Origin of the sequence: Streptomyces sp. CB03238, from assembly GCF_002099185.1 — a bacterium.
In the GTDB taxonomy this organism is placed as follows: Bacteria; Actinomycetota; Actinomycetes; order Streptomycetales; family Streptomycetaceae; genus Streptomyces.
On the sequence record NZ_NBCN01000028.1, the window covers coordinates 1 to 53,410 of the forward strand.

The following is a 53,410-nucleotide window of genomic DNA, read 5'->3' on the forward strand; positions in this document are numbered from 1 at the left end:
CAGCCCTGGCCGCACGCCGACCCGCACCGAGCGACGGATCATCAAGGTCCGCCTGCTCCGCCGGTGGGGACCGGCCCGCATCGCGCACTTCCTGCACCTGGTGCCCTCGACGGTGCACCGCGTCCTCACCCGCTACCGCCTGGCCCGCCTGTCCCATCTCGACCGGGCCACGGGCCGCATCGTGCGCCGCTACGAACGTGACCGACCCGGCGAACTCATCCACGTCGACATCAAGAAACTGGGCAACATCCCCGACGGCGGCGGGCACAAGGTCCACGGCAGAGCCCAGGGCGGCCGCAACAGCTCCGCGCACCGCGACCCCACCCGACCCCGCCCCTGCCACGGCCGCCCCAACCTCGGCTACAGCTACCTGCACACCGCCGTCGACGACCACTCCCGCCTCGCCTACAGCGAGATCCTCCCCGACGAGAAGAAGGAGACCGCCACCGGCTTCTGGCAGCGGGCCCACGCCTTCTTCAGCCGGGCCGGGATCACCGTCGAGCGGGTGCTGACCGACAACGGCTCCTGCTACCGCTCACGCGACTGGCGCGACGAGCTGACCCGGGCAGGCATCCAGCACAAGCGCACCCGGCCCTACCGGCCCCAGACCAACGGCAAGGTCGAACGCTTCAACCGCACGCTGCTGGAGGAATGGGCCTACGCCCGCCCCTACCGGTCCGAAGCCGAGCGCCGGGCAGCATTCCCGCAATGGCTACACACCTACAATCACCACCGCGGACACACCGCGCTGAAAGGCCAACCACCCGCCAGCCGCGTCCCCAACCTCACGGGTCAGTACAGCTAGCGCTTCCGGTCGACGTACTCGAAGACCGAGCCGTCCGGGTGGACGGCGATCAGGTTGCGGCCGACCGGCGTCGGCACCGGGCCGGCCACGACCTTCGCCCCGACCTCGGTGAGCGTGGCGTGCGCGGTGTCCACGTCCTCGACCGCGATCGTCGCCGCCACCTTGCGCAGCACCTCCAGCTCCGACTCCGGCCCGCTCATCAGCAGGAAGCAGCCGACGGCCGCCACCGACACGCCGCCGCGCTCGAAGCGGAGCGCGCGGCTGCCGGTGAGCCGTTCGTAGAAGACCACCGAGGTCTCCAGGTCGTCGACGCAGATGCGCAGCGTGGTGCCGAGGATCTCCATACGGCGAGGGTAGTTGGCGGCGCCGCCCGGATCCATCGGGCCCTATCGGACCCGGCAGAGCACCTCGCCGTGCGGCACCAGGAACCAGCCGTCGTCCTGCCGTCCCCACTCCCGCCAGCCCTCGGCGATGGCGGCCAGTTCCTCCTCGGTCGCGTGCCCGCCGTCCACCGCGAGCTTCGCGTACACCGAGGCGGTCGTACGGTCCGCCCACAGCCCGCTCCACCAGGCACGCTCGTCGGGCGAGGCGTAACACCAGGTGGCGGCGGTGGCGGTGACGTCGGTGAACCCGGCCCGCCGGGCCCAGGACAGCAGCCGGCGGCCCGCGTTCGGCTCGCCGCCGTTGGCGCGCGCCACCCGCTGGTACAGCTCCTGCCACGCGTCCAGTACCGGGACCTCGGGGAACCAGGTGAACGCCGCGTAGTCGCTGTCGCGCGCCGCGACGACCCCGCCGGGCCGGCACACCCGCCGCATCTCGCGCAGCGCCCGCACCGGATCGCCCACGTGCTGGAGCACCTGGTGGGCGTGGACGACGTCGAAGGAGTCGTCGGGGAGGTCCAGCGCGTGGACGTCGGCGACCGCGAACCGGACGTTGTCCAGGCCGCGTTCGCGGACGGTGGCGCGGGCCTGCTCCAGTACGTCACCGGCCGCGTCGACCGCCGTCACGTGCCCGCCGGGTGCGACGAGCGCGGCCAGGTCCGCCGTGATGGTGCCGGGGCCGCAGCCCACGTCCAGCACGTCCAGCCCCGGCCGCAACTCGCCGAGCAGATACGCCGCGGAGTTGGCGGCCGTCCGCCAACGGTGCGAGCGCAGCACCGACTCGTGGTGCCCATGCGTGTAGACAGCGTCGGCCATGGCCGTACTCCCTCTGGTTGCCGGGGTGCAGTACGGACACAGTACGTCCACGCCACCGAATGGTGAGATGGCTTTCTCATATTCTGGTACAGGGGCGGCCTCCCCGGTGCCCGCGTTATCCGCCGGGCCGCCCGGGTACCCGACGCCCCATGGACGCGAACCTGCCGCAGCCGCGCACCGTCGTCATCACCGGAGCCGGCGGAGGCGTCGGCAGGGCGTCCGCCCGCGCCTTCGCCGCGTGCGGCGACCGCGTAGCCCTGCTCGGGCGTGGCGAGAAGGGCCTCGCGGGCGCGGCCGCCGAGGTGCGCGACGCGGGCGGCGAAGCCCTCGCCATGCCGGTCGACGTCTCCGACGCGCAGGCCGTGGAAGACGCCGCCGAGCGCGTCGAGACCGGGCTCGGCCCCATCGACGTCTGGGTCAACAACGCCTTCACCGGCGTGTTCGCGCCGTTCACCGAGATCGGCGCCGACGAATTCCGCCGCGTCACCGAGGTCACCTACCTGGGGTACGTCAACGGCACCCGGGCCGCCCTGCGCCGCATGGTCCCCCGCGACCGGGGAACCGTCGTCCAGGTCGGCTCCGCCCTGGCCTACCGGGGCATTCCGCTCCAGTCCGCGTACTGCGGCGCCAAACACGCCATCCAGGGCTGGAACGAGTCCGTCCGCTGCGAGTTGCTGCACGCCGGGAGCAGGGTGCGCACCACCATGGTCCAGCTGCCGGCCGTCAACACCCCGCAGTTCGACTGGGTACTCTCCCGCATGCCCGGCCGGGCCCGGCCCGTCGCCCCCGTCTACCAGCCCGAGGTCGCCGCCCGGGCCGTCGTCCACGCCGCCCGCCACCCGGGCCGCCGCGAGTACCGGGTGGGCGCCTCCACGGTCGCCACCCTGATCGCCAACGCGCTCGCGCCCGGGCTGCTCGACCGCTACCTCGCCCGCACCATGTACGCCGCCCAGCAGGACACCGGCACCCAGGCCTCCGACGAACCGGCGCCCAGCAACCTCTGGGCGCCCGTCGACGGCGCCCTCGGCCGCGACTTCGGCGCCCACGGCCGCTTCGACGACTCGTCCCACGACCTGTACGCCGACACCGTCCTGCTGCGCCATCCGGCCGCCCTGGCCGCCGGGGCGCTGGCGGGCGCCGCGGCCGCCGTGACGGTGCTGCGCCGGCGCCGCTGAGGGGTGCCCCCGCTGAGGGGTGTCCCGCGACCGTAATGCCGCGTTTGGGAGGCAGGCTCCGGGGCACCGGGAAGGTCCGTCCGCATCACGCGGCCGTGCACGCAGACGGCCGTGGGCGGACGGCCGTGCACGCAGACACGACGCTGGAGGCCCTGTGACCCCGTCCGTCAGCCCGTCCGGCCCGCTTCCCGGCCCCTCCGGCCGGCCCGGCCACCCCGACGGCTCGCGCGCCCGCGCCCTGCCGCGCGTCGTGATCGTCGGGGCCGGTTTCGCCGGATACCAGACCGCCCGCCACCTCTCCCGCAGCCTGCGCGGCCGCGCCGAGATCGTGCTGCTCAACCCGACCGACTACTTCCTCTACCTGCCGCTGCTGCCGCAGGTCGCCGCCGGTGTCCTGGAACCGCGCAGGGTCACCGTGTCCCTGCCCGGCACCCTCCGCCACGTACGGCTGGTCCTCGGCCAGGCCGACCACGTCGACCTCGACGGGCGCGCGGTCCACTTCACCGACCCCGAAGGCACCGAGGGCACCCTCACCTACGACCGGCTCGTCCTGGCCGTCGGCAGCGTCAGCAAACTGCTGCCCATCCCGGGCGTCGCCGAGCACGCCACCGGCTTCCGCGGCCTGCCCGAGGCGCTGTACCTGCGCGACCACGTCACCCGCCAGATAGAGCTCGCCTCGGCCGCCGGAAACCCCGCCGAGTGCACCTCGCGCTGCACCTTCGTGGTCGTCGGCGCCGGCTACACCGGTACGGAGCTGGCGGCGCACGGCAAGATGTTCACCGACGCCCTCGTCCGCAAACAGCCCGCCTGGCCCGCCGGCGTACGGCCCCGCTGGCTGCTCCTCGACGTCGCCGACCGCGTCCTGCCCGGCCTCGACGAGAAGCTCTCACGCACCGCCGACGAGGTGCTGCGCAGCCGGGGCGTCGACGTGCGCACCAGGACGTCGGTCAAGGAGTCCACGGCCGACGGGGTGCTGCTGGACGACGGCGAGTTCGTGGAGACCCGGTCGTTGATCTGGTGCGTCGGCGTACGCCCCGACCCGCTCGTCTCCGAGCTGGGCCTGCCCGTCGAGCGCGGCCGTCTCGTCGTCACCCCGCAGCTCGGCGTCCCCGGCCACCCGGACGTCTTCGCGTGCGGCGACGCCGCCGCCGTACCGGACCTGACCCGGCCCGGCGAGTTCACGCCCATGACGGCGCAGCACGCGGCCCGGCAGGGCAAGACCGCCGCCCGCAACGTCGCCGCGTCCCTCGGGTACGGCGAGGCCGCCGCGTACAAGCACAACGACCTGGGCTTCGCCGTGGACCTCGGCGGCGTCAAGGCGGCCGCCAACCCCATGGGCGTCAAGCTGTCCGGACCGGTCGCCGGTGCCGTGACCCGCGGCTACCACCTGGCCGCCATGCCCGGCAACCGGGTACGGGTCGCCGCCGACTGGATCCTGGACGCGGCCCTGCCCCGGCAGGCCGTCCAGCTGGGCCTGCTGCGCTCCTGGCAGGTACCCCTCGACACCGCCTCCCCCGAACTGGCCCGCATCCCGGGCCGACCCGGCAAGGAGTGACATGCACTACGAAGAACTGGCCACCCTCGGGCAGCAGTTGCGCGTCGACGCGGTACGCGCCGCCGACGCCGCCGGCTCCGGGCACCCCACCTCGTCCATGTCGGCGGCCGACATCGCGGCCGTCCTCCTCGCCCACCACCTGCGGTTCGACTTCGACCACCCCGAGCACCCCGGCAACGACCGGTTCGTCCTCTCCAAGGGGCACGCCTCACCGCTGCTGTACGCCATGTACAAGGCCGCCGGAGCGGTCGACGACGACGAGCTGCTCACCTTCCGCACGCTCGGCAGCCGCCTCGAAGGGCACCCCACGCCCCGGCTGCCGTGGGTGGACGTCGCCACCGGCTCCCTCGGGCAGGGCCTGCCCGTCGGCGTCGGGATCGCGCTCGCGGGCAAGCGCCTCGACGAGATCCCGTACCGCGTCTACGTCCTGTCCGGCGACAGCGAGATGGCGGAGGGCTCCGTGTGGGAGGCCGTCGAGCACGCCGCGTACAACCACCTCGACAACCTCACGCTGATCGTCGACGTCAACCGGCTCGGGCAGCGCGGCCCGACCCGGCACGAGCACCACCTGGCCGCGTACGAGCGGCGGCTGCACGCCTTCGGCTGGCACACCATCGAGGTCGACGGCCACGACGTGCAGGCCGTCGACCGGGCGTTCGCCGAGGCCCGCTCCACGATCCGGCAACCGACCGCGATCCTCGCCGCCACCCGCAAGGGCCGGGGAGTCGCCGCCGTCGAGGACCTGGAGGGCTTCCACGGCAAGCCCATCAAGGACGCTGAGGCCGCGATCCAGGAGCTGGGCGGCCCCCGCTCCCTCCAGGTCGACGTCCAGCGGCCACCGGAGACGTCCGGGCGGAAGACCACCGCCAACGGTGAGGGCGAGCCGCCCGAGCCCGAGCTGCCGCGCTTCGACATCGGCGACTCGGTCGCCACCCGCACCGCCTACGGGCACGCCCTGGAGGCGCTCGGCTCGGCACGCGCCGACGTCGTCGCGCTGGACGCGGAGGTCAGCGACTCCACCCGTACCGAATTCTTCGCCAAGGCCCACCCCGACCGGTACTTCGAGTGCTACATCGCCGAACAGCAGCTCGTCGCCGCCGCCGTGGGGCTCCAGACGCGCGGTTACGTGCCGTACGCCTCGACCTTCGCGGCCTTCCTCACCCGGGCGTACGACTTCGTCCGCATGGCGTCCGTCAGCCGCGCCGGGATCAACCTCGTCGGCTCCCACGCGGGGGTCGCCATCGGCCAGGACGGACCCTCACAGATGGGCCTTGAGGACCTGGCCATGTTCCGCTCGGTGCACGACAGCACCGTGCTGTACCCGTGCGACGCCAACCAGACCGCGAAGCTGGTGGCGACCATGGCCGACCTCAAGGGCGTGCGCTACCTGCGCACCTCACGCGGCGACATGCCCGTGCTGTACGGGCCGGACGAGACGTTCCCGGTGGGCGGCTGCAAGGTGCTGCGCACCCACGGTGACGACGACCGGGTGACGATCGTCGCCGCCGGGGTCACGGTCCACGAGGCACTCAAGGCCGCCGACCTGCTCGACGACTACGGCATCCCGGTGCGCGTGATCGACCTGTACTCGGTCAAGCCGGTGGACACCGACACGCTCAATGACGCGGCGGGCACCACCGGGTGCCTCCTCACCGTGGAGGACCACCACCCGGAGGGCGGCCTCGGTGACGCGGTCGCGGAGGCCTTCTCCGACGGCCGTCCCGCGCCGCGCATGGCACGCCTCGCGGTACGGAACATGCCGGCGTCGGCGACCCCGGAGGAGCAACTGCACAAGGCGGGCATCGACGCGGAGTCGATCGTGGCGGCCGTACAGCTGGCGGTGGAACGGATCGTCGCGCCGTGACCGGTCAGGACAGCCGGTGCCAGAAGCGGAGGTTGTGCCCCCGGGCGTAGTCGACGGGCCCGATCCGGTCCGGGGCGAGCGACTGGGTGTGCGGGGAGTGGCTCGCGGGCAGGTACGCCTTCCAGGCGGGCAGGCCCGGGCCGTCCGGCGCACCCGTGCGGGCGAAGGCCGCCCAGTAGCCGGTCATCGTGTCCGACAGCCGCAGCTGGGCCGGGGTGAACCGCTTCCGCACCTCCGCGTCCTCGAACAGGTAGGGCGTGTCGCCCGCGTGGTAGGCGCCGAAGTCGAACCGGCCCGGCAGGGGCAGGTACATGGGCGCGTCCCGGTCGGCGAACTCGTAGGCGTACACCGGCACATGCCTGCCCAGCACGGTGTGCTGGGCGTGCGTGCCCCGGGCCCACATGCGGTCGGTGACGACGGTGGCCCAGGCGAGGGCGGGGGAGGGGAAGGCAGCCGGCGGATACTCCGCCCGCACCTTCTGCGCGAGGCGGGCGCCGAAGGCCGTGGTGAGGGCCCGGTCGTAGTCGCCCTCGGTGAAGGGCCGGTTCACCGCGTCGTACCGCATGCCGACGAACGTGCGGTGGGCTCCCACACCGCGTGCAGGCCCGCCCACAACCCGATGTGCAGGGCGTCGTCGTCACCGGCGCCGCGCGCGACCGCCACGACGTGCCGCGCCACCTCCTTCACCACGCCGGGCAGGGCACCGGCCCCGGCGGCCGCGGGCGCGGCACCGGCCGCCGCCGCTCCGGGCGCCGCTCCGGCCGCAACGGCACCGGCCCCGGCCGCGTCGCCCCGCACGAGCAGCCCGTGCGCCTCGCGCACCACGCGCGGCTTCAGGCCCGTCCCGTCGCCCCGGCCGTCCGCCCCGTACAGCGTGAGCGCCACCCGCCCCAGCAGCGCGGGGTCGCCCAGGGCACTCGCCTGGGCGGTGGCGTCCTCGAACGCGAGCCAGGACCGCTCGTGCTCGCCGATCAGCTGGAGCTCCAGCCCGAGGTCCAGCGTGAGCAGCAGGCGCCGGCGCGAGGCCTCGGTCCCGAGCCGTTCCAGCGCGCGCCGGTAGTGCCCCACCGCCTCCTCGTCGGCCAGCCTGCTCGCCGCGTGCCGGGCCGCGCCCACCAGGAGGTCCACCGCCTCGTCGGCGGGCAGCTCCTCCCCGGCGAAGTAGGCGTGCCGGGCCAGCTCCGTCGGACGTACCGGGTCGGCGACGTCCCCGGAGGCGAGCAGGGCCCGTACGGCGGCGGCGTGCACCCGGCGCAGCCGTGGCGCGTCGAGCGCCTCGTACAGCGACTCGCGGACCAGGTCGTGCGTGAAGATGAACCGGCCCGTCTCCAGCGGCTCCACCAGCCCCGCCCGGGCCGCCTCCCTCAGCAGCCCGCCCGTGCGGTCCTCGTCGGCCCCCGCCGTCCTGGCCAGCGTCCCGCGAGCGAACTCCCGCCCCAGCACGGCGGCGTGGCCGAGCAGGTCGACGGCCGGCTCCCCGAGCAGCGCGAGCCGCCGGTGCAGCGCCGCCCCGACACCGGGTGCGATCGTGGCGACGGACTGGCCGGCGGACCACAGCCGTGCCGTCTCCTCCACGAAGAACGGATTGCCACCCGTACGCCTGCACACCTCGTCCGCCAGGGCCGCGCCGGGCCGGCTGCCGGCCGTGCGCGCCATCAACTCCGCGACCTCGCCCGGCGTCAGGCCCTGCAGCCGGATCGTCGTGGCCTTCGCCGTCAGCGGCTCCAGGAGCGGCTGCAGGGGATGGTCGGGCCGCCGCACCTCCACGTCCCGGTAGGTCCCGATGATGAGCAACCGCTCGAACCACGTGTGCTGGGCGGCGAATTCGAGCAGGCCGAGCGACGCGGCATCCGCCCAGTGCAGGTCCTCCAGCACCACCGCCACCGGGCGGCTCTGCGACGCCCCGGTCAGCATGGAGGTCACCGCGTCGAACAGCTGGAAGCGGTCCACCTCCTGGGACCGTGCCCCCTCGCCGAGGAGGACCGGCAGCGCACCACCGGCGGCGGTGGCCGCCCGCGCCCACTCCTCCCCGGTGGCACCGTGGCGCAGACTGCGGATCGCCTGGGTCCAGGGCCAGTAGCCGGGGGTGCCCTCCGAGTTCCAGCACGTCCCGTGCAGGGCGAGCATCCCGAGCTCGCGCGCCTCGCGTGCCGCGCGGCGCACCAGGGACGTCTTGCCGATGCCCGCCTCACCGGTGACCAGGACCAGACCGCCATGACTCGCGTTCGCCCGTTCGAGCCGGGCCCGCACCACACCCAGGCACGTGTCCCGTCCGATGAGCACCGGTTCGCCCGGTTCATCCGGTTCGATGACGCACCCCCTCCCGACACCGCCTTGATAGCCCGGCGCCCGGTGCGACACGCGGCGATGCGCACCGAAGTCACTCACCCGAGTGGACGGCACACCCGCTCAGCCATGGCCGAGGAGCCATTCCTCCCGGGTCGCGGCGTACTCCACATCACCCTGGTCGGACCCCTCGATCACGTCCGGCCACTCCTCGAAGAACGTCCGGACATACGTCAGTCCGCACTTCTCCATCACTCGCCGCGACCCCGCGTTGACCGTCATCGTGTTCGCGGTCACCCGCCGCACGCCCAGTTCCCGGAAGCCCTTGTCGATCAGCGCCCGGGAGCCCTCGGTCGCGTACCCCCGGCCCCATGCCGCCCGCCGCAGCCGGTAGCCGAGCTCCACCACCCCTTCCCCTTCGCCTTCCAGCGGCTCCAGCGAGAACCAGCCCAGCCACTCGCCCGTGACGCGCGCCTCGGCGGCCCAGAAGCCCCGCCCCATCAGCCGCCGCAGCGACCCCGCCCGTACCTCTTCACGGGACGCGGGCCGGCCGCCGTTGACGTACCGCATGACCTCGGGGTCGTTGTCGAGCGCCACCACGTCGTCCAGATCGTGCTCCGTGACCGTACGCAGCACCAGCCGGGGTGTTTCCAGGAAGACCGTCATGGGCAGGATGCTGCGTTCGCGCGCCACCGTCCCGCAACGTGATTCCGGCGTGTGACGCACGCCCGCCCGGGTAGGCGCACACGATGAGTACGAGCAGCGCCCGGGCCGTACGAGCCGGCCGCCGGACCGTCGACATCCACCGCCCCGACAAGGTGCTCTTCCCGGACGAGGGGATCACCAAGGCCGACCTGGCCGGCTACTACCGCTCCGTCGCGCCCTTCATGCTGCCGCACCTGCGCGGCAGGCCCCTGATGCTCGAACGGCATCCCGACGGCATCGACGGCCCCCGCTTCATGCAGAAGGACGCCCCCGACAGCTACCCCGACTGGATCCACCGCGTCGAGGTACCCAAGGAGGGCGGCACCGTCACCCACACCGTGTGCGACGACACCGCCACCCTCGTCCACCTCGCCGACCAGGCCTGCGTCACCCTGCACCGCTGGCAGTCCAGGGCCGACCGGCTCCACCGGCCCGACCGCATGGTGTTCGACCTCGACCCTCCCAAGGACGACTTCGACGCCGTACGCCGCGCCGCCCACCTCCTCGGCGAGCTGCTCGACGCGCTCAAGCTGCCCTCCGCGCTCATGACCACCGGCTCCAAGGGCCTGCACGTCATCGTCCCGCTCGACGGGCACAGCGAGTTCGACGACGTACGCGCCTTCGCCCGGGACGTCGCCGACACCCTCGCCGCGGCGCACCCCGGTGAACTCACCACCGCCCCGCGTAAACAGGCCCGCGGCGACCGTCTCTACCTGGACGTCCAGCGCAACGGCTACGCGCAGACCGCCGTCGCGCCCTACTCGGTACGCGCCAGGCCGGGCGCCCCCGTCGCCACGCCCCTGCGCTGGGACCAGCTCGACGACCCGGCCACCCACGCCCGCCGCTGGACCGTCGCCACCGTACTCGAACAGGCCCGCAGCGCCCCCTGGGACGGCTCCGCGCTCCGCGCCCGCGCCCTCGGTCCGGCCCGCCGACGCCTCGACGCACTGCGCTGACAGCACACCGAGCCCGGGCCAAGGGTTTGCGGATCCGAGTCACGGCAACCCGAAGAGCGAGGCATTCATGGCGAACACACCAGAAGACACACAGAACACCCAGAAGGACACCAGCGCCCGGGCGACCAGCGCCCGGGCACAACAACAGTCCCAGGAACAACCGCCGAGCCCCATGAAGGTGTTGCGGGGCGCATGCGCCCAGCTCGCCGAGCTGACCGGTATGGAAGCCGAGTCGGTGTCGTCGTTCGAACGCACGGAGGACGGCTGGACCCTGAACGTCGAGGTCCTCGAACTGGCACGTGTCCCCGACACGATGAGCCTGCTCGCCTCGTACGAGGTCGAGCTCGACGCACACGGTGAGCTCAGCGGCTACCGGCGCGTCCGCCGCTACGAGCGCGGGCGGTCGGACCGTTCCTAGAGAGGGAGGCACCCCACCATGACCGTTGTCCCGGCACAGCAAGGCGGCGGCGGCGCCCGCGGCACCAGCGGCCTGTACGACGTCCTCGAACTCGTCCTGGACCGCGGACTCGTCATCGACGCGTTCGTCCGCGTGTCCCTGGTCGGCATCGAGATCCTGAAGATCGACGTACGGGTCGTCGTCGCCAGCGTCGACACCTACCTCCGCTTCGCCGAGGCCTGCAACCGCCTCGACCTGGAGGCGGGCCCCCGCAAGGACCCCGGACTGCCCGACCTGGTCGGTGAGATGACCGAGTCCGGCGCCCGAGGAAAGTCCAAGGGGGCGCTTTCCGGAGCCGCCGAAACCATCTCCGACGCCCTGAAGGGCTCGTCCAGTGGTTCGTCCAGTGGTTCGTCGAGCCGCTCGACGTCCCGCAAGAAGGAGGAGCAGGAGTGAGCACGTACGTCTACGGCATCGCCCGCAGCTCCCACCCCGCCCTCCCCGAGAAGATGGGCGGCATCGGCGACCCGCCGCAGCCCGTCCGCGTCCTCGTCCACGGGGCGCTCGTCGCGCTCGTCAGCGACGCGCCCGAGGACCTCAGGCCCAAGCGGCGCGACCTGATGGCACACCAGAACGTGCTCGCCGAGGCGGGCGCGGGCGGCGCGGTGCTGCCCATGCGGTTCGGCGGCATCTCGCCCGACGACGACGCGGTCCTCGCCGTCCTCGGCGAGCGCGAGGAGCACTACCTGGAGCGGCTGCGCGCCCTCGACGACAAGGTCGAGTACAACGTGAAGGCCAGCCACGACGAGGAAGCCGTCCTGCACCGGGTGCTCGCCGACAACCCCGAGCTGCGGGGGCTCAGCGAGGCCAACCGCGCGGCCGGCGGCGGCACCTACGAACAGAAGCTGGCCCTCGGCGAACGCGTCGCGGCCGCCGTCCAGCAGCGTGAGGCGAGCGACGCGGTACTCATCCAGGAGTCGCTGCAGCCCGAAGCCGCCGACGTCAGGCCCGGCCCGGAGAGCGGCGCCTGGCTGGCGAACATCTCGTTCCTGGTGGAGCGCGACCGCGCCGACGGCTTCGTCGCCGCGATCGACAAGCTCCAGCAGGCCCACCACCACCTCGTGCTGCAGGTGAACGGCCCGCTGCCGCCCTACAGCTTCGTGGAGTGAGAGGAAAGGGACCCGAGCATGGGCCTGCTGGGAGAACTGCTGCTCCTGCCGGCGGCGCCCCTGCGCGGCACCGCCTGGGTGCTGCGCCAGGTGGTGGCGGAGGCCGAGCGGCAGTACTACGACCCCGCCGCCGTACAGCGCGAACTCGCCCGCCTCAATGAGCTGCTGGAGGCGGGCGAGATCGACGAAGAGGAATTCGACCGCCGGGAGGACGAGCTCCTCGACCGCCTGGAGAAGGGTCCGAGACAGTCATGACCACCCCACGCCCCAGCGGCCTGCCCAGCCCGTACGCGTCGGACGGCAGCAGCGCCAACCTCGCCGACATCCTGGAACGCGTCCTCGACAAGGGCGTCGTCATCGCCGGTGACATCAAGATCAACCTGCTGGACATCGAGCTGCTGACCATCAAGCTGCGCCTCGTCGTCGCGTCCGTCGACCGCGCCAAGGAGATGGGCATCGACTGGTGGGAGAGCGACCCGGCGCTCTCCTCCCGCGCCCGTGGCAGCGAACTCGCCCGCGAGAACGCCGACCTGCAGCGCCGGATCGCCGAACTGGAGGGACGCACCGTATGAGCACCGACCGGCTGCGTTACGTCTACGCCGTCACACGCCCCTTCGACGGCGTCCTGCCGGAGGGTGCCCATGGCATCGACGGCGAACCGCCCCGGCTGCTGCGCCACGGCGACCTGGTCGCCGTCACCGGCGCCGTCCCGGCCGAGGAATTCGACGAAGCGCCGCTGCGCGCCCGCCTGGAGGACCTCGACTGGCTGGCCGGCACCGCGCGCGCCCATGACGCGGTGATCTCCGCCCTGTCCACCGTGACCTGCCCGCTCCCGCTGCGGCTCGCGACGGTCTGCCGGGACGACAGCGGCGTGCGGCGCCTCCTGGAGGAGGGCCACGACCGGTTCCTACGGGCGCTCCAGCGGCTGGACGGCCGGGTCGAATGGGGCGTCAAGGTGTACGCGGAGCCCGGTGCCGCGCAGCGGGAGGAGGAACCGGCGGCCCCCGCGCGCGAGGCGAGCGGCCGGGACTACCTGCGCCGCCGGCTGCACGCCCGCCGCAGCCGCGACGGCGACTGGCAGCGCGCCGACGCCCTGTGCCGCCGGCTGCACACCGAGCTGTCCCGCTGCGCGGAAGCCGGCACCGTCCACCGCCCCCAGGACGCCCGGCTCTCCGGCGTCCCCGGGGTCAACGTCCTCAACGCCGCCTACCTGGTGGACCGCGCGCGCAGCGAGCAGTTCGTCGAGCTGGTCGACCGGGCCTCCGAGCCCGGCGTGCGCGTGGAGCTCACCGGGCCCTGGGCCCCGTACTCCTTCGCCGGCATCGCGGAGGAGGAGGCCCACGAGACCCAGGAGGCCGGCCGGTGACCGCCCCCGTGGCACGGGCGGCTCCGGAACCCCTGGCCGAACGGCGTATCGCGCTGGTCGACCTGCTGGACCGGCTGCTGGCGGGCGGCGTGGTGCTCACGGGTGACCTCACCCTCAGCATCGCCGACGTCGACCTCGTACGCGTCGACCTCAAGGCCCTCATCAGCTCGGTCAGCGAGGACGTCCCCTCGCCCTGGGAACCGATCCGCGAGGTGCGCCCGTGACCACGCAGCGCCGCAAGGTGGAGCTCGACCCCGACACCGTGGAACGCGACCTCGCACGGCTCGTCCTGACGGTCGTGGAGCTGCTGCGGCAGCTCATGGAGCGGCAGGCGCTGCGGCGCGTGGAGGGCGGGGACCTCACCGAGGAGCAGGAGGAGCGGATCGGGCTGACGCTCATGCTGCTGGAGGACCGCATGGAGCTCCTGCGGACGCGGTTCGGACTCGAGCCGGAGGACCTCAACCTCGATCTGGGGCCGCTCGGCCCACTTCTGTGACCATCAGGAACCCTGAGCCGCCCCTCCGCCCCTCCGCCCTTCCGAGCGCCCCGGGTCGAACGCGTACGCGGGCGGACCGGCGCTAGGTGGACCGGGGGAAATTCGTGCGCGTCGCCCCCTCACCGGCGCGCGCGGGCGGCCGGATCAGCAGATCATCGGACGCGTGGTCGCAGTCCACGCCGCACGGCCGCCGGCGATGCAGGGAAAGGCTCCGACATGCCCGTCGTCAACGTCGTCACCAGCGCAGGACGCCGCGTGCTCACCGGTGCGGTGTGCGCCGGACTCCTCCTGGCGGGCTGCGCCGCCCCCCGGACGGCCCAGGGCCCCGCCGTCGCGGAAGGCGAGAAGACGACGGCATCCGCGGCCTCCCCGGCGCCCGGCGCCCCCGTGCCGGCGCGACCCGCCGAGATCCCCGGCCTCGGGCCCGCCACCCGCTCGCACATCCCCGCCACCAGCAGCCAGGCGCTCGTCGTCAAGGGCGACGGTCCGCACTCCGACCAGTCGACCGCCGTCCTGTACGAGCGCGACGCGGCGACCGGCTGGAAGGCGGTCAGCCAGCCGTGGCCCGCGCACAACGCCCTGCGCGGCTGGACGGCCCACCACCGCGCCGGAGACCTGCGGACGCCCATCGGGGTGTTCGCCCTGGGCGACGCCGGAGGAGCCCTGCCCGACCCGGGCACGCGGCTGCCCTACGACCAGAGCGAGGAGTTCAACCTGTCCGGCACGGGGTTCCTGGGCGAACCGCTGGAGGGGTCCTTCGACCACGTCGTGGCCATCGACTACAACCGCGTCCCCGGCACCTCGCCCCTGAACAAGGTCCGCCCTCTCGGCCTCGGCAAGGGCGGCGGCGTCTGGATCCACGTCGACCACGGCGGGCCCACCCGCGCCTGCATCTCCCTCCAGCGGGACGACATGCGGCAGTTGCTGCTCGCGCTGGACCCGGCGAAGAAACCGGTGATCGTCATGGGTGACGCGGGGACGCTCGGCCGGTGACGACGGCGGTTCACGGCAGCATCCGCGGACGGTAGACCGTCAGCGCCTCGTCGTCCTTGTCCACCACCAACTCCGGCGGAGACTCGACGACTTCACCGTCGTACGCCAGCGGCGTCCCCGGCGCCAGGCCCGACACCCGCACCCGCCGCAGCTGCTCGGCCGCGTGCACCGGCGACCGGCTGAGGGGCCCCGCGAGCGCGGCCGCCAGCAGCCGCAGCCCCGGCAGCCGGCCGGCGTGCACCACCCGCACGTCCAGCAGGCCGTCGGCGAGGTCGTAGCGGCGGCCCGGCGTGGGGCCCATGCGCCGGTAGACGCAGTTCCCGGCGAACAGCAGCCACAGGGGGCGCCGCCGGCCGTGCACCTCCGCCTCCAGCGGATGCTCGCCGCGCAGCACGTGCCACGCGGCCAGGACGCCGGCGGGCCAGCCGCCGATCCGGGGCGACCAGCGCTCCCGGAGCCGTACCAGCTCGGGGTAGACGCCCAGGCTGAAGGTGTTGAGGAAGTACCCGTACGGCGCGCCGTCCGGCCCCGGGGCGAACCGCCCCAGGTCCACCCGGACCGCGTCGCCCGCGGCCAGCGCGCGGCAGGTGTCGTGGACCGACTCGATGCCCAGGTCGTACGCGAAGTGGTTGAGGGTGCCGCCCGGGAACACCGCGAGCGGCAGACCGTACCGGGCGGCCACCGCGGCGGCCCGGTTGACCGTGCCGTCGCCGCCCAGGACGCCCAGGGCCCGGCACCGCCCGGACGCGGCGGCCTTCTCCAGCGCGTCCGGCACGTCGTCCGGGTCGCACTCCAGCACCTCGGCGCGTGGCAGCGCGTCCCGTACGAGCGCGGCCGTGTCCCCGGAGCCGGAGGCCCGGTTGGCGACGACCACCAGATCGGCGCCGCCGGGCAGGGCGGGCGCGTCGGCGTGCGGGCGGCCCGGGGCGGGCAGCTGCGACCGGGTCGGCACGATCCCGCGTACGGCGAAGGCGGCGCCCACCCCGAGCGCGGCGCCGACGAGCACGTCGCTCGGATAGTGCACGCCCGTGTAGACGCGCGACAGCGCCACGGCGGCGGCGACCGGCGCCACGGCCGCGCCCCAGCCCCTGGACTCCAGCAGGACGCCCGTCGCGAAGGCCGCGGCGGACGCGGAGTGCCCGGACGGGAACGACGTGGTGAACGGCTGCTTCTTCAGCTGCCGCACCAGCGGTACGGCGTCCCGCACCGGCCGGGTGCGGCGTACGGACCGCTTGCCGACCGTGTTGATGGCCGCGGACGCCAGCGCCAGTGACGCCACACCGCGCACGGCCGCCCGCCGCGATCGCGCGCCCCGCCCGAGGACGGCCATTCCGGCCGCCGCGCCGAACCACAGCAGCCCATGGTTGGCCGCGTGACTCAGCCGGGGCAGCACCCGGTCGCCGCCCGGCCAGTGCCGGGTGGCGACCCGGTGAAAGACCTCCCGGTCCCAGGCGCTGAGCCGGGCGGTCACCCGGTCACGGACGGTCTCGGCCGGCTGCACGCCGTAGGAAGCGACCATGCCCCGCGCGTACCCGGCCGACCCCCCGCCCACGCGTGCCCGCCCTGCCTGCCGGTGCCCTTGCCCCGGGGCCGGGCCGGCGACCGACCGGCCGGGCGACGGGGCCGGGGCGCGGGCGCGGTCAGGCCGGGGCGGCTTCCCGCTCGCGTTCCTTTTCCGCGTACGGCCAGCGCAGCAGCGCGCCGAGGCCGCCGACCGGGACGTCGTCGTCGATCTCGGGGCGTACGCGCAGCACCTCCGCGCCGGTCATGATCGCCGAGCGGAGCAGGGCGTCGTCGGCGCGGGCGGGCAGGGGTTCCCGTTCGCCCAGGTAGTGCGTGTCGCTGCGGCGCACCGCGATCTGGTCCGGTTCGGCGCCCACCCACACCTGGCGGTGCGCGTCGGGCCCCTCGGGCCGGATGAGCAGCTCGGCGATGCGGTGCTCGCGGGCCGCCTCGACCAGCGCGGGCACGCCCTCGGCCGCGGCCTGCCCGGCGCCGGCGGTCGAACGGGCGGACCGGAAGCGGTCCAGCTCCTCCTCGGCCAGCCGCCGCAGGTGCTCCTGGCGGGCCGCTTCCACGTCCTCGTCCAGCAGCCGCACGCTCTTGCCCGCGCCCCGCGCCCGGCTCCCGTGCTCGCTCTCCACGGCCAGTGGGCGCACCTCGGCGGGCAGCCGCTCGTGCACGGAGTGCCGTTCACGGACGTCGCCGGTGAGCACTATCAGATCCGCGCCCGTCTCCTCCTCGCACTCGGCGAGGGCCTCCGCGATGCGCTCCGCGTTCTCCTCCCACGTGTTGTCCACACTGAGCTGGAAGTGACGCTCGGACCAGTCCGCCGAGCCGGTGCGGTGAATGGGCCAGTCCCTGCCCTCCACATGACCGGCCGGACGGCCGCCCAAGGGGCTGCGCAGCTCCAGCTCGGCACCGGTGCGGTCGATGTAGGCGACCAGGCAGACGGGTTCCTGCGCCGCCAGGTCCAGCAGCGGGCTCAGCCGGGGCAGCGCCGCCCACGTCACATCGGCGGGGGCGACGGGGCGCCGCGTCAGCGGCGGGTCGAGGACGACCTCGCCGTGTGCTGCGAACACCGCACGCCCGGCCTCGCCCGGAGGCCGGGGCCAGTCGGTCAGCGCGTCGTGCACGGCCCGCTCGGTCGCCGGGTCGCATCCCTGGGCGCGGAGTTCACGGCAGACCTCCCTGGCCTGCAGCTCACGTCGCTCCCTGGCGGACTCGTCGAACCCGGTGGTGTCCAGGTAGACGCTGGCCCACGGCCCGGGACGGTCGAAGAGAGTGGCGAGAAAGGCGACTTGCATGGCTCCCTCCCGGAGGCCGGAATGTGCGTCCGGGACGGGTACCCGGCAGACCATCGGCCACACAGGTCACTCGCCTGGCGCCCGCCGCCGGAGCCGGGAAGAGTGGACCGGGTGACATCAGTGGATCCACGGAGGTGACCCCCGATGCCGAACCCCCATGTGCCCGGCACGCTCCTGACCCGGCACGGCGAGGCGCTCGACCTGTTCGGCGCGCGGGTGCACGCCGTGCGCCCCGACCAGTGGGACGCCCCGACGCCCTGCACCGAATGGTCGGTACGCGACCTCGTCAACCACCTCACCGCCGAGCAGTTGTGGGTGGGACCGCTGGTACGGGAGCGGCGCACCGTCGCGCAGGTCGGTGACGCCTTCGACGGCGACGTCCTGGGCGACGACCCGGCCGCCGTCTGGGACCGGGCGGCGGCCGACGCGCGCGAGGCGTTCCTGGAGAAGGGCGCGCTGGACCGCACGGTCCACCTCTCGTCCGGACCGACGCAGGCCACCGCGTACTGCTCGCAGATGATCGCGGACCTCGTCATCCACGCCTGGGACCTGTCCCGGGCGATCGGCGCGGACGAGCGACTGCCGCAGGACCTGGTGGAATTCGCCGTACAGGAGGTGTCCCCGTACGCGGACGACCTCGCCGGCAGCGGTCTGTTCGCCACGCGGCTGAAGCCGCCGCCGGGCGCCGACGAGCAGACGAAGCTGCTCGCCATGGTCGGACGCGGCGCATGACGCACGCATGACGAGGCTCCTCGTCCGCCGCGCGGGACGAGGAGCCGGCCCTGGGTGTACGCGTCAGCCCGAGGCCTTGGCGAACTCCGCCGTGAACGTCTCGCAGAACGCCTTGAGGTCGTCCGGCTTGCGGCTGGTGATCAGCGTGCTGGGCCGCGCCCCGCACACCTTCACCTGCTCGTCCACCCACTCGCCGCCGGCGTTGCGGATGTCGGTCCTCAGGCTCGGCCAGGACGTGAGCGTCCGGCCGCGCACCACATCGGCCTCCACCAGCGTCCACGGCCCGTGGCAGATGGCCGCGACCGGCTTGCCCGCCTCGAAGAAGTCCCGGACGAACGCGACGGCCTTGTCGTCCATCCGCAGGAAGTCCGGGTTGGCGACGCCGCCGGGCAGCACCAGGCCGCCGAAGTCCGCGACGGAGGTGTCGGCGACGGTCCGGTCCACGGGGAAGGTGTCCGCCTTGTCGAGGTGGTGGAACGCCTGGATCTCGCCCGGCTTCGTCGAGACGAGAACGGGCGTGTCACCGGCGTCCTTCACGGCCTGCCAGGGGTCGGTGAGCTCCACCTGTTCGACGCCTTGGGGCGCCACGAGAAACGCGATCTGCACAGTGGTTCCTTTCTGGCTGTCATCCGGGTTCGGTGTTCGGCTCGGCCCGGCTGATGTCGGCGAGCGCGGAGTGCGGGTCCTGCGACACGGCCAGGTCCCCGATGCTGACCATGCCGAGCGGGCGGCCGTCCTCCACGACGGGCAGCCGGCGGACGGCGTGGCGCCGCATCAGGTCGACGGCGGCGGCGACCTCGTCGTCGGGGGAGACACAGACGGGATCGGGGGTGCACACCGACACGGCGTCGACGGTGAGGGGGTCGGCGCCGTCGGCGACCGCGCGAAGCGCGATGTCGCGGTCGGTGACCACGCCCACGAGCCGGTCGCCGTCCGCCACCAGCACATCGCCGATGTCCTGGGCGCGCATCAGCTGCGCCGCCTCGACGAGCGACGCGTCGGGGCGCACCGTCGCCACGCCCGGCGTCATGACGTCCCTCACGAGCTGTGCCATGGCTGTCTGCCTCCCTGATTCCCGCCTCTTCTTCCCTCCACGTGACGCCGCCCGGGGTACCCGTGCCGGGATCCTTCATGCCCGGTTACGCACGGTGTCCCTACGCCGGGTGCGGTGGCCGCACCAGTGCCACGGCCACCTCCTGGACGCTGCGGTACGTGCGGTCGCCGGGCAGCCCCGCCACCCGCTCCATGAGCGGATCGGGTGCGTGCCGCTCCCGCAGGATGCGCAGGAGGTCGCCGCGGTGCGCCGGGAACGGCGTACGGGCCAGATGCCGGCCCAGTTCCAGGCGCAGTGCCTCGAACGGGTCGGTGTGGACCCGGGGCGGTGCCAGTTCCGGGTCGTCCTCGGCAACCGGCTCCGGGTCGTGCCACTCCTCGGTCCTCGTCGGGTGCCCGGACCTGAGCAGCCCCTTGAGCTGGTGCTTCATCTCATCGTCCTGGCGGCGGCTGAGCCGGTCGCTGCCTCGCTGCATGGCGCCCTCCACGATCTTCCGTGTGCGGTCGCCGGGCGGGTACCCGGCCCGGCGCGGGCAAACCCGGGTTTGGCGGCCCAGGCAGCGGGGGACTCGCCGCTGCGGCTGAGCGGCCCATGGGTGGCAGGGGAGAAGAAGGCCTTCGGGCGCGGACGGCGGTCCGCGCCCGAAGGCCTTCCGGTACCCGGCCGGACCAGGGGCAGGAACGTTTCCGTCACGGGGGGTTTGTCTTCCGTTACGGGGGAGACCCGGCCCCCAGACGGAAGGACCGGGTCAATGGGACTGCTATCCGTACTGGTTCCGCTGCTGCTACCGCCCGCGATGCTCGGCGTCGTCGTGGCCATGGGGCGTTACGAGGAACTCATGCTGCCGGAACCGGGGGAGGAGGCCGGCGTGGAGGGGGCCGGCGCCCTCACGCCTTCCCGCCCGGCAGGAACTCCTGCACCTTCGCCTTCAGCCCCTGCTTCACGACCGCGCCACGCTCGGCGTCGCCCTTTGCGAGGGCCGCGACGGTCGACTCGAGCTGCTGCCAGGTCGCATGCGGCGGGATCGGCGGTACGGACGGGTCGGTGACGAACTCGACGACCGCCGGGCCGTCCGCCGCCAGCGCCATCCGCCAGGCGCTCTCCACCTCGTCCGGCTTCTCCACCCGCAGGCCGGTCAGCCCGATCGACTCGGCGAACAGCGCGTAGGGCACGTCCGGCAGTTCCTGGGACGGCAGGAACGACGGTGCGTTGCCCATGGCGCGCAGCTCCCAGGTCACCTGGTTGAGGTCCCGGTTGTTCCACACGCCGATGACGAGGCGCGGATCGTCCCACTGGTGCCGGTACTTGGCGGCGGTGATCAGCTCCGCCAGCCCGTTCATCTGCATCGCGCCGTCCCCCACCAGCGCCACCACCGGCCGGTCCGGGTGCGCGAACTTCGCACCGATCGCGTACGGCACCCCGCACCCCATCGTGGCGAGGGTCCCCGACAGTGAGCCGCGCATGTCGCCGCGCATCGCGATGTGCCGGGCGTACCAGTTCGCGACCGACCCGGAGTCGGAGGTCAGCAGCGTCCGCTCCGGCAGCAGCGGTGACAGCGCCCGCGCCACGTACTCGGGGTTGACGGGGTCGGCCGACACGCTCGCCCGCCGCTCCATGACCTCTTCCCAGCGCCGTACCGACTTCTCGGTCTTCTCCCGCCAGCCGCGCTTCTTGTTCCGGCGCAGGAGCGGGATCAGCCGGCGCAGTGTGGCGCGCGCGTCGCCGATGAGGTTCACCTCGTACGGGTAGCGCATCCCGGCCATGTGCGGGTCGAGGTCGATCTGCACCGCCCGCGCCTGCCCGTACTCCGGCAGGAACTGGCTGTAGGGGAAGCTGGAGCCGATCGTCAGCAGCGTGTCGCAGCCCTGCATCAGCTCCCAGGACGGGCGGGTGCCGAGCAGGCCGATCGACCCGGTGACGTAGGGCAGTTCGTCGGACAGGGCGTCCTTGCCGAGCAGCGCCTTGGCGACGCCCGCGCCGAGCAGGTCGGCGACTTCCTCGACCTCCGCGCGGGCCGCGGCCGCGCCCTGGCCGATCAGGATGGCCGGCTTCTCGCCGGAGTTCAGCACCTCGGCGGCCCGCTCCAGGGCGTCGTCGGCGGGCACTGCCGTCCAGGCGCTGCGGTCCAGGCTGGAGGGCACCATCTTGAACTCGTGCGTGGGCGGGGTGTATTCGAGCTCCTGCACATCGCCCGGCACGATCACCACGGTCGGGCAGCGGCGCGCGTACGCCGTGCGGATCGCCCGGTCGAGGACGTTCGGCAGCTGCTCGGGGACGTTCACCGTGGCGATGAAGTCGGAGGCGACGTCCTTGAACAGCGAGTGGAGGTCGACCTCCTGCTGGTACGAGCCGCCCATCGCGCTGCGGGCGGTCTGGCCGACGATCGCCACCACCGGCACGTGGTCGAGCTTGGCGTCGTACAGCCCGTTCAGCAGGTGGATCGCGCCCGGCCCCGAGGTCGCCACGCACACCCCGAGCCGGTGCCCGAACTTGGCGTACCCGACCGCCTCGAACGCGGCCATCTCCTCGTGCCGGGCCTGGATGAAGCGGGGCCGGTTCTCGGCGCGGCCCCAGGCGGCGATCAGTCCATTGATCCCGTCACCCGGATAGCCGAACACGTACTCGACATCCCAGTCGCGCAGCCGCGCGAGAATCACGTCGGCGACATCCTTGCTCATCAGCGGTCCTCCTGAGCCTCTCCGGTCGGGTCGGTACTCGCCGGTAACTTCTCTGGTGTTCCGGCAGTACGGGCCCGGGTACCGGGCCTCGAAGAGCGGAAACGCCCGAACGCGGCCAGCATGGAATCAGGAGTTTGCCGGGGTCGGCCCCGGGCATGCGCATCTCGTGCTTCGGACCGGAGGCACGTCCACAGGAGCGGTGATCCGTTCCGGGCGTGTCCCCTGCCCGGAGAAAGGAGCTCTCCTCGGGGTGACAGCCAACCGTCAGCACCGTTCAGGGAGCTGAAAAGCATCATGCCTACCCTCGCTCACACGAAGCATCCGCACGACGACGCCCCCGACACCGCCGAGGCGTTCCAGCGCCTGGCCACCCTGCCCGAGGGGGAGGAACGGGAAGCCGTCCGACAGGACATCGTCCGCGCCTGGCTGCCCATGGCGGACCGGCTCGCCGGCCGGTTCCGCAACCGCGGCGAGTCCCTGGAGGACCTCAAGCAGGTCGCCGCCCTCGGCCTGGTCAAGGCCGTGGACCGGTACGACCCCGAACGCGGCGCGGCCTTCGAGAGCTTCGCCGTACCCACCATCACCGGCGAGATCAAGCGCCACTTCCGTGACCACATGTGGACGCTCCACGTCCCGCGCCGCGTCCAGGACCTGCGGGGCCGCGTCCGCACCGCCTACCAGGAGCTCTCGCACTCGGTCGGAGGCCGCGCTCCCACCGTGTCCGAGATCGCCAAGAAGGCCGGCATGACCGAGGAGGAAGCCGTCGCCGGGCTGGAGGCCCTCGACAGCTTCACCGCCCTCTCCCTGGACGCGGAGCTTCCCGGCACCGAGGACGGATACACCCTCGTCGACGCGCTCGGCGGCCCCGACCCGGCCCTCGACGTTGTCATCGACCGCGAATCGGTCAAGCCGCGCCTGCGCAACCTGCCCGAACGCGAACAGAAAATCCTCTACATGCGGTTCTTCCGCGACATGACCCAGAGCCGGATCGCCGAGGACCTCGGCATCTCCCAGATGCACGTGTCCCGGCTGATCAGCCGCTGCTGCACCCAGATGCGGGAGGACATCATGCGGGACGTCGCCGCATAGCGAGCGCGATGTGGCGGGACATCACATCGGCGGCCTGCCCCTCCGCCATCGAGAACGCCCGTCTCGCGCCCGTACGCAGCAGCGTCAGCACGCCCAGCACGCCACCGTCCTCCCGAGGCAGCGGCAGGCACAGCAGCGAGCTGACCTCGGCCCGCACCAGCACCGACGCGCCCGAGGCGTCCTCGCCCAACGCGAGGACGTCCTCGGGCCGCACCTGCAAGGAGGCCGACCCGCCCCGGGCCGCCTCCACCACCAGCGGGCAGGCCTCCGGGTCCTGCTCCGCGACCGCCTTCACCAGCGGCGCGAACGCCTCGTCCGGCGGCCCCAGCGCCACGGCCCGCCGCAGCGGCCGCCCCGGCCCGGACGTGTCCGCCACCACCCAGTCCGCGAACCGGCCGTGCAGCACCCGCGCGGCCGCCCGCAGCGCCGCCTCCGCGTCCCCCGGCGGGGAGCTCAGCAGCGCGACCGCCATCGCGTCCACCAGGTCCATCATCCCGGCGCGCTGCGTGGCCTCCGCCAGATCGGGCGGCAGCAGCCGGCGCCCCACCGCCCCGGCGGTCGCCGGCGCCGCCGTCCCCGACACCCCCGGCTGGAGCACCACGAGCACGGTGGGCTGCGGCTCGCCCGGCAGCTGCAGGGCGACCAGGGAGGCCCGCACCGGCTCGTGCGGCCGCTGCTGGAGCCGTACGGTCACGCTGCGGGCGCCCTCGCCGCGCGCCGTGGCCGCCGCCTGCGTACGGAAGGGGGCCCGGTCGCCGGAGACCAGCAGCCCGGCCAGCGGGCGGCCGGTGGCGTAACCGGCGCGGACCCCGGTCAGACCCGTCGCGGCGAAGTTCATCCGGCGTACCACCGTGTCGCGGTCGACCAGCGCGACCGGCAGGGGCAACCGCTGGAACAGCGTCCTCAGCAGCTGCCGCTCCTGCCGGTCGGCCGACGTGCCGTCCGGGGCCCTGGCGGCGAGCCGCTCGTAGCGCGGCCAGAGCGACTCTGCCGCATGCTGGAGTTCGAAGAGCGCCGCGTCCAGGACACCCTGCTGCTCGGCCGGCGGAAGAGCGCGGGCGGAGCGCAGCTCGGCGACCCGTCGTACAAAATCCGCGAGGTCCTCGCCGAACTCGTCCGTCTGCGTCATGGAAGCACCGTAACCGGACCACGGAGCCGACGGGAACGGCCGTTTCGCGCTGCGGGCACGGGGCAGCCGGAGCGAGAGAGGAGTGGTGCGCCATGTTCGCCGAGCAGGAGTACGAAGGCCCGGAACCGGCATCCACCGCACGCAAGCTGCAGCAACTGACCGAGCAGTGCGTACGCTCCGTCCCCGCCTGCTGCGGAGCCGTCGCGACGCTCAGCGACGCCGACGGTGACGGCGAACGCCGCACCAGCGCCACGCACCCCGATCTCGCGGCCCTCGTCTCGGTCCAGCTCGACTCCGGCGACGGCCCCATCAGGGCCGCCCTCGACAGCGGCGAACCGGTCGACGCGGAGGACCTGCTGACGGACGAACGCTGGCCCGACTACCGGGCGATGGCCCTCGGCTCCGGCGTACGCGCCAGCGTCACGCTCCCCTACCACCGGGCCGGCATGGACATCACCCTCAACCTGTACGGCTTCCGGCCCGGCTCCCTGGAGCACGCCGCACACGGCTGCGTCGCGCTCCTCGGCGAGGAGATCACGGCCGGCCTGGCCCGCGACCGGCGGTACCGCGCCGCCCTCACCGAGGTCGGTCAGCTCGCCACGGCGCTGCGCTCCCGGCCGGTGATCGACCAGGCCGGCGGCATCGTGATGCACGTCCTCGGCTGCGACGCCGACGAGGCGTACGGCGTGCTGCGGCACGTCTCGCAGCTCACCAACCGCAAGCTCGCCGACGTCGCGGCGGGCGTCGTACGCACCCGGGGGCGCGGCCTGGAGAAGGAACTGGCCCGCCTGGCACCCCGTGGATGACGGTGCGGCGGAATCCCGGAGCGGCGATTTGTGAAGAACCTCCGTATAAAGGGCTGTGGGGCTGGGCACATGTCCCCGGACCACCAGCGGCGGAGCTCCAGCGGCGGAGGTGAGGGCATGCGGCAGCCGGACACCCGAGGGCGCGGACCCGTCCGCTACGGGCCCCCCGCGCCGGAACCCGGCCTGCCCGTCCTGCCCGAGCTGGCCGCCGTCCTCGCGGCCGCCGCCCACCGCACCGAACCCGAACCGCCCGGCGGCGGCGCCGTGCTGCGCGACGCGGCCTGCGGCTACTGGTGGCGGCGCGGCCTGCGCTGCCACCCCGAGGACCTGGCCGCCGCGCCCGGCGCCCAGCCGCTGCTGTCGGCGCTCATGGCCGCCCACGGCGGCGACGTCCTCATGCCCCGGCCCTGCCCCGCCTGGTGGACCCCCCAGGCCCGGCTCCTGGGCCGGCCCGCCTACCACGTGCCGACGCCCGCCGAGTGCGGTGGCGTACCCGACCCGTACGCGCTGCTGGAGACCGTACGGCGGGTCCGCGCCGAAGGCGGCCACCCGGCGGTCCTGCTGCTCTCCGTCGCCGACGACCCCACCGCCACCGTCGCGCCGCCCGAGGTGGTGCGCGAGGCGTGCGAGGCGGCCGTCGCCGAGGGCCTGCACATCATCAGCGACGAGACCTGGCGCGACACCCTGCACGACCCGCACGACACCGTGCTCGTCAGCCCCGCCGAGATGTGCCCCGACGACGTCACCGTCCTCTGCGACCTGGCCGGCTCCCTCACCCCCGCAGCCTGGCCCGCCGCCATCGCCCGCTTCCCGCACACCGGGCCCGGCCCCGCCCGCCGCGCCCGCACCCTGGACCGGCTCACCGCGCTCGGCGCCCAGGTCGCCGCCCCCGTCGCCGCGGCCGCCGCCCACGCGCTCGGCGAACCGGAGGAGGTCACCACCCGGGCGCGCGCCACCGCCGCGCTGCACGCGCGCGTGGCGGCCGCCGCGCACCACACGGTGCTGACCGCCGGGGCGCTCGCCCTGCCGCCCCGGGCGGGGCGGCACCTGTACGCCGACCTCGGGCCGCTGCGCGGCCGCCTCGCCGAGCGCGGCGTGACCGACTCCATGGAACTGGAGGAGTACCTGACGGACCGCCTCGGCGTGCTCACACCCGGCGGCCACCGGTTCGGCGACGAGCTCGGCGCGCTGCGGGTGCGCCTGGCGACTTGGCCCCTGCTGGGAGCAACCCCCGAGGAGCGCACGGAGTCCCTCACGGCGGAGACCTCCACAGCGGCGGATCTGCTGGAATCACCGCACGTGGCCCAAGCGTTGGACAGGTTCGGTTCTGCTTTTCACGAACTTCAGGAACCACGGTGAACGGAGCTGGCAGATGACGGAACAGACGGCACCCACCGAGCACCCCTCCGCGGACCGGGCCCCGGCCGGGCGCCCCGAGCACACCCCAGGCGGCGGCCCACGCCCCCTCGGCCAGATCCGCACCTGGCCGAGATCCTTCGCCGACCGGCTGACCGCTCCGCTCCCCGGCGTACGGGCCATGGCCAGGCTCGCGCGCGAGGGAGCGGTGCGGCCCACCGCCGAAGGCCTCCGGGACATCCCGCACCTGCCGTTCGAGCCCCAGCCCATTCCCGACGTGGAGCCCGGCACCGTCGCCGTCACCTGGGCCGGGCACGCCAGCTGGATCCTCTGTATCGGCGGGCTCACCGTCCTCACCGACCCCGTCTGGTCCCGCCGCATCCTCGGCACGCCCGCCCGCATCACGCCCGTCGGCGTGCGGTGGGAGGACCTGCCGCCCGTCGACGCCGTCGTCATCAGCCACAACCACTACGACCACCTGGACGCCCCCACCGTAAGAAGACTGCCCCGCGACACCCCGGTCTTCGTCCCCGCCGGCCTCGGCCGCTGGTTCCGCCGCCGCCGCTTCACCCACGTCACCGAACTCGACTGGTGGGAGACCGCCGAACTGCATCCGAGGGGCGGCGCCGAAGGCGCCTCGGCTGAGGGTGGTGGCGGGAGACGGGCGGGAGTCCGCTTCGACTTCGTCCCCTCCCACCACTGGTCCAAGCGCACCCTCACCGACACCTGCCGCTCCCTGTGGGGCGGCTGGGTGATCGGCGACCCCGACGGGCACCGCGTCTACTTCGCCGGCGACACCGGCTACGGCCACTGGTTCAAGGAGATCGGCCGCCGCCACCCCGGCATCGACGTCGCCCTCCTGCCCATCGGCGCCTACGCCCCGCGCTGGTGGCTGCGCGACGTCCACACCGACCCCGAAGAGGCCGTCCAGGCCCACCAGGACCTCGGCGCCCGGATCATGGCCCCCATGCACTGGGCCACCTTCGTCCTCTCCTCCGAACCGGTCATGGAACCCCTCACCCGCGTCCGCGCCGCCTGGGAAAAAGCCGGCCTGCCCCGCGACCACCTCTGGGACCTCCCCGTCGGCGCCTCGCGCCTTCTTTAGGGGCTCGGTTCGGCCCCGGGGCGCCTGTTGCGTCTGTCGACGGTCGACCGTGCTCAGGTCGCTCGTTCCTCACGACCCTCCGCGCGCTCTCCCTTTCGACAGCTGCGCGCCCCTGCACCTCACTCGCCTTCAGGCGCCGCGGCTCAGCGCACACCGCCCGGGGGTGGCCCGTCCACCGCCCCAGTGGTGACCGACACCGCCCGGGGCCGGCCGCCTGAGGGCCCGCCGCTCAGGAGTGGCGCACGCGCCGCCACACCGACGGCACCGCGCTGATCAGCACCGTCAGGGCCACCGCCGCCAGGACACCCTGCCAGGGGCGGGCGAAGAGCGAGCCGCCCAGGATGCCGATCAGCTGGTACGTCACCGCCCACGCCAGGCACGCCGGGAGGTTGCCGCGCGCGAAGCGGCGCAGCGGCATCCCGGCCAGCAGGCACGCCAGCATCACCGGGATCCGGCCCGCCGGGACCAGCCGGGACAGCACCAGCACCGACACCCGGTGCTCCCGCAGTTTGGCCTGCGCCTGCTCCAGCCGGTCCGGCGCCGCCCGCCCCCGCAGCGCCTCCAGCCACCGCGAACCGTTCTTCGACCGCACCCCCCGCCGCCCCAGCCAGTACAGCGCCACGTCACCCGTGAACGCCGCGCCCGCCGCCAGCGCGAACACCACCAGCAGCGCGACCGGCGACGTCTGATGGAACGCCACCACCGCCGCCGAGCTGACGATCGCCCCCGTGGGGATCACCGGCACCAGCGCCCCCAGCGCCACCAGCAGGAACAGCGCCGGATAGCCGACCGCCTGCTGCGTCGACTCGGGCGGCAACTGGCCCACCGCCCCGATCACCCGGACACCTCCGGCCGCACGCTCTCGCCGTGCCCCAGCCGGTGCACGGCCACCCCGGGTGCCAGCCGCGCCGCGTGCCGCACGAACTCGTCGCCCGGCGCGTGGAACTCGTGCGGCCGCACCGCGTCCAGCCCTATCGGCCAGTACGTGCCGTAGTGCACCGGCACCGCCGCACGCGGCGCCAGCGCGGCCAGCGCCTCGGCCGCCCGGGTCGCGTCCAGGTGCCCGTGCCCCAGGAACGGCCCCCACCCGCCGACCGGCAGCAGCGCCACGTCCACCTCCCCCACGGCCGCCGCCATCCCGTCGAACAGCCCCGTGTCCCCGGCGAAGTACGTGCGCGCCGCGCCGGTGATCACGTACCCGAGCGCGGGGGAGAGGTGCGGCCCCACCGGCAGCCGCCGCCCGTCGTGGCGCGCCGGCACCGCCCGTACGACCACCTCGTCCACCTTCACCTCGTCGCCGACCGCCACCTCGGTGATCCGCAGCCCGCCCGCCGCGCCCACCCTCCGCAGCCCCGGCACCGCGCGCGTGGCGCCGCGCGGCACGATCAGCCGCGTGCCGGGCGCGAGCCGGGCCAGCGACGGCAGGTGCAGGTGGTCGGAGTGGAGGTGCGAGATCAGCACCGCCTCCGCCCGCGCGGCCGCCGGCGGCGGCAGTTCACCGCGCCGCCGCCGCAGATGGGCCAGCCGGCGCACGAACAGCGGATCGGTGAGCACCCGCACTCCCGAGTCCTGGACCGTACAGGTGGCATGACCCCACCAGGTGACCTCCACCGGCACGCCCGCCCTCCTCGCTCCCGCGTCGCTCCTTCGAGCTCTTACGAGCGTAAATGCGCGCCTCCTCGCCCGGAGGCGATGGGAGTAGGGTCGGCGGCATGGACGACGTACGCGTGGCGGCGATCGCCAGTCTGACGCCGCTCGAGGAGCTCGACAGCGACCCCTTCCTGGTCGACACGCGCAGCCAGCACGCCATGTGCGAGCGGTGGGCGGCCGACAAGGGCTATGTCGTCAGCCGGCAACTGCTGTTCTACGGGATGCGGCCCGACCACCGGATGCTGTGGGCCGACGTCGAGGCGGGCGCGGTCGACCTGTTCGTCGCGCCCAACGAACGGGTCCTGGACCGGGCGCTGACGTCCGCGCGGGACTTCACGGCGGAGTGCGAGCGCCGGGGCGTACGGCTGGAGACGGCCGAGCTGGACGAACCGGCGTACGACGCGGCGATGAAGGCCCATGTGCACCGCCGGCTCTCCATGCCGACGGCGGGCTACGACGGCTGCTGAGCCGGGCAGGAGCGAGCGGCGTGGTCCAGGGGCGATGGCGTACGGCGGGCGGTGCCCTGCTGCGGATCGTCGTGGTGTGGGCGGTGTCCACCCTCACCATCCTCGCGCTCGCCGGTCTGCTGCCCGACTTCCAGCTCCAGTCCGACGACGGTGACAGCATCACCCGCACGGCCGTCACCGCCGCCTGGGGCGCGGGGGCGTTCGGCCTGCTGAGCGCGCTGGTGTGGCCGCTGGTCGTCCGCGCCCTGCTGCTCGTGCCCGCGCTGGTCCTCGGGCTCCTCGCCTTCTTCCTCAACGGCTCGCTGCTGCTGGTCGCCCTCTGGCTCATCCCCGACGGGCGCGGCGAGGCCGACCCGGAGAACGCCGTCGTGGTCGCCGCCGTCATGTCGGCCGTCGCGTCCGCCACCTCCACCGCCCTGGCCGTACGCGACGACAACGCCTACCGGCGCCGCCTGTACCGGCTCGCCGGCCGGCGGCACTCCAGGCCCCCGGCGCCCGGCCCCGGCAGCCCGCCCGGCACGGTGTTCCTCCAGCTCGACGGCGTCGGGCCCCGGGTGCTGCGCGACGCCGTCGCCGACGGGGTCATGCCGACCGTCGCCGCCTGGCTGGGCTCCACCCACCGCCTCACACCCTGGCGCACCGACTGGTCCAGCCAGACCGGCGCCAGCCAGCTCGCCATCCTGCACGGCACCAACCACGACGTACCCGCCTTCCGCTGGTACGAGAAGGACGCCGGCCGGCTCATGGTCAGCAACCGGCCCGCCAGCGCCGTCGAGCTCCAGCGACGCGCCATCGAGCGCACCGGCGACGGCGGGCTGCTCACCCTGGACGGCGCGAGCCGCGGCAACCTCTTCAGCGGCGGCGCCGACCAGCTCGCCCTCGTGCTGTCGGTCTCCGCCCGCCGGGGCCGCAGCAACCGCTCCCGGGCCGGGTACGTCGCGTACTTCCGCGACCCCGCCAACGCCGTCCGTACCGCCATCTCGTTCGTCGCCGAGGTGTGCCGGGAGATCGGCCAGTCCACCCGGTCCCGCCTCCGGAAGGAGACCCCACGGGTCGGCCGCGGCGGGCTGTACCCCTTCATCCGGGCCTTCGCGACCGTCGTCGAGCGGGACGTGGTCGTCGCCGCCGTCATGGGCGACATGCTCGCCGGCCGCACCGCCGTGTACGCCGACCTTGTCGCGTACGACGAAGTGGCGCACCACTCCGGCCCCCGCAGCCGCGACGCGGCGAAGGTCCTGGAACGGCTCGACCGGTCCATCGCCCTGATCGCCAAGGTCGCCGACCACGCCCCGCGCCCCTACCGGATCGTGCTGCTCTCCGACCACGGCCAGAGCCCGGGCGAGACCTTCGAGTCCGCGTACGGCCTCACCCTGCGCGACCTGGTCCGGGCCGGCTGCGGGCTGCCCGTACCGCGCCGCGCGCAGCACACCCCGAGCGGCGCCGAGGCACGGGGCGCGCTGCGCAGCGCGGTGCACCTGCCGGTGGAGGAGGGCCGCGAGGAGCGCATGTCGCGCCCGTCCGACCCGATCGTGCTGGCCTCCGGCAACCTGGGCCTGATCTCCTTCCCCGACGTGCCCCACCGCATGTCCCGTGAGGAGATCGAGCGCCGCCACCCCGCCCTGCTGCGCACCCTCGCCAACCACCCGGGCATCGGCTTCCTGCTCGTCCGCAGCGAGGAACACGGCTCGGTGGTGCTCGGCCCGGCCGGGCTCGACGTGCCCGTCGACGACCTCACCGACGACGGCCCACTCGCCCCCTACGGCCCGGGCACCGCCGACGCCGTCCGGCGCACCGACTCCTTCCCGCACGTCGCGGACATCATGGTGAACTCCATGTACGACCCGGAAACCGGCACCGTGCACGCCTTCGAGGAGCAGATCGGCTCCCACGGCGGGCTGGGCGGCGAGCAGTCGGAGGCGTTCCTGCTCTCCCCGCACGCCCTGTCCGCGCCGGTCGCGGACGGCAGCCGGCTGATGGGCGCCGAGGCGGTCCACCGGGTGCTGCGGCGCTGGCTGCGCGAGGCGCTGGGCCCGCAGGTACCGCTGGGTCCGGTGCAGGAATCCCGGTCCCGCCCCCAACCGGAAGAAGCATTTCCGGTTGCCGACCGCGTCGCGCCGGACAAACACGGCTGATTTGGTGGAGCGTTCGCCGTACCCGACCATGTTCGGGTTTGTACGGCGAAAGGCGCACCACCCCCCATGATCACCGACCCCACCCCCGACGAGCGGTCCAAGCACGCCCGGAGCTTCGGACTGCCCATCGCGACCGCCCTGGTCATGGGCAACATCATCGGCGGCGGGATCTTCCTCCTCCCCGCCTCCGTCGCCCCCTACGGCACCATCAGCCTCGTCGCCTTCGCCGTCCTCACCGTCGGCGCCATCGCCCTCGCGCTCGTCTTCGGACGCCTCGCCCAGCGGCACCCCCTCACCGGCGGCCCCTACATCTACGCCCGCGAGGCCTTCGGCGACTTCGCCGGATTCCTCGCCGCCTGGTCGTACTGGATCACCACCTGGGTCTCCAACGCGGCGCTCGCCGTCGCCGCCGTCGGCTACCTCGACGTCCTCATCCCCGTCCACGAGTCCAAGGCCGCGACGATCGCGGCGGCCCTCGCCCTCCAGTGGCTGCCCGCCCTCGCGAACCTCGCCGGTACGCGCTACGTCGGCGCCGTCCAACTCGTCGCCACCGTCCTGAAGTTCGTACCCCTCCTCCTGGTGGCCGTCGGCGGCCTGTTCTTCTTCGACTCCGCCAACCTCGGCCCCTTCCAGGCGAGCGACTCCGGCGCCATTGGCGCGGTCTCCGCGTCCGCCGCCATCCTGCTCTTCAGCTACCTGGGCGTGGAGTCCGCCGCCGTCAGCGCCGGAGAGGTGCGCGACCCGCGGCGCAACGTCGGCCGCGCCACCATCCTCGGCACGCTCGGCGCCGCCGTCATCTACCTGCTCGGCACCCTCTCCGTCTTCGGCCTCGTCGCCCACGACCGGCTCGTCGAGTCCAGCGCGCCGTTCTCCGCCGCCGTCAACACCATGTTCGGCGGCTCCTGGGGCGGCACCGCCGTGGCCTGCATGGCCCTCGTCTCCATGGTCGGCGCCCTCAACGGCTGGACGCTGCTGAGCGCCCAGACCCCGTACGCGGCGGCCAAGGACGGCCTCTTCCCACAGATGTTCACCCACAAGCGGCGCGGCGTCCCCACGTACGGCGTCCTCGTCACCGTCGTCCTCGCCTCCCTGCTGACCGTCTACAACTACACGGCCGGCTCCGAGGGCGTCTTCGAGATCCTCGTCCTCGTCACCACCTTCACCGCCACGGTGCCCTACCTGCTGTCGACGGCCGCGCAGATCTACTTCCTCGCCTCCGGCCGCTCCGACCGGGTCCACCGCCCCCGCCTCGTCCGCGACGCGGTCCTCTCCCTGATCGCCTTCGCGTTCTCCATGTGGCTGGTCGCTGGCTCCGGTTACGCGGCGGTCTACCAGGGCGTGCTGTTCCTCTTCGCGGGCGTACTGGTCTACGCCTGGATGTCGGCCCGCAAGCACCGCGCGGACTGATCCCCGGTCCGCCGACGGCGTACGACCGGGGCGGGGCCGTGCAGGGTCGCCCCCGCAGAGGTTGGCGGCGCTGTAACGGCTCCCTTAGCCGTGCTCAGGGCCGCCGGCCTTGAGGAGGCGAGCCCGGAGGGGCCACGCCCCCCACGCACCGGGTGTGGCCGCCGCTCGGGCACCTCCCCGGCGCGGGGCCCGGTCTTCGGCCTCCGCTGAACGGGCGGTTCTCGCGCCGAACGGGCACACCGTGTCCGGTCACGGGCAAAGGAACGCCCATGACCAGCATGACCGGGTTCGCCGTCGCCGCCGTACGCCGGGCCGTGCTGGTCGCCCTCCTGGTGCTGGCCGCCCTGCTGGGCGTCGCGGCCGGGACCGGACCGGCCACGGGCGCCGAGCCCCGCCCGGCCGCCTCGGCCGCGCCCGACCCGGACCTGACGGAGGCGGAGGCGGCCGCCCCGCACCGCGCGGACCGCCGCCACCGGCGCGCCGTCCGCCCCCCGGCCCACCACCCGGCCGGCCCGCCGGCGTCCTCCCGGCCCGCAACGCCGCCCCTGACCGGCCACCCGCCGGTCCGCCCCCTCCGGTGCGTGGTCCTGCGCTGCTGAGCGGTACGCCCCACAGCCCACCGCAGGCCGACCACCTACCGAACCGGGAGCCCCACCATGCCCATCGACCCCTTCGCGGCCCTGAACGCCCTGATCCGCGCCGAAGCGACCCGCACGCCCACCCCGGAACCGGCGCCCCCCACCGACCCCGAACCCGCCCCCCAGACTCCCGAGGAGGACAAGCGGTAAGCGCCCCGTACACGGGTGCCCTTGGGCCTCGCACGTGAAGCAGCCGCTCCACGTGCGAGGCCCGGGCGCCCGGGCGCCCGCGCCCAACGGGGGCGTGGGGGCGTCAGTCCCCGCTGGACACCCCCCGCGCCGCCCCCGCCAGCGCGTCCAGCACCGGCCGGATCAGCGGGTGGTCCTCCGCGCCCCGCCGTACCGCCGCGAACACGCGCCGGAACGCCGCCGGCCCCGCGACCGGGCGGACCACCACGTCCTTCAGTTCGATGCCCCGCAGGGCGGAACGCGGCACCAGTGCGACGCCCGCGCCCGCGCCCGCCAGGGCGACCACCGCGCGGAAGTCGTCCGAGGAGTGCACCAGCCGCGGGTCGAAGCCGGCCAGCTCGCAGGCGAGGAGGACCATGTCGTGGCACGGGTTGCCGGGGTACGGGGCGATCCAGTCGGCGTCCGCGAGCGACGCCAGCGCCACCTCCGGCCCCTGCCCCAGTGGATGTCCCGCGTGCAGCACCGCGTCGAACGGCTCCGCGTACAGCGGCACGCGCGCGAGGCGCCGGTCGCCCTCCCGGGGCGCGCCCCGGTACTCCACCGCGACCGCCACGTCCGCCTCGCCGTCCAGGACCAGCGGCAGCGACTCGTCGCCCTCCGCGTCCCGTACCCGCACCCGGATGCCGGGGTGCGCGGAAGCCAGCCGTCCGATCGCGGGGGCCAGCACCTCCGCGATGCCGGTCGCGAACGCGGCGACCGTCACCTCGCCCGCCGTACCGCCCGCGTACGCCGCGAGCTCCGCCTCCGCCCGCTCCAGCTGCGCCAGCACCTCGTTGGCGTGCTCCAGCAGGATCTCGCCGGCCGCGGTGAGGCGTACGCCCTTGCCGCTGCGGGTCAGCAGCACGTGCCCCGTCTCCTGCTCCAGCGCGGCGAGCTGCTGGGAGACGGCGGACGGGGTCAGGTACAGGGCCGCGGCCGCGGCGGTCACCGTACGGTGGTCCGCCGCGGCCCGCAGGATGCGCAGCCGCCGGGGGTCGATCACCCCGCCATTGTCGCTCGCGCGTCGGTGAACGCGGCCACCGCCCGCTCCACGTCCGCCGTGGAGTGCGCCGCCGACAGCTGCACCCGGATCCGGGCCTGGCCCATCGGCACGACGGGGTACGAGAAGCCGATCACGTACACGCCCCGCTCCAGCAGCAGCTCCGCCATCCGGCCGGCCTCGGCCGCGTCGCCGATCATCACCGGGGCGATCGGGTGGTCGCCGGGCAGGATCTCGAAGCCCGCCTCCGTCATCCTCGTACGGAACAGCTTCGTGTTGGCGTCCAGCCGCTCCCGCAGCTCACCGGCCGTCTCCAGCAGGTCCAGGACCTTCAGCGACGCGGCGGCGATCACCGGGGCGAGGGAGTTGGAGAAGAGGTACGGGCGCGAACGCTGGCGCAGCAGCTCGACGATCTCCGCGCGCGCCGCCACGTACCCGCCGGACGCGCCGCCCAGCGCCTTGCCGAGCGTGCCGGTGATGATGTCGACCCGGTCCATCACACCGTGCAGCTCGGGCGTACCGCGCCCGCCCGGGCCGACGAACCCGACCGCGTGGGAGTCGTCGACCATCACCATCGCGTCGTACCGGTCGGCGAGGTCGCAGATCTCGGGCAGCGGAGCCACGAACCCGTCCATCGAGAACACGCCGTCGGTGACGATCAGGCGGCGCCGGGCGTCCTGTGTCTCCTTGAGCTGCTTCTCCAGGTCGGCCATGTCCCGGTTGGCGTACCGGTGGCGGCGCGCCTTGGACAGCCGGATGCCGTCGATGATGGACGCGTGGTTGAGGGCGTCGGAGATCACCGCGTCCTCGGGGCCGAGGAGGGTCTCGAAGACGCCGCCGTTGGCGTCGAAGCAGGAGGAGTACAGGATCGTGTCCTCCTGCCCCAGGAACGCCGACAGCCGCCGCTCCAGCTCCTTGTGGACGTCCTGCGTCCCGCAGATGAAGCGCACCGACGCCATGCCGTAGCCCCAGCGGTCCAGCGCCTCCTTCGCGGCGGCGACGACCTCGGGGTGGTCGGCGAGGCCCAGGTAGTTGTTGGCGCAGAAGTTCAGCACGTCACCGGTGGGGACGGACACGGTCGCGCTCTGCGGGGTGCCGATGACCCGCTCCGGCTTGTAGAGACCGGCGTCCCGAATCTCGTCGAGGGTGGCGCGCAGCTCGTCACGGACGGACGCGTACATAAGCGAAAGCTCCTAGGGGAGGGGATCAAGCGGTCCAGTCGAGGATGATCTTGCCGCTGCGGGCGGTGGCCGCCTCGTCGAACGCGGCGTCGAAGTCCTGGTAGCCGTAGCTGCCGGTGATCACGGGGCTGAGGTCGAGACCGCCCTCCAGCAGCACGGTCATCGCGTACCACGTCTCGAACATCTCGCGGCCGTAGATGCCCTTGACGGTGATCATCGAGGTGACGATCTTCGACCAGTCGACGGCGAACTCCTCGGCGGGCAGGCCCAGCATGGCGATCCGGCCGCCGTGCGTCATATTGGCGACCATGTCCCGCATGGCCTCCGGCCGGCCGGACATCTCCAGGCCGATGTCGAAGCCCTCGCGCAGGCCCAACTGCCGCTGCGCCGACGCGATGTCGGTCTCGGCGACATTGACCGCGAGCGTCGCGCCGACCTTGCGGGCCAGCTCCAGCCGCGACTCGCTCACATCGGTGACCACCACATTGCGGGCGCCCGCGTGCCGGGCGACCGCCGCCGCCATGATCCCGATCGGACCCGCGCCCGTGATCACCACGTCCTCGCCGACGAGCGGGAAGGACAGCGCGGTGTGCACGGCGTTGCCGAACGGGTCGAAGATCGCGGCGACGTCCAGGTCCACCGTCGTCCGGTGCACCCACACATTGGACGCGGGCAGCGCCACGTACTCCGCGAACGCCCCGTCCCTCCCGACGCCCAGCCCCACCGTGGCCCGGCACAGGTGGCGGCGGCCCGCCAGACAGTTGCGGCACTTGCCGCACACCAGGTGGCCCTCGCCGCTGACCAGGTCGCCGACCGCGATGTCCGTGACGTCGGCGCCGACGTGCGCCACCTCGCCGACGAACTCGTGCCCCAGGACCAGCGGCGTCGACACCGTCTGCCGCGCCCAGCCGTCCCAGGAGCGGATGTGCAGATCCGTACCGCAGATCCCGGTGCGCAGCACCCGGATCAGCACGTCGCCGGGCCCGGTCTCGGGCTCCGGGACGTCCATGAGCCAGAGGCCGGGCTCGGCCTTGTGCTTGACGAGTGCCTTCATGGGTGCGGCTCCAGGCGGGAAGTCTCGGGTGGAGATCGTGAACGCGCACCAATCTGCCCACCCGCGCCCGCCGCGTCCATCGAGGTTTTCTTAAGCGGGTCAACAGCGGAGCTTCACGCGCCACGCCCGCTACGTTCGACGCATGACGACGGAGGTCTGGTACACGTCCTACGGGTCCAACACGCACACCGACCGCCTGGCGTACTACATCGTCGGCGGTACGCCCCCGGGCGGGGCCCGCGCCTACCCCGGCTGCCGCAACCGGCGCCTGCCGACCGCCTCCGTCCCGGTGGAGCTGCGCGGCGCCGTGTACTTCGCCACCGAGTCCCCGGTGTGGACCGGCGGCCGGGCGTTCTACGACCCGCACGCCGCGGGACGCGTCCTGGCCCGCGCGTACCGGATCACGGCCGAGCAGTTCTCGGACATCGCCGCCCAGGAGATGTACCGCGAGCCCGGCCCGGACACCGACCTCGACCTGACGGAGGTGCTGCGCGACGGCAGGGCGGTCCTGGGCGACGGCCGCTACGAGACACTCGTCCGCCCCGCGACCCTCGACGGGCTGCCCATGCTGACCTTCACGGCTCCGTGGCGCATGCACGACGTCGAGTGGAACAGCCCCTCCGCCGACTACCTCCGCCACCTCGCCGCCGGCCTCCTCGCGGCGGGCGCGTGGGACGCGGACACCGTCGCCGCCTACCTGGCCTCCTGTCCGGGCGCGGCGGGCCACTGGACCGAGCGGCGGATCCGGGACCTCATCGGACCCTGAACGGCCGCATCACGCGCCGGAGTCACTACGATTCGCTCGAGTGGAGCGGCGGAGCGAACCGGAAACACGCGGACTGGAGCTCGGCAGGCGTAGTCACCGTCTCCGCGAAGAGTTTGAAGTCCCGGTGCCGGATGACGAGCTCAGGGAACTTCACGGAACGAAATGTGGCGTGGTTCGGGTCGATCTCCGCTCTTTCCAGGACGAAAGTCGACTCCTCGCGCACCTGGGCCGCGACCTCCGGGTCCTCGATCCCCTCGAAGAACTTGCTCTGTATGCGGAAGCCGTCGAACGTCGCGATGTGCAGACAGATGCCCAGCGGGGCAACGGCTCGCAGCAGCCGTCCTGTTTCGCCGATACGCAAATTGGGGCCGGTCCACGTGAATGTGGCGTTACGGCGGTCTGCGTCGTCTGCGATCTCGGCGATACCCACATCGCCATCCCGGTCGATGATGAAGTGATCCGGGAAATTATTGGAGAACAGTGAAAGCTTGATGTCAGCCATGAGGCCCCTCGTTCCGGGAACCCGAATCGGCGTCACCGCGCCAGCCTATGGGTGAGAGCGTCATGTCCATCATGCGCCGCCACGTGGGTGAACGCCACCGGTGCACAACGGGTGCCCATTCAATTGCGCATTCACTTGCCCATGGAACGGGAGGTGGTGCGGCCCGCCCGGGCCGAGCAGCCGGGATCTCCCCGCCCTCTCCCGCATTACCCCGGCGGTAATCGACCGTCACCCGCGCGCCCGGCATGGTTCTCGTACCGGATCCCGATGGGCGCACTCCCACCGGGATCCGGGACCCAGCCCGTACGACCTCGATGGAGGCTGATCCGCCATGTCCCAGGCCCTGCTCGCCGGCATCTCCCGCACCACCGAGCCGCAGACCATGCTGCGCCGCTTCCTCGCCCTCGACGCCGTGGTCACCGGGGCCAACGGGCTGGCGTACGCCCTCGCGTCCGCGCCTCTCGGGCGGCTCCTCGGGGTCGACGCGACGCTCCTGCTGGAACTCGGCCTGTTCCTCACCGCGTTCGCCGCCGGCGTCGGCTACCTCGCCTCCCGGCCGCAGCCGGCCGCCACGGCCGTCAAGCTGGTCGTCGACGCCAATGTCGCCTGGGCGGCCCTGAGCGTCGTCGCGCTCGTCGCCTGGCTGTCGCCCAGCACCGCCGGCATCCTGTGGATCCCGGTGCAGGCGGTGACGGTGGCCGGTTTCGCCGCCCTCCAGTGGTCCGCCCTCCGGGCGGTGGGCCGTTAGAGGGCCGGAGCGAGGTCAGAGCGACCGGAGGTACTTGACCGTCGCCGGGTCGGCCGGGAGGAACGTCTCGATGGCCAGCTCGGCGACCGTCACGTCCATCGGCGTGTTGAACGTCGAGATCGACGACACGAAGGACAGCACCTGACCGTCGTGCTCGATCCGCATCGGCAGCGCGAAGTACGGGGCCGGCTCCTCGTGGTCGTCCCGGGCGCCGCCCGTCTCCGGCAGCGGGTACGCCGCGACCTCCTCGTACAGCCGCCGCAGCGGCTCGGAGCGGGCCAGCGCGATCTGCCGCTCCATCTGGGCCAGCAGGTGCCCGCGCCACTCGCCCAGGTTGCGGATCCTGGGCGCCAGGCCCTCCGGGTGCAGGGTGATGCGCATGGCGTTCAGCGGCGGCGTCAGCAGGTGCTCGGGCAGCCCGTCCAGCAGCATCGCGATGCCCCGGTTCGCGGCCACCACCGTGTACGAGCCGTCGACGACGAGCGCCGGATACGGGTCGTACCCGGCCAGCAACTGCTCGATACCCGCCCGCAGCGTGCCCAGCGACGGGTCGTCCAGGGACGTCTCGGCGTACCGAGGGGCGTAACCCGCCGCCAGCAGCAGGGCGTTGCGCTCCCGGACCGGCACGTCCAGGTGCTCGGCCAGGCGCAGGACCATCTCCTCGCTCGGACGGGACCGGCCCGTCTCGATGAACGAGATGTGCCGGGCCGACGAGTCCGCGCGCAGCGCCAGCTCCAGCTGGCTCAGCCGCCGGCGCTCACGCCAGCCGCGCAGCAGCGGCCCTACTCCGGTACCGGACGCGTCAGTTGTCATACCGCAGACGGTAACCCACGTGTTGACCACGGACCGGTGCCGTCGGACCGTATCGTCACGGTCACGTCGTCATCGCCCGTACCGACCCGGAGGGAGCACGGGACATGCCCACTGAGCCGCTGTCGCAGAAGGAGATCGAGGACCGGCTGCGCGAACTGCCCGGCTGGTCCCAGGAGGGCGACCGGATCGCCCGCACCTACCGCCTGGGCACGCACTTCGCCGCCACCGCGATGGTCGTCCACGTCGCCCGGATCCAGGAGGAGCTGAACCACCACTCCGACCTCACCCTCGGCTACAACACGGTCGACCTCACCGTGAACACCCACGACGCGGGCGGCGCGATCACGGAGAAGGACTTCTCCCTCGCCGCCCGCGTCGAGGAGATCGCGCCCCTCCACGGTGCCAACTGAGCCTCTACGCGCGCGTGAAGGTCATCACCCAGTTCGTCACCCAGGTCTCCTCGCCGTCCACCGAGAAGGACTGTTCCCACCGCGCCGTGGTGGCCGTGATGCCCGACCACAGGAAACGGACCCGGACGGCCCGTCCCGCGTAGTGGTCGTCGCCGTGGAACCGCCCCGTACCGTCCGCGTCGAAACGGCCGCGCACGGGCGGTTCGAGGCGGCCGGTACGGCTGTTGGCCCAGTTGAGCGTCCACTCCCCGGTCTCCGGCTCGTACAGCCGTACGGTCAGGCCGCGAAACCCCTTCGAGGGGAAGACGATCTCGTCGACGTGGGCGGCGCCGCTCCAGTGGAGATGACCCGTGGTGTGGCCGTCGAACTCCTCCCACCCGCTGCCCGGGTCGAGGAAGTCGGCGAGCAGGCGGTTGTGGACGTTCCAGCGGCCGTCGAGGAAGTCGAAGCCGTTCACGCGCGCGTGCCACCCGTCGTGCCCTCGGGGAGCGAGTCGGCCACGTACGCGTCGAGATCGGGGCGGTCCGGCGCGAGCATGTGCCGTACCCACGCGTCCCGTTCGTGCGCGAGCGGCGGAAGCTCCCAGACGCAGCCGATCCACGGCTTCTCCAGGCGTACGAAATGTGTGGGATCCCGGTCCGGGCAGCCCAGCGACGGCTGACCCGCCACGGCGATGGCACAGTGCAGGACGTTGTCCCACACCCAGCTGTAGGTGTTGAGGTACGCGCCGTCGTCCCCGCCGCGGTGCAGGACGCTGAACGACGCCGGGGGAGTCCCGTCCGGCTCCGGGAGCAGGTCGGGCAGGAGCGCGTACGCGGCCTTCTCCACGTCCGGTGCGATGCCGTCCGGGTCGGCGGTGACGTGGTAGCGCTTGACGCGGCGGCCGCCGACCTCGACCGGCGGCGGGACGAAGAGGAATTTCTCTGCGAAAGGCATGGCTGGACGGTACGAGCGGTTCACTGACACCCTGTGTCAGTGAAGTCCAGCCGGCTCCTGTCGATCCTGCTCCTGCTCCAGACCCGGGGCCGCATGACCGCCGCCCAGCTCGCCGCCGAGCTGGAGGTCTCCGTCCGCACCGTCTACCGGGACGTCGAGGCGCTGCACACCGCGGGCGTCCCGCTGTACGGGGACGCCGGGCACCGCGGCGGCTACGAACTGCTCGCCGGCTACCGCACCCGCCTGACCGGCCTGTCCGCCGGTGAGGCCGAGGCCCTGTTCCTGACCGCGCTCCCAGGCCCGGCCGCCGACCTCGGGCTCGGCCCCGCCCTCGCGGGCGCCCGGCTCAAGCTGCGCGCCGCCCTGCCGCCCGGACTGCGGGCGCAGGCCGACCGGATGAGCAGCAGGTTCCACCTGGACGCGCCGGGCTGGTACGCGGAGGACGACGCCGTACCGTTCCTGCCGGCCGTCGCGGAGGCGGTCTGGCGCGGCAGGGTCATCGCCGTCCGCTACCGCCGCTGGACCGAGCCGACCGACGTCGGCCGCCGCCTGGAACCGTACGGCCTGGTGCTCAAGGCGGGCCGCTGGTACGTCGTGGCGGCACGGCGCGGCGGGTCGGGGCCGCGTACGTACCGGGTGGACCAGATCCTGGAACTCACGGTCATGGGCGAGGAGTTCGACGTACCGGGCGACTTCGATCTGGCCGCGTACTGGCAGGCGCACCAGCGCGACTTCCACGCCCGCCTGCACCGGGGCGAGGCCCTCGTCCGCCTCTCGCCGCGGGGCCTCGCCCGGCTGACGGGCGCCGCCGCCCGGGCCGCCGCCACGACGGGCACCGACGAGCCGGACGGGTGGACGCGCGCCGTGCTCCCCGTCGAGTCGCCGGACCACGCCCACGGCCAGTTCCTGGCGCTCGGCACGGACGTGGAGGTCCTCGCACCGGCCGAACTGCGCACCCGCCTCGCCGAAACGGCCCGGGCAGTGGCGGAACGGTACGCGGCCGGCACGTAAGACGTCGTTTCCCATGGCGCGCTGCCGGCGGGTCCGCCCGGAACTCCTCGTCCGCCGCCACCGCCTCGTTCCGGGGCGGTGCGCCGGGCACCTCGGCAGCGGTCCGCGCGCCGGCCCGGAGGAGGCCGCCCCGGCGCGCCGGGCAGCGCGGACGATCCTGGTGCCGGGCCGGTGCCGGCCGCCCCCGCTGCGCGGATCCGCTGCTCTCGCCGCCGACCTCGGCGGCACACCGCGCGGCGCCCGCGGCGAACCGGGCAGGCTCGACGCGGTGCCGCGCACGGAGCCGCTGTCCGTCCCCGGTGGGGGGCAGCGGCCGGCCGTGGTGGGGCCGTCGGGGGCGGCAAGAGGCACCCGCGTGCCGGCGCATGAGTCCCGGCCCGGCGCACGGAGTGACCCGTCAATGACCGTCGGCGAGGCGGGGAGGTCACCCTCCGTCAGCGGCCCCGCCCGCCTCGCCTCGCCGCAGTCCTCATCCCCGAGCGACCCCGAAGGTCACCGAGACAGGACCTGGCCGGCGAAGGCGTCCCGCGCGAACGCCGCGACGTCCCGCGGCTCACGCCCCAGTACCCGCTCGACCCCGTCCGTCACCGACGCGTTGTGCCCGTCCAGCAACGTGGCGAACAACCCCGCCAGCCACGCCGCTTCGGGCGCCGGCAGCCCGTACTGGCGCAGCATCCCGGCGTACTCCTCCTCCGTCACCGGCACGTACCGCACCTCGCGGCCCGACGCCCGCGATATCTCGGCCGTCACCTCCGCGAAGGTCAGGGGACGTGGCCCCGTCACCTCGTGCACCAGCCCGGCATGGCCCTCCTCCGTCAGCGTCGCGACGATCACGTCCGCCAGGTCGTCGGCGTCGATGAACGGCTCCGCCGTGTCGCCCGCCGGGAAGGCGACCTCGCCGGCCGCCACGCCCTCCGCCATCGCGCCCTCGCTGAAGTTCTGCGCGAAGAACGACGCCCGTACGACGGTGAGTCCGGCGCCCCACGCCTCCCGCAGCGCGTCCTCGGCGCGCACGGCCTCCGGTTCCCCGCGCCCCGACAGCAGCACCAGCCGCCGCACCCCCGCGTCCGCCGCGAGCCGCCCGAAGTCCCGCATCGCCTCCACCGCACCCGGGGCGGCCAGGTCCGGGTAGTACGCCACGTACGCCGCGTCCACGCCGCGCAGCGCGCACGCCCACGTCCCAGGCGCCGCCCAGTCGAAGGGCGTGGCCCCGCCGCGCGAACCGGCCCGCACGGCCACCCCGCGTGCCGTGAGCCGTTCCGCGACGCGGCGGCCGGTCTTGCCGTTCGCGGCCGTCACCAGTACCTCGTTCATGTTCCGTGTCATGACTCGAGGTTCGCGGACCGCGCCCGGCCTTTCCATGCGTGAAAGCCTCAATCCCCTACGCGTACGTCTACGCCCACGTCTACGCCCACGTCTACGCTCATGGCGTGGACGCACTGGCCGGACTGCTCGACGGACCACGGGCCCGCGGGGCCTTCCTCCTCCGGACGGTCATGGAACCGCCGTGGTCCGTACGCATCGAGGACCGCGCGCCGCTGTGCCTGATGTGCGTCGGCGACGGCGAGGCCTGGATCGTCCCGGACAGCGGCCGGGGCGACCCCGTGCTCCTGCGCCCCGGTGACATCGCGATCGCGCGCGGCCCGGAGCCGTACACCGTCGCCGACGCGCCCGGCACCGCGCCGCACGCCCGCATCGGACCCGGCGGCACCTGCCACACCCTCCAGGGCGAGCCGTTGGAGGAGACCATGCGCCTGGGCGTACGGACCTGGGGCAACGCCCCCGACGGCCGGCACACCATGCTGATCGGTACGTACCGGATGGACGGCGAGGTCGGCCGCCGCCTCCTGGACGCCCTGCCGCCGCTGCTGCACCTGACCGCCGAGCAGTGGAACTGCCCCGTCATGCCGGTGATGGAGGAGGAGATCGGCCGGGACGAGCCGGGCCAGAGCGTCGTCCTCGACCGGATCCTGGACCTGCTGCTGATCGCCGCCCTGCGCGCCTGGTTCTCCCGCCCCGAGGCGGCGGCACCGGGCTGGTACCGGGCGATGGGCGACCCGGTGGTCGGCGCCGCGCTGCGGTTGATGCAGAACGACCCGGCGCGTCCCTGGACGGTCGCCTCGCTCGCCGCCGAGGCCGGTGTGTCGCGGGCCGGGCTGGCGCGCCGCTTCACCGACCTGGTGGGGGAGCCGCCGATGACGTACCTGACGGGCTGGCGGCTCGCCCTCGCCGCCGACCTGCTGCGCACCACGGACGCCACGGTCGAGTCGGTGGCCCGGCGGGTGGGCTACAGCGGCTCGTTCGCGCTGAGCGCCGCGTTCAAGCGCGTCCGGGGAGTAGGCCCGCGGGAGCACCGCGCGAGGGAACGCCACCTGTTGCCGAAGCAGCAACAAAGCTCGCCATAATTGCACCGCGCCGCCACCCTGTCCGCATGAGCCGACACCACCACGGTCACCACGACCACGATGACACCCACATGGACTGGAACGAGATGCTGCCGCTGCTGGAGCAGGGCGCGGAGCTCCAGAGCCCGCTGTACCGGCAGGCCGCGGCGTGGCTCGGCGAGCTGGCGCCGGCGGCCGGAGTGCGCCGGATCCTCGACATCGGCAGCGGGCCGGGCGTGCAGTCCTGCCTGCTCGCCGAAGCGTTCCCGTACGCCGAGGTCGTCGCCGTCGACGCCACGCCGGAGCTCCTGGAGCGCACCCGGGAGCGCGCCCGTGCCGCGTCCCTCGGCGACCGGGTCACCACGCACCATGCCGACCTGCCGGGCGGCATCGCCGGACTGGGCCGCGCCGACCTGATCTGGGCGGCCGACTCCCTGCACCACCTGGGCGACCAGCGCGGCGCCCTCTCGGAACTGGCGGGCCGATTGCGCCCCGGTGGCCTGCTGGCGGTCGTCGAGGGCGGGCTGCCCACGCGGCGCCTGCCGCACAATTTCGGCATCGGCCGGCCGGGCCTGGAGGCCCGCATCGACGCGGTGCACGCCGACTGGTTCGCCGAGATGCGGGCGGGGCTGCCCGGCGCCAAGGAGGACGTGGACGACTGGCGGGCCCTCCTGTCCGGCGCGGGCCTCGTACCGAGCGGCACCCGCACGTTCCTCCACGACATGCCGGCCCCGGTCACCGACGCCGTACGGCAGCAGATCGTGACCGTCTTCGCCCGCCACCGCGACGGGCTCGGCGAGCGCCTCGCGCCCGAGGACGTGGCCACGCTCGACCGGCTGCTGGACCCGGCCGACCCGCAGAGCCTGCACCACCGGCCGGACGTGTTCCTGCTGACGGCCCGCACGGTGCACACGGCCCGCCGGGGCTGAGCCCTTCAGGGCAGCAGGGGCGTGGTGTCCTGGTACGGGTTGACCGGCTCGGGCACCCGCTCCACCGTCCGGGCGTCGAGCGCCACCGCGGCCGTCGCCGTCCCGAGCTCACCGCCGCCGCCGGGGTGCCACGTGCCTGTCACGGTCACCCAGGTGTCGGCGGGGGGCGCGGGGCTGCCGTACACACGGACGCGCAGCGACTGGGAGTCGGCCGCGCAGCAGCTGACCACGAGCCGGGTCAGGTACCAGGTGCCGTCCTTGGCGCGCGGGCTCGCGGGTGTGACGAACCCGGTCATCAGGACCGTACGCCCGGCCAGGCTCCGGTCGCGGTCCTGCTGGACGCGCGCGATGAACCCGGACAGGGCGAGGGGCGCCGGGTCGGCGTCCGGGAGCGGAGGGAACTTTGACACCTGGGCGACCGCGTTGTCGGTCTCGCGCGCCGCCGTGTACGAGCCGAGCGCGGGCGGGGCGTACAGCAGCAGGGCGAGCACGGGCAGGAAGAGCACCCAGGCGACGCGCGGCCCGCCGTCCCCGTGCCCGTGCCCGTGTCCGTCGTCCACGGGCTCGTCGTCCGGGCGCCGGGGTGCGAACGGCAGCCCGTCCCGTACGGCACTGATGAGGCCCAGTCCGAGCAGCAGCACGGCGGACGCGATCAGGAAGGGCCGCAAGCCCTCCTTCACGTACCGCAGATAGACCTGGCTCAGCAGCGAGATGTGCAGGACGGCGGAGCCGGTGAGCAGCAGCAGGGCCGCCTGGATGTGCCGTCTCACAGCAGCCACCAGGCGGTCAGGCACGCGCACGCCACGGCCACCACCGCGGTCGCCGCCGAGAAGCGCACCGCGAAGGCCCGCCCGAACGTCCCGGCCTGAAGGGCGATCAGCTTCACGTCGACCATGGGGCCCACCACCATGAACGTCAGCCGCGCGGTGGGGGAGAAGCCGGTGAGCGACGCGGCGACGAAGGCGTCGGCCTCCGAGCAGACGGCGAGCACGATGGCGAGCGCGGCGAGGAACAGCACCGACAGCCAGGGGGAGTCGGCGAACACGTCCAGTACGGAGCGCGGGACGAGCACGTTGAAGGTGGCCGCCGCCATCGCGCCGACGACGAGGAAGCCGCCCGCGTGCAGGAAGTCGTGCTGGAACCCGACCCGGAACTCCTCCCAGCGGCTGCGCCCGGCCCGGTGGCCGGTGTGCCGCGCGGGCATCTTCAGCCATTCCGCCCGGCCCCACCTCAGCCACAGCCAGCCCATGGTGGCCGCCGTCGCGAGCGACGCGACGAGCCGGGCGGCGACCATCTCCGGCTGCCCGGGGAAGGCGACGGCGGTCGAGACCAGCACGACGGGGTTGACCGCCGGCGCGGAGAGCAGGAACGCGAACGCCGCGGCCGGGGTGACCCCGCGCCGGATCAGGCTCCCCGCGACCGGCACGGAGGCGCACTCGCAGCCCGGCAGCACCACACCGGCGGCACCGGCGACGGGCACGGCGAGCGCGGGGTTGCGGGGCAGTGCCCTGCTGAACACCCGTGCCGGTACGAAGGCGTTGACGGCCCCGGAGACGACGGTGCCGAACAGCAGGAACGGCAGCGCCTGCACGGTGAGCGCCACGCATATGGTCTGCCACGCCCGGAAGCCCGGGTGGTTCAGCACGGGCAGGGCAAGCGCGGCGATCAGCAGCAGCGATACGGCTCCGGTGACGGCGACGGACGGGGGTATCGCGCCGGGCGCGCGCTCCCGCGCGGGTGCGGCTGGGTTCATGGAGCCACACCTTATCCGCAGCAGCGAATGACAATCATTTCACCCTACTGGCCCTCCGGCCGTTCCCCTGGCCGGAGGTGAGCGATACCCTGAATGGGGCATATCGGACACGATGTGAGGGGGTCGGCCCCATGTCGACAGGGACGCTCCTGGCGATCATCATTCCCGTCGCGGTGATCCTGGCCGCTCTGGCCGTGGTCGCCTTCCTCGGGTTCCGCAGCCGGCGCCTGCGTGAGCGGTTCGGACCGGAGTACGAAAGGACGGTCGAGGACACCGGAAGCCGGCTCGCCGCCGAACGCGATCTGAGCGCACGCGAGAAACGCCACGACGAGCTGGACATCAGGCCGCTGCCGGGTGAGGCGCGGGACCGCTACACCCGGGACTGGGCCGACGTGCAGGGAGAATTCGTGGACCGCCCGGAGGACGCCGTGCAGGACGCGGACCTCCTGGTGACCTCCCTGATGCGGGACCGCGGCTACCCGACCGAGGACCTCGACCAGCGGCTGAAGGACCTGTCGGTCGAGCACGGCCGCACGATCGAGCACTACCGTGCCGCGCACGAGGTCAACAGGCTGAGCATGAAGCACCAGGCCACGACCGAGCAGCTGCGCGGAGCCATGGTGCACTACCGCGCCCTCTTCGACGAGCTGCTGTCCGACGGGGGCCAGTCCCACCGCGCCCCGGCCTGACCCGGCGCCGACCATGGCGGAGGAGGAGACATGCAACGCGAGGACATACCAGGACCCGGCGAGAGCGGCCTGTCCACGGAGGACATCGCCCAGCCGGGCGGCGCGGGCGAAGCCACCGGGGAGCGGCCGGACGCCCCCGCCTTCCCGATGGAGAGCACCGCGGAGCCGGCCGAATCGGCCCCGCCCACGGCCCCGGAGGTGGCCGTCCCGGCCGACCACGACGAGGACGAGACACCGCGGCTCCTGGCCGAGGAGGACGAGGAGGGCTTCCGGACCCGCTGGCAGGACGTCCAGACCCAGTTCGTCGACGACCCTCGCGAGGCCGTGCACAAGGCCGATGCCCTCGTCGCGGACGTCATGCGGCAACTGGCCTCGACGTTCGCCGACCACAAGAAGGACCTGGAGGGCCAGTGGAACCGTGGTGAGGACGTGGACACCGAGGACCTCCGCAAGGCGCTCCGCCAGTACCGGTCGTTCTTCAACCGCCTGCTGACCACCTGACCCCGCCCCGGACGGACCGGGCCGTGCGGGACGTGCCCGCGCGGCCCCGTTCCATGTCCGCCGGACGGCGTGATTGCGGTCATTGGTGTCCGTACCCGTGTGGCGTTTACCCTTCCTCGGTCGCCTCGCGCCAGGCAGGCGGCTTCGGAAGGCGGAAGGTCGATGAAGCAGCAGGTCGCAGCGTCAGACCAGGCAGCGGGACAGCGTCCCGAGCCGGTACCGGACCGTGATGCCGAGACGGGGCGCATCGCCGCCGTACGCCGTTACGACATCCTGGACACGCCGCCCGACGGTGCCTTCGACCGCGTCGCCGCGCTGGCGGCCCGGCTTTTCGACGTTCCGGTGGCGACGGTCACGATCGTGGACGCCGAGCGCATTTGGTTCAAGGCCGCTCACGGCCTGGAGGGCGTCAAGCAGATCGGCCGCGATCCGGGCCTGTGCGCGTCGGCCGTCCTGCGCGACGACGCGCTGGTGATCCCCGACACCCTGACCGACCCGGTCGCCCGCGACAACCCGCTGGTCACCGGCCCCATGCAAGTACGCTTCTACGCCGCCGCCCCGATCGTCACCAGCGACGGCCACCGCCTTGGCACGGTCAACGTCCTGGACACCAAGCCGCGGTCGATCACCGAGGACGACACCGCCATGCTCGCGGACCTCGCAGCCATCGTGATGGACGAGCTGGAGCTGCGCCTGTCCGTGCTGCGGACGCTGCGGCACGAGCAGCGGCGGCGGGAGGTCGAACGCCTGCACGCCGAGCTGGAACACGAGCGGGCCCAGGCGGAGCGGGCGGCCCGCGAGCAGGCCGAGAAGGACAGGGCCGCCATCGCCGCCTTCGCCTCCACCCTCCAGCGCACCCTGCTCCCGCCCGCCCTGCCGACGGTGCCCGGCCTGGAGCTGGCCTGCCACTACCACACCGCGTCCGTGCACGACGTGGGAGGGGACTTCTACGACCTCTTCCCCGTCGACAAGGGCCGGTGGGCGTTCTTCCTCGGAGACGTGTGCGGCAAGGGCGTCGAGGCCGCGAGCGTCACTTCACTGACGCGCTACACGCTGCGCGCCGCCGCCCAGGTCGACCCCGACCCCGTCACCGTGCTGAACGCGCTGAACACGGTCCTGCTCACCGACGTCGCGGCCGGCAGCCGGTTCTGCACCGCCGTCTTCGGACTGCTCACCCCCGCCGAGCACGGCGGCTTCACCGTCAGCCTGGCGACCGGCGGCCACCCTCCGGCCTACCACCTTCGGCCCGACAGCGCGACGGGCGCCGCCTGGGTGAAGGCCGTACGCCCCAAGGGCGGCATGCTCATCGGGGCCTTCCCCGACGCGGCGTTCGCCGAGACCACCTTCTCCCTGCGGTGCGGGGAAGGACTCCTGCTCTACACGGACGGGCTGACCGAGGCACGCACCGCCGACGGCACCATGCTGGGCGAGGATGGCCTGACCGGCTTTCTCCACGCGCGCCCCGGCCCCATCAGCGCCCCTACGCTGGTGGACGACACCGCCGCCCTGCTGTCCTCACTGCCGGGCGCGGGCGACGACGTCGCCGTGCTCGCCCTGTCCGTTCCGGTGCCCGAAGGCACACGGGACCATGGTGCCGCCGTCACCGCCCACACCATTGCCGCGCCCGAGCACATCGGCCAGGAGTGACGACCGACGTGACCGACGAACTGCACGTGACCATCCGGCCCATCGACGGTTCCCGCGCCGTGATCGGCGTTTCCGGAGCGCTGGACCTGCGCGCCGCGCCCACTCTGCGCCGCCACGCACTGAAGCTGATCGAGCAGGGGCAGTACCGTCTCCTGATCGACATGGCCGGCCTGGGGTTCTGCGACTCCGCCGGTCTGAGCGCCCTCATCGGTATCTGGCACGGTGCCCGGGGAGCGGGCGGCGAACTGCTGCTCGCGGGCGTCCCCGACCGTTTGATGCGCATGCTCAAGATCACAGGCGTGGACACAGTGCTGCCGGTGCACCCCACCGTCGACGACGCCCTCGCCCGGGTGGCCGACTGAAACGCCCTCACCGCCGGCAGCGGCTCAGTCGTGGTCTTCGGGGAGACGGCGAACGTGGGGCCGCACGCCCAGCACGCCGTGCGGACCGGTTCTCCATGGGGATGCACGCCGGGCATGGCGGCCGCTTGGCGTACAGCGGGCCGCTGGGACGGATTGTGGTTGCCGGCACCCGCGTGCGCCGTGGCCTGCATGGGCCATCCCGGCGAGTGCGCTGCTGCCCGCTCCCTGGGCAGCAGGCGGCGCGGCCGCTCGCCGGTGGCCGCGCCGTCTCCGCGAGGGGCGGTCAGCTGTAGTCGAACGTGGCCGGGTCCGGGCCCAGGCGCCTGCCTTCGTCGAGGGCGGCGAGGGCCGCCAGGTCGTCGGCGTCCAGCTCGAAGCCGAAGACGTCGATGTTCTCCTGGATCCGGGACGGGGTCACGGACTTGGGGATCACGATGGTGCCGAGCTGGAGGTGCCAGCGGAGCACCACCTGGGCGGGGGTGCGGCCGTGCTTCCGGGCGACCGCGACGATCGTCGGCACCTCCAGCAGGCCCTTGCCCTGGCCGAGCGGCGACCAGGCCTCGGTCAGGATGCCGTGGCGGGCGTGGAACGCCCGGGACTCGGCCTGCTGGAGCTGCGGGTGGAGCTCGATCTGGTTGACCACGGGTACGACGGAGGTCTCGCCGAGGAGGCGCTCCAGGTGCTCGGGCAGGAAGTTGGAGACGCCGATCGCCTTGGCGCGGCCGTCCGCGTAGATCTTCTCGAGCGCCTTGTACGTGTCGACGTACAGGTCCTTCGAGGGCAGTGGCCAGTGGATCAGGTAGAGGTCGACGTAGTCGAGGCCGAGCTTGGCCAGCGAGGCGTCGAACGCGCGCAGCGCCGAGTCGTGGCCCTGCTCGTTGTTCCAGAGCTTGGTGGTGACGAAGAGCTCGTCACGGGCGATACCGGAGGCGGCGATGGCCTCGCCGGTGCCCTTCTCGTTCTCGTAGAACGCAGCGGTGTCGATGCTGCGGTATCCGGCCTCCAGGGCCGTGCCCACCGCCTTCGCCGCCTCGTCGTCGGGCACCTGCCAGACACCGAAGCCGAGCTGCGGCATGGAGACGCCGTTGTTGAGGGTGAGGGAAGGGACCTTGCTCACGAGCGGTCGATCCTAACGTCGTCGGTTGGTACTCCCAGGGACAACGATCACATCCTGGAACGTGTTCCCCGGAGGGTGTTCCCGGACGTCTTCCGGGGCGCGCCATTGACCGCGTCCCATCAACGCGCGACTCTATTGCACGTCGCTGAACGCGATGCGCCCATCTGAACGGTTGAATAGCCGCGTTCGGCACTCCTGAACCCCCACCTCTCAGGAAAGCAGGTCCGGCCATGCAGGAATCCGCATCCCACGAAGACGCCGAGGAGAGGGCCGCCGCCCCGGCCGTCTGGCAGACCCCCGAGTACACGGTCGTCGAGACCGCCCTCGAAGTCACCGCCTACTTCCTCGCCGACCGGTAGTCCCCGCCGCCATGCTGCTGCAGGTGCTCGGCACCGCGGCGGGCGGCGGGCTGCCCCAGTGGAACTGCGCGTGTCCCGGCTGCGCCGGGGCACGCGCCCACCCGGAGCGGCGCCGCCGTCACGCCTCGCTCGCCCTCCGCGCCGGCGAGGGCTGCTGGTACGTCGTCAACGCCACCCCCGACCTCGGCGAACAGATCGAGGCCGGCCACGAGCTGTGGCCGGGGCCCGGCCCCCGGGACACGCCCCTCGCCGGCGTCGTCCTCACCGACGCGGAACTCGACCACACGCTCGGCATCGCCCGCCTCCGCGAGGCCGACGGCTTCGAGATCCTCGCCACCCCACCCGTACGCACCGCGCTCCTCGACCACCTCCGCCTCGGCGACACCCTCGCCCCCTACACCCGTATCGAATGGCGCGAGCTCAGCACCAAGCCGCAGCCGCTCACCGCGGGCGGGACGATCGAGATCGACGCCGTGCCCGTCTCCGCCAAACGGCCCCGGTACGCGACGGAAACCGGCCCCGACGACCCCACCTGGGTCGTCGCCCTCCGGCTGCGCGACACGACCACCGGCCGGACCCTCCTCTACGCACCCGCGCTCGCCGCCTGGACCGAGGAGTTCCAGTACGCCGCCGAGGCCGCCGACTGCGTCATCGTCGACGGCACCTTCTGGGACGACGACGAACCCGTACGCAGCGGGTTCTCCACCAGGTCCGCCACCGCCATGGGGCACCTGCCCATCGACGGCCCCGGCGGCACCGCCCACCGGCTCGCCGCCCTGCGCGCCCGCTGCCTCTACACCCACCTCAACAACACCAACCCCCTCGCCGACCCCCACGCCCCGCAGCACGCGCTGCTCGCCGCACGGGGCCTGCACGTCGCCGCCGACCGGATGGTGATCGAGCTGTGAGCATCTGGAGCCGGGAGGAGTTCACGGCGCGGCTGCACGCCGTCGCCACCTACCGCTACCACGACCGTCACCCCTTCAACGTACGCATGCACGACGGCACCCTCACCCCCGCCGAACTGCGCCGCTGGATCCTCAACCGCTTCCACTACCAGCGCCACA

62 protein-coding genes (1 of these 62 cut by a window edge) are annotated in these 53,410 nt (G+C 73.4%); 37 read left to right on the forward strand and 25 right to left on the reverse strand.

Features of this window, described 5'->3' with window-relative positions; genetic code table 11:
* Positions 1-805 (forward strand): IS481 family transposase (locus BKD26_RS33655; protein WP_084906135.1); only part of this gene is annotated, 805 nt, incomplete at its 5' end.
* Here the strand turns inward: BKD26_RS33655 and BKD26_RS33660 are convergent.
* Both BKD26_RS33660 and BKD26_RS33665 read right to left on the reverse strand, forming a co-directional pair.
* On the reverse strand, positions 802-1,149 hold the full coding sequence (locus tag BKD26_RS33660) for a VOC family protein (RefSeq protein ID WP_084906137.1): 348 nt from the start codon (positions 1,147-1,149) through the stop codon (positions 802-804). The genes BKD26_RS33655 and BKD26_RS33660 overlap by 4 nt on opposite strands.
* A gap of 42 nt (positions 1,150-1,191) precedes the next feature.
* Positions 1,192-2,001 carry a methyltransferase domain-containing protein gene (locus BKD26_RS33665; protein ID WP_084906139.1) on the reverse strand — a complete coding sequence of 270 codons (810 nt, stop codon included), beginning with the start codon at positions 1,999-2,001 and terminating at the stop codon, positions 1,192-1,194.
* A gap of 149 nt (positions 2,002-2,150) precedes the next feature.
* Between BKD26_RS33665 and BKD26_RS33670 the strand changes: the two genes are divergently transcribed.
* From BKD26_RS33670 to BKD26_RS33680, 3 genes are all read left to right on the forward strand, one after another.
* A complete protein-coding gene (locus BKD26_RS33670) occupies positions 2,151-3,176 on the forward strand; it encodes an SDR family oxidoreductase (protein ID WP_179166804.1) in 1,026 nt (341 codons plus the stop codon).
* Between the two features lie 250 nt (positions 3,177-3,426).
* The gene (locus tag BKD26_RS33675; RefSeq protein WP_084906275.1) at positions 3,427-4,731 is read left to right on the forward strand and encodes an NAD(P)/FAD-dependent oxidoreductase; all 1,305 of its coding nucleotides are present in this window, start codon (positions 3,427-3,429) and stop codon (positions 4,729-4,731) included.
* Position 4,732: 1 nt separating this feature from the next.
* Positions 4,733-6,595, forward strand: a complete 1,863-nt coding sequence (locus BKD26_RS33680; protein WP_084906141.1) for a transketolase — start codon at positions 4,733-4,735, stop codon at positions 6,593-6,595.
* 4 nt (positions 6,596-6,599) lie between these two features.
* On the opposite strand, the gene BKD26_RS33685 is transcribed toward BKD26_RS33680, so the two are convergent.
* The 3 genes from BKD26_RS33685 to BKD26_RS33695 all read right to left on the reverse strand — a co-directional run bounded on the left by BKD26_RS33685 (position 6,600) and on the right by BKD26_RS33695 (position 9,547).
* Positions 6,600-7,160, reverse strand: a complete 561-nt coding sequence (locus BKD26_RS33685) for a carboxylesterase family protein (RefSeq protein ID WP_084906277.1) — start codon at positions 7,158-7,160, stop codon at positions 6,600-6,602.
* Complete coding sequence (locus BKD26_RS33690; protein WP_084906143.1) at positions 7,142-8,878, reverse strand: AAA family ATPase; 1,737 nt, start codon at positions 8,876-8,878, stop codon at positions 7,142-7,144. The genes BKD26_RS33685 and BKD26_RS33690 overlap by 19 nt, the downstream gene beginning before the upstream one ends.
* Positions 8,879-9,004: 126 nt before the next feature.
* Complete coding sequence (locus BKD26_RS33695) at positions 9,005-9,547, reverse strand: GNAT family N-acetyltransferase (RefSeq protein WP_084906279.1); 543 nt, start codon at positions 9,545-9,547, stop codon at positions 9,005-9,007.
* An 83-nt stretch (positions 9,548-9,630) separates the two neighbouring features.
* Here BKD26_RS33695 and ligD point away from each other — a divergent pair, with 83 nt between their 5' ends.
* From ligD to BKD26_RS33745, 10 genes are all read left to right on the forward strand, one after another.
* The gene (ligD, locus tag BKD26_RS33700; RefSeq protein WP_084906145.1) at positions 9,631-10,542 is read left to right on the forward strand and encodes a non-homologous end-joining DNA ligase; all 912 of its coding nucleotides are present in this window, start codon (positions 9,631-9,633) and stop codon (positions 10,540-10,542) included.
* 67 nt (positions 10,543-10,609) lie between these two features.
* Positions 10,610-10,960, forward strand: coding sequence for a gas vesicle protein (locus tag BKD26_RS33705; protein WP_084906147.1), 351 nt, complete (start codon positions 10,610-10,612; stop codon positions 10,958-10,960).
* A gap of 18 nt (positions 10,961-10,978) precedes the next feature.
* A complete protein-coding gene (locus BKD26_RS33710) occupies positions 10,979-11,395 on the forward strand; it encodes a gas vesicle structural protein GvpA (RefSeq protein ID WP_073754891.1) in 417 nt (138 codons plus the stop codon).
* Positions 11,392-12,108: a GvpL/GvpF family gas vesicle protein gene (locus BKD26_RS33715; RefSeq protein WP_084906149.1), complete on the forward strand. Its 717-nt coding sequence runs from the start codon at positions 11,392-11,394 to the stop codon at positions 12,106-12,108. The genes BKD26_RS33710 and BKD26_RS33715 overlap by 4 nt, the downstream gene beginning before the upstream one ends.
* Before the next feature lie 18 nt (positions 12,109-12,126).
* Complete coding sequence (locus tag BKD26_RS33720; RefSeq protein ID WP_073754889.1) at positions 12,127-12,363, forward strand: gas vesicle protein GvpG; 237 nt, start codon at positions 12,127-12,129, stop codon at positions 12,361-12,363.
* Positions 12,360-12,680 carry a gas vesicle protein gene (locus BKD26_RS33725; RefSeq protein WP_073754888.1) on the forward strand — a complete coding sequence of 107 codons (321 nt, stop codon included), beginning with the start codon at positions 12,360-12,362 and terminating at the stop codon, positions 12,678-12,680. Before BKD26_RS33720 ends, BKD26_RS33725 begins: the two co-directional genes overlap by 4 nt.
* Positions 12,677-13,474, forward strand: coding sequence for a GvpL/GvpF family gas vesicle protein (locus tag BKD26_RS33730; RefSeq protein WP_084906151.1), 798 nt, complete (start codon positions 12,677-12,679; stop codon positions 13,472-13,474). The genes BKD26_RS33725 and BKD26_RS33730 overlap by 4 nt, the downstream gene beginning before the upstream one ends.
* On the forward strand, positions 13,471-13,698 hold the full coding sequence (locus BKD26_RS33735) for a gas vesicle protein (protein ID WP_084906153.1): 228 nt from the start codon (positions 13,471-13,473) through the stop codon (positions 13,696-13,698). The genes BKD26_RS33730 and BKD26_RS33735 overlap by 4 nt, the downstream gene beginning before the upstream one ends.
* Positions 13,695-13,970, forward strand: coding sequence for a gas vesicle protein K (locus BKD26_RS33740; RefSeq protein ID WP_079277578.1), 276 nt, complete (start codon positions 13,695-13,697; stop codon positions 13,968-13,970). The genes BKD26_RS33735 and BKD26_RS33740 overlap by 4 nt, the downstream gene beginning before the upstream one ends.
* 216 nt (positions 13,971-14,186) lie before the next feature.
* Entirely contained in the window at positions 14,187-14,963 is a 777-nt protein-coding gene (locus tag BKD26_RS33745) for a hypothetical protein (RefSeq protein ID WP_179166805.1), read from the forward strand.
* A 10-nt stretch (positions 14,964-14,973) separates the two neighbouring features.
* Here the strand turns inward: BKD26_RS33745 and BKD26_RS33750 are convergent, their stop codons facing one another.
* Together BKD26_RS33750 and BKD26_RS33755 are read right to left on the reverse strand one after the other, a co-directional pair.
* Entirely contained in the window at positions 14,974-16,482 is a 1,509-nt protein-coding gene (locus BKD26_RS33750; protein ID WP_084906155.1) for a bifunctional phosphatase PAP2/diacylglycerol kinase family protein, read from the reverse strand.
* Positions 16,483-16,603: 121 nt separating this feature from the next.
* On the reverse strand, positions 16,604-17,770 hold the full coding sequence (locus tag BKD26_RS33755; protein WP_084906157.1) for a Vms1/Ankzf1 family peptidyl-tRNA hydrolase: 1,167 nt from the start codon (positions 17,768-17,770) through the stop codon (positions 16,604-16,606).
* A gap of 144 nt (positions 17,771-17,914) precedes the next feature.
* Here BKD26_RS33755 and BKD26_RS33760 point away from each other — a divergent pair, with 144 nt between their 5' ends.
* Positions 17,915-18,502, forward strand: coding sequence for a TIGR03086 family metal-binding protein (locus BKD26_RS33760; protein ID WP_084906159.1), 588 nt, complete (start codon positions 17,915-17,917; stop codon positions 18,500-18,502).
* Between the two features lie 63 nt (positions 18,503-18,565).
* On the opposite strand, the gene BKD26_RS33765 is transcribed toward BKD26_RS33760, so the two are convergent.
* From BKD26_RS33765 to BKD26_RS33780, 4 genes are all read right to left on the reverse strand, one after another.
* Complete coding sequence (locus BKD26_RS33765; RefSeq protein WP_084906161.1) at positions 18,566-19,108, reverse strand: type 1 glutamine amidotransferase domain-containing protein; 543 nt, start codon at positions 19,106-19,108, stop codon at positions 18,566-18,568.
* A gap of 19 nt (positions 19,109-19,127) precedes the next feature.
* Positions 19,128-19,556 (reverse strand): CBS domain-containing protein, encoded by a 429-nt coding sequence (locus tag BKD26_RS33770; RefSeq protein WP_084906163.1) that lies wholly within the window; start codon positions 19,554-19,556, stop codon positions 19,128-19,130.
* Between the two features lie 100 nt (positions 19,557-19,656).
* Positions 19,657-20,031, reverse strand: a complete 375-nt coding sequence (locus BKD26_RS33775; RefSeq protein ID WP_084906283.1) for a DUF2795 domain-containing protein — start codon at positions 20,029-20,031, stop codon at positions 19,657-19,659.
* Positions 20,032-20,443: 412 nt separating this feature from the next.
* The gene (locus BKD26_RS33780) at positions 20,444-22,234 is read right to left on the reverse strand and encodes a thiamine pyrophosphate-requiring protein (protein WP_084906166.1); all 1,791 of its coding nucleotides are present in this window, start codon (positions 22,232-22,234) and stop codon (positions 20,444-20,446) included.
* A gap of 294 nt (positions 22,235-22,528) precedes the next feature.
* On the opposite strand from BKD26_RS33780, the gene BKD26_RS33785 reads away from it, so the two are divergent.
* Complete coding sequence (locus BKD26_RS33785) at positions 22,529-23,323, forward strand: RNA polymerase sigma factor SigF (RefSeq protein WP_084906168.1); 795 nt, start codon at positions 22,529-22,531, stop codon at positions 23,321-23,323.
* On the opposite strand, the gene BKD26_RS33790 is transcribed toward BKD26_RS33785, so the two are convergent.
* Positions 23,301-24,452, reverse strand: coding sequence for a PAS domain-containing protein (locus BKD26_RS33790; protein WP_084906170.1), 1,152 nt, complete (start codon positions 24,450-24,452; stop codon positions 23,301-23,303). The genes BKD26_RS33785 and BKD26_RS33790 overlap by 23 nt on opposite strands.
* Before the next feature lie 92 nt (positions 24,453-24,544).
* Between BKD26_RS33790 and BKD26_RS33795 the strand changes: the two genes are divergently transcribed.
* The 3 genes from BKD26_RS33795 to BKD26_RS33805 all read left to right on the forward strand — a co-directional run bounded on the left by BKD26_RS33795 (position 24,545) and on the right by BKD26_RS33805 (position 27,719).
* Positions 24,545-25,258 carry an ANTAR domain-containing protein gene (locus tag BKD26_RS33795; RefSeq protein WP_084906172.1) on the forward strand — a complete coding sequence of 238 codons (714 nt, stop codon included), beginning with the start codon at positions 24,545-24,547 and terminating at the stop codon, positions 25,256-25,258.
* A gap of 117 nt (positions 25,259-25,375) precedes the next feature.
* Positions 25,376-26,617 (forward strand): aminotransferase class I/II-fold pyridoxal phosphate-dependent enzyme, encoded by a 1,242-nt coding sequence (locus tag BKD26_RS33800; protein WP_084906174.1) that lies wholly within the window; start codon positions 25,376-25,378, stop codon positions 26,615-26,617.
* 13 nt (positions 26,618-26,630) lie between these two features.
* Complete coding sequence (locus tag BKD26_RS33805) at positions 26,631-27,719, forward strand: MBL fold metallo-hydrolase (protein WP_084906176.1); 1,089 nt, start codon at positions 26,631-26,633, stop codon at positions 27,717-27,719.
* A 229-nt stretch (positions 27,720-27,948) separates the two neighbouring features.
* Here the strand turns inward: BKD26_RS33805 and BKD26_RS33810 are convergent, their stop codons facing one another.
* A complete protein-coding gene (locus BKD26_RS33810; protein ID WP_241518976.1) occupies positions 27,949-28,557 on the reverse strand; it encodes a VTT domain-containing protein in 609 nt (202 codons plus the stop codon).
* Entirely contained in the window at positions 28,554-29,336 is a 783-nt protein-coding gene (locus BKD26_RS33815) for an MBL fold metallo-hydrolase (RefSeq protein WP_084906178.1), read from the reverse strand. The genes BKD26_RS33810 and BKD26_RS33815 overlap by 4 nt, the downstream gene beginning before the upstream one ends.
* Positions 29,337-29,431: 95 nt before the next feature.
* On the opposite strand from BKD26_RS33815, the gene BKD26_RS33820 reads away from it, so the two are divergent.
* The 5 genes from BKD26_RS33820 (at position 29,432) to BKD26_RS42140 (ending at position 34,163) form a co-directional block, all read left to right on the forward strand.
* Positions 29,432-29,836 carry a hypothetical protein gene (locus BKD26_RS33820; protein WP_107418091.1) on the forward strand — a complete coding sequence of 135 codons (405 nt, stop codon included), beginning with the start codon at positions 29,432-29,434 and terminating at the stop codon, positions 29,834-29,836.
* A gap of 20 nt (positions 29,837-29,856) precedes the next feature.
* Positions 29,857-31,968, forward strand: a complete 2,112-nt coding sequence (locus BKD26_RS33825) for a phage holin family protein (RefSeq protein ID WP_084906182.1) — start codon at positions 29,857-29,859, stop codon at positions 31,966-31,968.
* A gap of 66 nt (positions 31,969-32,034) precedes the next feature.
* A complete protein-coding gene (locus tag BKD26_RS33830) occupies positions 32,035-33,375 on the forward strand; it encodes an amino acid permease (RefSeq protein ID WP_084906184.1) in 1,341 nt (446 codons plus the stop codon).
* 269 nt (positions 33,376-33,644) lie between these two features.
* A complete protein-coding gene (locus BKD26_RS33835; protein ID WP_084906185.1) occupies positions 33,645-33,974 on the forward strand; it encodes a hypothetical protein in 330 nt (109 codons plus the stop codon).
* A 57-nt stretch (positions 33,975-34,031) separates the two neighbouring features.
* On the forward strand, positions 34,032-34,163 hold the full coding sequence (locus BKD26_RS42140; RefSeq protein WP_277622433.1) for a hypothetical protein: 132 nt from the start codon (positions 34,032-34,034) through the stop codon (positions 34,161-34,163).
* A gap of 103 nt (positions 34,164-34,266) precedes the next feature.
* On the opposite strand, the gene BKD26_RS33840 is transcribed toward BKD26_RS42140, so the two are convergent.
* From BKD26_RS33840 to tdh, 3 genes are read right to left on the reverse strand one after another with little or no spacing between them, the layout of a single operon-like run.
* On the reverse strand, positions 34,267-35,184 hold the full coding sequence (locus BKD26_RS33840) for a LysR family transcriptional regulator (protein ID WP_084906187.1): 918 nt from the start codon (positions 35,182-35,184) through the stop codon (positions 34,267-34,269).
* Complete coding sequence (locus BKD26_RS33845; RefSeq protein WP_084906189.1) at positions 35,181-36,362, reverse strand: glycine C-acetyltransferase; 1,182 nt, start codon at positions 36,360-36,362, stop codon at positions 35,181-35,183. The genes BKD26_RS33840 and BKD26_RS33845 overlap by 4 nt, the downstream gene beginning before the upstream one ends.
* Before the next feature lie 25 nt (positions 36,363-36,387).
* A complete protein-coding gene (tdh, locus tag BKD26_RS33850) occupies positions 36,388-37,416 on the reverse strand; it encodes an L-threonine 3-dehydrogenase (protein WP_084906191.1) in 1,029 nt (342 codons plus the stop codon).
* A 142-nt stretch (positions 37,417-37,558) separates the two neighbouring features.
* Here tdh and BKD26_RS33855 point away from each other — a divergent pair, with 142 nt between their 5' ends.
* Positions 37,559-38,182 carry a histone deacetylase gene (locus BKD26_RS33855; RefSeq protein WP_084906193.1) on the forward strand — a complete coding sequence of 208 codons (624 nt, stop codon included), beginning with the start codon at positions 37,559-37,561 and terminating at the stop codon, positions 38,180-38,182.
* A 25-nt stretch (positions 38,183-38,207) separates the two neighbouring features.
* Here BKD26_RS33855 and BKD26_RS33860 read toward each other — a convergent pair whose 3' ends face one another.
* Positions 38,208-38,684, reverse strand: coding sequence for a hypothetical protein (locus BKD26_RS33860; RefSeq protein WP_084906194.1), 477 nt, complete (start codon positions 38,682-38,684; stop codon positions 38,208-38,210).
* 331 nt (positions 38,685-39,015) lie between these two features.
* On the opposite strand from BKD26_RS33860, the gene BKD26_RS33865 reads away from it, so the two are divergent.
* A complete protein-coding gene (locus BKD26_RS33865) occupies positions 39,016-39,432 on the forward strand; it encodes a hypothetical protein (protein ID WP_084906196.1) in 417 nt (138 codons plus the stop codon).
* 15 nt (positions 39,433-39,447) lie between these two features.
* Here BKD26_RS33865 and BKD26_RS33870 read toward each other — a convergent pair whose 3' ends face one another.
* Positions 39,448-40,245: a helix-turn-helix transcriptional regulator gene (locus BKD26_RS33870; protein WP_084906198.1), complete on the reverse strand. Its 798-nt coding sequence runs from the start codon at positions 40,243-40,245 to the stop codon at positions 39,448-39,450.
* Positions 40,246-40,349: 104 nt separating this feature from the next.
* Between BKD26_RS33870 and BKD26_RS33875 the strand changes: the two genes are divergently transcribed.
* Entirely contained in the window at positions 40,350-40,655 is a 306-nt protein-coding gene (locus tag BKD26_RS33875; protein WP_084906200.1) for a 4a-hydroxytetrahydrobiopterin dehydratase, read from the forward strand.
* Between the two features lie 4 nt (positions 40,656-40,659).
* Here the strand turns inward: BKD26_RS33875 and BKD26_RS33880 are convergent, their stop codons facing one another.
* Positions 40,660-41,112: a hypothetical protein gene (locus BKD26_RS33880; protein ID WP_084906202.1), complete on the reverse strand. Its 453-nt coding sequence runs from the start codon at positions 41,110-41,112 to the stop codon at positions 40,660-40,662.
* Entirely contained in the window at positions 41,109-41,591 is a 483-nt protein-coding gene (locus BKD26_RS33885) for a hypothetical protein (RefSeq protein WP_084906287.1), read from the reverse strand. The genes BKD26_RS33880 and BKD26_RS33885 overlap by 4 nt, the downstream gene beginning before the upstream one ends.
* Before the next feature lie 39 nt (positions 41,592-41,630).
* Here BKD26_RS33885 and BKD26_RS33890 point away from each other — a divergent pair, with 39 nt between their 5' ends.
* The gene (locus BKD26_RS33890; protein WP_084906204.1) at positions 41,631-42,602 is read left to right on the forward strand and encodes a YafY family protein; all 972 of its coding nucleotides are present in this window, start codon (positions 41,631-41,633) and stop codon (positions 42,600-42,602) included.
* A 492-nt stretch (positions 42,603-43,094) separates the two neighbouring features.
* Here BKD26_RS33890 and BKD26_RS33895 read toward each other — a convergent pair whose 3' ends face one another.
* The gene (locus BKD26_RS33895) at positions 43,095-43,928 is read right to left on the reverse strand and encodes an NmrA family transcriptional regulator (protein ID WP_107418092.1); all 834 of its coding nucleotides are present in this window, start codon (positions 43,926-43,928) and stop codon (positions 43,095-43,097) included.
* A 104-nt stretch (positions 43,929-44,032) separates the two neighbouring features.
* On the opposite strand from BKD26_RS33895, the gene BKD26_RS33900 reads away from it, so the two are divergent.
* Both BKD26_RS33900 and BKD26_RS33905 read left to right on the forward strand, forming a co-directional pair.
* Complete coding sequence (locus tag BKD26_RS33900; protein WP_084906289.1) at positions 44,033-45,007, forward strand: AraC family transcriptional regulator; 975 nt, start codon at positions 44,033-44,035, stop codon at positions 45,005-45,007.
* A gap of 26 nt (positions 45,008-45,033) precedes the next feature.
* Complete coding sequence (locus tag BKD26_RS33905; RefSeq protein WP_084906208.1) at positions 45,034-45,915, forward strand: class I SAM-dependent methyltransferase; 882 nt, start codon at positions 45,034-45,036, stop codon at positions 45,913-45,915.
* A gap of 5 nt (positions 45,916-45,920) precedes the next feature.
* On the opposite strand, the gene BKD26_RS33910 is transcribed toward BKD26_RS33905, so the two are convergent.
* Positions 45,921-46,685: a TIGR03943 family protein gene (locus BKD26_RS33910; RefSeq protein ID WP_084906210.1), complete on the reverse strand. Its 765-nt coding sequence runs from the start codon at positions 46,683-46,685 to the stop codon at positions 45,921-45,923.
* Entirely contained in the window at positions 46,682-47,668 is a 987-nt protein-coding gene (locus BKD26_RS33915) for a permease (RefSeq protein WP_084906212.1), read from the reverse strand. The genes BKD26_RS33910 and BKD26_RS33915 overlap by 4 nt, the downstream gene beginning before the upstream one ends.
* A 131-nt stretch (positions 47,669-47,799) precedes the next feature.
* Between BKD26_RS33915 and BKD26_RS33920 the strand changes: the two genes are divergently transcribed.
* The 4 genes from BKD26_RS33920 to BKD26_RS33935 all read left to right on the forward strand — a co-directional run bounded on the left by BKD26_RS33920 (position 47,800) and on the right by BKD26_RS33935 (position 50,867).
* Positions 47,800-48,357, forward strand: a complete 558-nt coding sequence (locus BKD26_RS33920; RefSeq protein ID WP_084906214.1) for a hypothetical protein — start codon at positions 47,800-47,802, stop codon at positions 48,355-48,357.
* Between the two features lie 30 nt (positions 48,358-48,387).
* Positions 48,388-48,858: a hypothetical protein gene (locus BKD26_RS33925; RefSeq protein ID WP_084906216.1), complete on the forward strand. Its 471-nt coding sequence runs from the start codon at positions 48,388-48,390 to the stop codon at positions 48,856-48,858.
* Positions 48,859-49,020: 162 nt separating this feature from the next.
* Positions 49,021-50,505 carry a GAF domain-containing SpoIIE family protein phosphatase gene (locus BKD26_RS33930; protein ID WP_084906218.1) on the forward strand — a complete coding sequence of 495 codons (1,485 nt, stop codon included), beginning with the start codon at positions 49,021-49,023 and terminating at the stop codon, positions 50,503-50,505.
* A gap of 8 nt (positions 50,506-50,513) precedes the next feature.
* Entirely contained in the window at positions 50,514-50,867 is a 354-nt protein-coding gene (locus BKD26_RS33935; protein WP_179166806.1) for an STAS domain-containing protein, read from the forward strand.
* 283 nt (positions 50,868-51,150) lie between these two features.
* Here BKD26_RS33935 and BKD26_RS33940 read toward each other — a convergent pair whose 3' ends face one another.
* Complete coding sequence (locus BKD26_RS33940) at positions 51,151-51,984, reverse strand: aldo/keto reductase (RefSeq protein ID WP_084906222.1); 834 nt, start codon at positions 51,982-51,984, stop codon at positions 51,151-51,153.
* Between the two features lie 230 nt (positions 51,985-52,214).
* Between BKD26_RS33940 and pqqA the strand changes: the two genes are divergently transcribed.
* The 3 genes in view from pqqA to pqqC are tightly spaced (at most 11 nt apart) and all read left to right on the forward strand, a layout consistent with a single transcriptional unit that may run on beyond the window.
* Positions 52,215-52,343 (forward strand): pyrroloquinoline quinone precursor peptide PqqA, encoded by a 129-nt coding sequence (pqqA, locus tag BKD26_RS33945; RefSeq protein WP_084906224.1) that lies wholly within the window; start codon positions 52,215-52,217, stop codon positions 52,341-52,343.
* An 11-nt stretch (positions 52,344-52,354) separates the two neighbouring features.
* Positions 52,355-53,251 (forward strand): MBL fold metallo-hydrolase, encoded by an 897-nt coding sequence (locus BKD26_RS33950; protein ID WP_084906226.1) that lies wholly within the window; start codon positions 52,355-52,357, stop codon positions 53,249-53,251.
* On the forward strand, positions 53,248-53,410 hold the start of the coding sequence (gene pqqC / locus BKD26_RS33955) for a pyrroloquinoline-quinone synthase PqqC (RefSeq protein ID WP_084906228.1). Its footprint extends 527 nt past the window's final position; only the first 163 of its 690 coding nucleotides appear in the window; it begins with the start codon at positions 53,248-53,250; the stop codon falls past the right edge of the window. The genes BKD26_RS33950 and pqqC overlap by 4 nt, the downstream gene beginning before the upstream one ends.

What these genes read in the sequence shown, in the direction of transcription:
- BKD26_RS33755 (WP_084906157.1), bottom strand. Translation starts at nt 17,770, where the DNA reads ATGCAAGTCGCCTTTCTCGCCACTCTCTTCGACCGTCCCGGGCCGTGG.
- BKD26_RS33685 (WP_084906277.1), bottom strand. Translation starts at nt 7,160, where the DNA reads ATGCGGTACGACGCGGTGAACCGGCCCTTCACCGAGGGCGACTACGAC.
- BKD26_RS33950 (WP_084906226.1), top strand. Translation starts at nt 52,355, where the DNA reads ATGCTGCTGCAGGTGCTCGGCACCGCGGCGGGCGGCGGGCTGCCCCAG.
- BKD26_RS33770 (WP_084906163.1), bottom strand. Translation starts at nt 19,556, where the DNA reads ATGGCACAGCTCGTGAGGGACGTCATGACGCCGGGCGTGGCGACGGTG.
- BKD26_RS33710 (WP_073754891.1), top strand. Translation starts at nt 10,979, where the DNA reads ATGACCGTTGTCCCGGCACAGCAAGGCGGCGGCGGCGCCCGCGGCACC.
- ligD (WP_084906145.1), top strand. Translation starts at nt 9,631, where the DNA reads ATGAGTACGAGCAGCGCCCGGGCCGTACGAGCCGGCCGCCGGACCGTC.
- BKD26_RS33895 (WP_107418092.1), bottom strand. Translation starts at nt 43,928, where the DNA reads ATGACACGGAACATGAACGAGGTACTGGTGACGGCCGCGAACGGCAAG.
- BKD26_RS42140 (WP_277622433.1), top strand. Translation starts at nt 34,032, where the DNA reads ATGCCCATCGACCCCTTCGCGGCCCTGAACGCCCTGATCCGCGCCGAA.
- BKD26_RS33725 (WP_073754888.1), top strand. Translation starts at nt 12,360, where the DNA reads ATGACCACCCCACGCCCCAGCGGCCTGCCCAGCCCGTACGCGTCGGAC.
- BKD26_RS33670 (WP_179166804.1), top strand. Translation starts at nt 2,151, where the DNA reads ATGGACGCGAACCTGCCGCAGCCGCGCACCGTCGTCATCACCGGAGCC.
- BKD26_RS33760 (WP_084906159.1), top strand. Translation starts at nt 17,915, where the DNA reads ATGCCGAACCCCCATGTGCCCGGCACGCTCCTGACCCGGCACGGCGAG.
- BKD26_RS33830 (WP_084906184.1), top strand. Translation starts at nt 32,035, where the DNA reads ATGATCACCGACCCCACCCCCGACGAGCGGTCCAAGCACGCCCGGAGC.
- BKD26_RS33805 (WP_084906176.1), top strand. Translation starts at nt 26,631, where the DNA reads ATGACGGAACAGACGGCACCCACCGAGCACCCCTCCGCGGACCGGGCC.
- BKD26_RS33865 (WP_084906196.1), top strand. Translation starts at nt 39,016, where the DNA reads ATGTCCCAGGCCCTGCTCGCCGGCATCTCCCGCACCACCGAGCCGCAG.
- BKD26_RS33660 (WP_084906137.1), bottom strand. Translation starts at nt 1,149, where the DNA reads ATGGAGATCCTCGGCACCACGCTGCGCATCTGCGTCGACGACCTGGAG.
- pqqA (WP_084906224.1), top strand. Translation starts at nt 52,215, where the DNA reads ATGCAGGAATCCGCATCCCACGAAGACGCCGAGGAGAGGGCCGCCGCC.
- BKD26_RS33905 (WP_084906208.1), top strand. Translation starts at nt 45,034, where the DNA reads ATGAGCCGACACCACCACGGTCACCACGACCACGATGACACCCACATG.
- BKD26_RS33930 (WP_084906218.1), top strand. Translation starts at nt 49,021, where the DNA reads ATGAAGCAGCAGGTCGCAGCGTCAGACCAGGCAGCGGGACAGCGTCCC.
- BKD26_RS33920 (WP_084906214.1), top strand. Translation starts at nt 47,800, where the DNA reads ATGTCGACAGGGACGCTCCTGGCGATCATCATTCCCGTCGCGGTGATC.
- BKD26_RS33695 (WP_084906279.1), bottom strand. Translation starts at nt 9,547, where the DNA reads ATGACGGTCTTCCTGGAAACACCCCGGCTGGTGCTGCGTACGGTCACG.
- BKD26_RS33820 (WP_107418091.1), top strand. Translation starts at nt 29,432, where the DNA reads ATGGACGACGTACGCGTGGCGGCGATCGCCAGTCTGACGCCGCTCGAG.
- BKD26_RS33790 (WP_084906170.1), bottom strand. Translation starts at nt 24,452, where the DNA reads ATGACGCAGACGGACGAGTTCGGCGAGGACCTCGCGGATTTTGTACGA.
- BKD26_RS33680 (WP_084906141.1), top strand. Translation starts at nt 4,733, where the DNA reads ATGCACTACGAAGAACTGGCCACCCTCGGGCAGCAGTTGCGCGTCGAC.
- BKD26_RS33860 (WP_084906194.1), bottom strand. Translation starts at nt 38,684, where the DNA reads ATGGCTGACATCAAGCTTTCACTGTTCTCCAATAATTTCCCGGATCAC.
- BKD26_RS33705 (WP_084906147.1), top strand. Translation starts at nt 10,610, where the DNA reads ATGGCGAACACACCAGAAGACACACAGAACACCCAGAAGGACACCAGC.
- BKD26_RS33750 (WP_084906155.1), bottom strand. Translation starts at nt 16,482, where the DNA reads ATGGTCGCTTCCTACGGCGTGCAGCCGGCCGAGACCGTCCGTGACCGG.
- BKD26_RS33720 (WP_073754889.1), top strand. Translation starts at nt 12,127, where the DNA reads ATGGGCCTGCTGGGAGAACTGCTGCTCCTGCCGGCGGCGCCCCTGCGC.
- BKD26_RS33800 (WP_084906174.1), top strand. Translation starts at nt 25,376, where the DNA reads ATGCGGCAGCCGGACACCCGAGGGCGCGGACCCGTCCGCTACGGGCCC.
- BKD26_RS33745 (WP_179166805.1), top strand. Translation starts at nt 14,187, where the DNA reads ATGCCCGTCGTCAACGTCGTCACCAGCGCAGGACGCCGCGTGCTCACC.
- BKD26_RS33775 (WP_084906283.1), bottom strand. Translation starts at nt 20,031, where the DNA reads ATGCAGCGAGGCAGCGACCGGCTCAGCCGCCGCCAGGACGATGAGATG.
- BKD26_RS33835 (WP_084906185.1), top strand. Translation starts at nt 33,645, where the DNA reads ATGACCAGCATGACCGGGTTCGCCGTCGCCGCCGTACGCCGGGCCGTG.
- BKD26_RS33885 (WP_084906287.1), bottom strand. Translation starts at nt 41,591, where the DNA reads ATGCCTTTCGCAGAGAAATTCCTCTTCGTCCCGCCGCCGGTCGAGGTC.
- BKD26_RS33845 (WP_084906189.1), bottom strand. Translation starts at nt 36,362, where the DNA reads ATGTACGCGTCCGTCCGTGACGAGCTGCGCGCCACCCTCGACGAGATT.
- BKD26_RS33785 (WP_084906168.1), top strand. Translation starts at nt 22,529, where the DNA reads ATGCCTACCCTCGCTCACACGAAGCATCCGCACGACGACGCCCCCGAC.
- BKD26_RS33795 (WP_084906172.1), top strand. Translation starts at nt 24,545, where the DNA reads ATGTTCGCCGAGCAGGAGTACGAAGGCCCGGAACCGGCATCCACCGCA.
- BKD26_RS33925 (WP_084906216.1), top strand. Translation starts at nt 48,388, where the DNA reads ATGCAACGCGAGGACATACCAGGACCCGGCGAGAGCGGCCTGTCCACG.
- BKD26_RS33870 (WP_084906198.1), bottom strand. Translation starts at nt 40,245, where the DNA reads ATGACAACTGACGCGTCCGGTACCGGAGTAGGGCCGCTGCTGCGCGGC.
- BKD26_RS33730 (WP_084906151.1), top strand. Translation starts at nt 12,677, where the DNA reads ATGAGCACCGACCGGCTGCGTTACGTCTACGCCGTCACACGCCCCTTC.
- BKD26_RS33665 (WP_084906139.1), bottom strand. Translation starts at nt 2,001, where the DNA reads ATGGCCGACGCTGTCTACACGCATGGGCACCACGAGTCGGTGCTGCGC.
- BKD26_RS33855 (WP_084906193.1), top strand. Translation starts at nt 37,559, where the DNA reads ATGACGACGGAGGTCTGGTACACGTCCTACGGGTCCAACACGCACACC.
- BKD26_RS33875 (WP_084906200.1), top strand. Translation starts at nt 40,350, where the DNA reads ATGCCCACTGAGCCGCTGTCGCAGAAGGAGATCGAGGACCGGCTGCGC.
- tdh (WP_084906191.1), bottom strand. Translation starts at nt 37,416, where the DNA reads ATGAAGGCACTCGTCAAGCACAAGGCCGAGCCCGGCCTCTGGCTCATG.
- BKD26_RS33915 (WP_084906212.1), bottom strand. Translation starts at nt 47,668, where the DNA reads ATGAACCCAGCCGCACCCGCGCGGGAGCGCGCGCCCGGCGCGATACCC.
- BKD26_RS33780 (WP_084906166.1), bottom strand. Translation starts at nt 22,234, where the DNA reads ATGAGCAAGGATGTCGCCGACGTGATTCTCGCGCGGCTGCGCGACTGG.